The 57,671-nt window shown below is 40.7% G+C and carries 61 protein-coding genes and 3 pseudogenes (2 of these 64 only partly in view); 57 read left to right on the plus strand and 7 right to left on the minus strand.

The features are described 5' to 3' along the window. The 9 genes and pseudogenes from DXA07_RS02505 to DXA07_RS02535 form a co-directional block, all read left to right on the plus strand. A protein-coding gene (locus DXA07_RS02505; protein ID WP_117808210.1) for a TetR/AcrR family transcriptional regulator crosses the window boundary here: on the plus strand, positions 1–63 show its final stretch. The gene continues 543 nt to the left of window position 1, outside the view; only the last 63 of its 606 coding nucleotides appear in the window; its start codon lies off the left edge, out of view; the stop codon is at positions 61–63. 94 nt (positions 64–157) lie between these two features. After that, positions 158–1,948, plus strand: coding sequence for an ABC transporter ATP-binding protein (locus DXA07_RS02510; protein WP_118483257.1), 1,791 nt, complete (start codon positions 158–160; stop codon positions 1,946–1,948). After that, positions 1,945–3,678 (plus strand): ABC transporter ATP-binding protein, encoded by a 1,734-nt coding sequence (locus DXA07_RS02515; protein WP_117822249.1) that lies wholly within the window; start codon positions 1,945–1,947, stop codon positions 3,676–3,678. The genes DXA07_RS02510 and DXA07_RS02515 overlap by 4 nt, the downstream gene beginning before the upstream one ends. A 373-nt stretch (positions 3,679–4,051) precedes the next feature. After that, positions 4,052–5,157, plus strand: a pseudogene (locus DXA07_RS02520) (iron-containing alcohol dehydrogenase family protein). A gap of 37 nt (positions 5,158–5,194) precedes the next feature. After that, positions 5,195–6,538, plus strand: coding sequence for an acetyl-CoA hydrolase/transferase C-terminal domain-containing protein (locus DXA07_RS02525; RefSeq protein WP_117822248.1), 1,344 nt, complete (start codon positions 5,195–5,197; stop codon positions 6,536–6,538). A gap of 148 nt (positions 6,539–6,686) precedes the next feature. Beyond that, on the plus strand, positions 6,687–6,956 hold the full coding sequence (locus tag DXA07_RS13875) for a SulP family inorganic anion transporter (protein WP_348980722.1): 270 nt from the start codon (positions 6,687–6,689) through the stop codon (positions 6,954–6,956). 20 nt (positions 6,957–6,976) lie between these two features. Further along, on the plus strand, positions 6,977–8,566 hold the full coding sequence (locus tag DXA07_RS02530; protein WP_348980723.1) for a SulP family inorganic anion transporter: 1,590 nt from the start codon (positions 6,977–6,979) through the stop codon (positions 8,564–8,566). Next, positions 8,536–8,799 carry a hypothetical protein gene (locus DXA07_RS13880; protein ID WP_348980724.1) on the plus strand — a complete coding sequence of 88 codons (264 nt, stop codon included), beginning with the start codon at positions 8,536–8,538 and terminating at the stop codon, positions 8,797–8,799. The genes DXA07_RS02530 and DXA07_RS13880 overlap by 31 nt, the downstream gene beginning before the upstream one ends. 72 nt (positions 8,800–8,871) lie before the next feature. Further along, positions 8,872–9,723 carry a hypothetical protein gene (locus DXA07_RS02535; RefSeq protein WP_118483259.1) on the plus strand — a complete coding sequence of 284 codons (852 nt, stop codon included), beginning with the start codon at positions 8,872–8,874 and terminating at the stop codon, positions 9,721–9,723. A 223-nt stretch (positions 9,724–9,946) separates the two neighbouring features. On the opposite strand, the gene DXA07_RS02540 is transcribed toward DXA07_RS02535, so the two are convergent. After that, the gene (locus DXA07_RS02540) at positions 9,947–11,422 is read right to left on the minus strand and encodes a hypothetical protein (RefSeq protein ID WP_118483261.1); all 1,476 of its coding nucleotides are present in this window, start codon (positions 11,420–11,422) and stop codon (positions 9,947–9,949) included. A 668-nt stretch (positions 11,423–12,090) separates the two neighbouring features. Here DXA07_RS02540 and DXA07_RS02545 point away from each other — a divergent pair. The 14 genes from DXA07_RS02545 to DXA07_RS02600 all read left to right on the plus strand — a co-directional run bounded on the left by DXA07_RS02545 (position 12,091) and on the right by DXA07_RS02600 (position 23,859). Beyond that, positions 12,091–13,155, plus strand: a complete 1,065-nt coding sequence (locus DXA07_RS02545) for an ATP-binding cassette domain-containing protein (protein WP_118483263.1) — start codon at positions 12,091–12,093, stop codon at positions 13,153–13,155. Further along, the gene (locus DXA07_RS02550) at positions 13,136–13,798 is read left to right on the plus strand and encodes a methionine ABC transporter permease (RefSeq protein ID WP_008402135.1); all 663 of its coding nucleotides are present in this window, start codon (positions 13,136–13,138) and stop codon (positions 13,796–13,798) included. The genes DXA07_RS02545 and DXA07_RS02550 overlap by 20 nt, the downstream gene beginning before the upstream one ends. A 146-nt stretch (positions 13,799–13,944) precedes the next feature. Next, positions 13,945–14,124 (plus strand): hypothetical protein, encoded by a 180-nt coding sequence (locus DXA07_RS13885; RefSeq protein ID WP_348980725.1) that lies wholly within the window; start codon positions 13,945–13,947, stop codon positions 14,122–14,124. Continuing rightward, entirely contained in the window at positions 14,097–14,786 is a 690-nt protein-coding gene (locus DXA07_RS02555; RefSeq protein WP_348980731.1) for a MetQ/NlpA family ABC transporter substrate-binding protein, read from the plus strand. The genes DXA07_RS13885 and DXA07_RS02555 overlap by 28 nt, the downstream gene beginning before the upstream one ends. 893 nt (positions 14,787–15,679) lie before the next feature. Continuing rightward, complete coding sequence (locus DXA07_RS13890) at positions 15,680–16,027, plus strand: response regulator (protein WP_348980726.1); 348 nt, start codon at positions 15,680–15,682, stop codon at positions 16,025–16,027. A 5-nt stretch (positions 16,028–16,032) separates the two neighbouring features. Further along, on the plus strand, positions 16,033–16,341 hold the full coding sequence (locus tag DXA07_RS13895; protein ID WP_348980727.1) for a winged helix-turn-helix domain-containing protein: 309 nt from the start codon (positions 16,033–16,035) through the stop codon (positions 16,339–16,341). After that, complete coding sequence (locus DXA07_RS02565; protein WP_118483265.1) at positions 16,338–17,357, plus strand: sensor histidine kinase; 1,020 nt, start codon at positions 16,338–16,340, stop codon at positions 17,355–17,357. The genes DXA07_RS13895 and DXA07_RS02565 overlap by 4 nt, the downstream gene beginning before the upstream one ends. Positions 17,358–17,755: 398 nt before the next feature. Further along, positions 17,756–18,523 (plus strand): ABC transporter ATP-binding protein, encoded by a 768-nt coding sequence (locus tag DXA07_RS02570; protein WP_021943424.1) that lies wholly within the window; start codon positions 17,756–17,758, stop codon positions 18,521–18,523. Continuing rightward, the gene (locus tag DXA07_RS02575; RefSeq protein WP_118483267.1) at positions 18,510–20,576 is read left to right on the plus strand and encodes an ABC transporter permease; all 2,067 of its coding nucleotides are present in this window, start codon (positions 18,510–18,512) and stop codon (positions 20,574–20,576) included. The genes DXA07_RS02570 and DXA07_RS02575 overlap by 14 nt, the downstream gene beginning before the upstream one ends. 81 nt (positions 20,577–20,657) lie before the next feature. Further along, complete coding sequence (gene trpS, locus DXA07_RS02580) at positions 20,658–21,728, plus strand: tryptophan--tRNA ligase (protein WP_021943426.1); 1,071 nt, start codon at positions 20,658–20,660, stop codon at positions 21,726–21,728. 131 nt (positions 21,729–21,859) lie between these two features. Then, positions 21,860–22,600, plus strand: a complete 741-nt coding sequence (locus DXA07_RS02585; RefSeq protein ID WP_117808257.1) for a hypothetical protein — start codon at positions 21,860–21,862, stop codon at positions 22,598–22,600. 147 nt (positions 22,601–22,747) lie between these two features. Then, a complete protein-coding gene (locus tag DXA07_RS02590; RefSeq protein ID WP_117808258.1) occupies positions 22,748–23,071 on the plus strand; it encodes a cupin domain-containing protein in 324 nt (107 codons plus the stop codon). 29 nt (positions 23,072–23,100) lie between these two features. After that, positions 23,101–23,250, plus strand: a complete 150-nt coding sequence (locus DXA07_RS02595) for a hypothetical protein (protein WP_330584394.1) — start codon at positions 23,101–23,103, stop codon at positions 23,248–23,250. Positions 23,251–23,289: 39 nt separating this feature from the next. Next, on the plus strand, positions 23,290–23,859 hold the full coding sequence (locus tag DXA07_RS02600) for a restriction endonuclease subunit S (protein WP_117808260.1): 570 nt from the start codon (positions 23,290–23,292) through the stop codon (positions 23,857–23,859). 108 nt (positions 23,860–23,967) lie between these two features. Here the strand turns inward: DXA07_RS02600 and DXA07_RS02605 are convergent, their stop codons facing one another. Beyond that, complete coding sequence (locus DXA07_RS02605; RefSeq protein WP_181986536.1) at positions 23,968–24,312, minus strand: cupin domain-containing protein; 345 nt, start codon at positions 24,310–24,312, stop codon at positions 23,968–23,970. Between the two features lie 384 nt (positions 24,313–24,696). Here DXA07_RS02605 and DXA07_RS02610 point away from each other — a divergent pair, with 384 nt between their 5' ends. Continuing rightward, positions 24,697–25,287 (plus strand): zinc dependent phospholipase C family protein, encoded by a 591-nt coding sequence (locus tag DXA07_RS02610; protein WP_117808262.1) that lies wholly within the window; start codon positions 24,697–24,699, stop codon positions 25,285–25,287. Positions 25,288–25,378: 91 nt separating this feature from the next. On the opposite strand, the gene DXA07_RS13260 is transcribed toward DXA07_RS02610, so the two are convergent. The 3 genes from DXA07_RS13260 to DXA07_RS02620 are packed head-to-tail and all read right to left on the minus strand — an operon-like array spanning position 25,379 to position 26,522. Next, a complete protein-coding gene (locus DXA07_RS13260; RefSeq protein WP_243013857.1) occupies positions 25,379–25,579 on the minus strand; it encodes a hypothetical protein in 201 nt (66 codons plus the stop codon). A 20-nt stretch (positions 25,580–25,599) separates the two neighbouring features. Beyond that, a complete protein-coding gene (locus tag DXA07_RS13265; RefSeq protein ID WP_243013858.1) occupies positions 25,600–25,959 on the minus strand; it encodes a chromate transporter in 360 nt (119 codons plus the stop codon). After that, a complete protein-coding gene (locus DXA07_RS02620) occupies positions 25,956–26,522 on the minus strand; it encodes a chromate transporter (protein ID WP_008402150.1) in 567 nt (188 codons plus the stop codon). Before DXA07_RS02620 ends, DXA07_RS13265 begins: the two co-directional genes overlap by 4 nt. A 178-nt stretch (positions 26,523–26,700) precedes the next feature. Here DXA07_RS02620 and trkA point away from each other — a divergent pair, with 178 nt between their 5' ends. Then, positions 26,701–28,110 (plus strand): Trk system potassium transporter TrkA, encoded by a 1,410-nt coding sequence (gene trkA, locus DXA07_RS02625; RefSeq protein WP_117808263.1) that lies wholly within the window; start codon positions 26,701–26,703, stop codon positions 28,108–28,110. Between the two features lie 37 nt (positions 28,111–28,147). Further along, positions 28,148–29,607 (plus strand): annotated as a pseudogene (locus tag DXA07_RS02630) (TrkH family potassium uptake protein). A gap of 59 nt (positions 29,608–29,666) precedes the next feature. On the opposite strand, the gene DXA07_RS02635 reads toward DXA07_RS02630, so the two are convergent. Together DXA07_RS02635 and DXA07_RS02640 are read right to left on the minus strand one after the other, a co-directional pair. Further along, positions 29,667–29,981 carry a helix-turn-helix domain-containing protein gene (locus tag DXA07_RS02635; protein ID WP_118483270.1) on the minus strand — a complete coding sequence of 105 codons (315 nt, stop codon included), beginning with the start codon at positions 29,979–29,981 and terminating at the stop codon, positions 29,667–29,669. Positions 29,982–30,000: 19 nt separating this feature from the next. Further along, the gene (locus DXA07_RS02640) at positions 30,001–30,924 is read right to left on the minus strand and encodes a PucR family transcriptional regulator ligand-binding domain-containing protein (RefSeq protein WP_118483272.1); all 924 of its coding nucleotides are present in this window, start codon (positions 30,922–30,924) and stop codon (positions 30,001–30,003) included. A gap of 418 nt (positions 30,925–31,342) precedes the next feature. Here DXA07_RS02640 and gabT point away from each other — a divergent pair, with 418 nt between their 5' ends. From gabT to DXA07_RS02795, 31 genes and pseudogenes are all read left to right on the plus strand, one after another. Beyond that, positions 31,343–32,701 carry a 4-aminobutyrate--2-oxoglutarate transaminase gene (gabT, locus tag DXA07_RS02645; RefSeq protein ID WP_117808349.1) on the plus strand — a complete coding sequence of 453 codons (1,359 nt, stop codon included), beginning with the start codon at positions 31,343–31,345 and terminating at the stop codon, positions 32,699–32,701. A gap of 301 nt (positions 32,702–33,002) precedes the next feature. Then, a complete protein-coding gene (locus DXA07_RS02650; protein WP_181983874.1) occupies positions 33,003–33,770 on the plus strand; it encodes a YdcF family protein in 768 nt (255 codons plus the stop codon). A 192-nt stretch (positions 33,771–33,962) separates the two neighbouring features. Continuing rightward, positions 33,963–34,718, plus strand: a complete 756-nt coding sequence (locus DXA07_RS02655) for a response regulator transcription factor (protein ID WP_242996095.1) — start codon at positions 33,963–33,965, stop codon at positions 34,716–34,718. Positions 34,719–34,739: 21 nt separating this feature from the next. Further along, entirely contained in the window at positions 34,740–36,323 is a 1,584-nt protein-coding gene (locus tag DXA07_RS02660; protein WP_117808268.1) for a HAMP domain-containing sensor histidine kinase, read from the plus strand. Positions 36,324–36,356: 33 nt separating this feature from the next. After that, positions 36,357–37,916, plus strand: coding sequence for an AMP-binding protein (locus tag DXA07_RS02665; protein ID WP_117822236.1), 1,560 nt, complete (start codon positions 36,357–36,359; stop codon positions 37,914–37,916). 17 nt (positions 37,917–37,933) lie between these two features. After that, positions 37,934–38,161: an acyl carrier protein gene (locus tag DXA07_RS02670; protein ID WP_021943190.1), complete on the plus strand. Its 228-nt coding sequence runs from the start codon at positions 37,934–37,936 to the stop codon at positions 38,159–38,161. A 116-nt stretch (positions 38,162–38,277) separates the two neighbouring features. Next, the gene (locus tag DXA07_RS02675; protein ID WP_118483274.1) at positions 38,278–39,867 is read left to right on the plus strand and encodes an MBOAT family O-acyltransferase; all 1,590 of its coding nucleotides are present in this window, start codon (positions 38,278–38,280) and stop codon (positions 39,865–39,867) included. A 17-nt stretch (positions 39,868–39,884) separates the two neighbouring features. Beyond that, on the plus strand, positions 39,885–41,021 hold the full coding sequence (locus DXA07_RS02680; protein WP_226801105.1) for an SGNH/GDSL hydrolase family protein: 1,137 nt from the start codon (positions 39,885–39,887) through the stop codon (positions 41,019–41,021). Positions 41,022–41,345: 324 nt separating this feature from the next. Next, on the plus strand, positions 41,346–42,332 hold the full coding sequence (locus DXA07_RS02685; RefSeq protein ID WP_118483276.1) for a 2-hydroxyacid dehydrogenase: 987 nt from the start codon (positions 41,346–41,348) through the stop codon (positions 42,330–42,332). Between the two features lie 14 nt (positions 42,333–42,346). Then, a complete protein-coding gene (gene truA / locus DXA07_RS02690) occupies positions 42,347–43,096 on the plus strand; it encodes a tRNA pseudouridine(38-40) synthase TruA (protein ID WP_021943194.1) in 750 nt (249 codons plus the stop codon). Between the two features lie 19 nt (positions 43,097–43,115). Continuing rightward, positions 43,116–43,817: an AzlC family ABC transporter permease gene (locus DXA07_RS02695; RefSeq protein WP_008402167.1), complete on the plus strand. Its 702-nt coding sequence runs from the start codon at positions 43,116–43,118 to the stop codon at positions 43,815–43,817. 2 nt (positions 43,818–43,819) lie between these two features. Continuing rightward, a complete protein-coding gene (locus tag DXA07_RS02700; RefSeq protein WP_118483277.1) occupies positions 43,820–44,128 on the plus strand; it encodes an AzlD domain-containing protein in 309 nt (102 codons plus the stop codon). 156 nt (positions 44,129–44,284) lie between these two features. Then, positions 44,285–44,422 carry a helix-turn-helix transcriptional regulator gene (locus tag DXA07_RS13900; protein WP_243175725.1) on the plus strand — a complete coding sequence of 46 codons (138 nt, stop codon included), beginning with the start codon at positions 44,285–44,287 and terminating at the stop codon, positions 44,420–44,422. Then, the gene (locus tag DXA07_RS02705; protein WP_348980732.1) at positions 44,361–44,741 is read left to right on the plus strand and encodes a hypothetical protein; all 381 of its coding nucleotides are present in this window, start codon (positions 44,361–44,363) and stop codon (positions 44,739–44,741) included. Before DXA07_RS13900 ends, DXA07_RS02705 begins: the two co-directional genes overlap by 62 nt. A gap of 647 nt (positions 44,742–45,388) precedes the next feature. Continuing rightward, positions 45,389–45,694: a DUF6442 family protein gene (locus DXA07_RS02715; RefSeq protein ID WP_147340238.1), complete on the plus strand. Its 306-nt coding sequence runs from the start codon at positions 45,389–45,391 to the stop codon at positions 45,692–45,694. A gap of 2 nt (positions 45,695–45,696) precedes the next feature. Beyond that, entirely contained in the window at positions 45,697–45,903 is a 207-nt protein-coding gene (locus DXA07_RS02720) for a helix-turn-helix transcriptional regulator (protein WP_117808274.1), read from the plus strand. Positions 45,904–45,984: 81 nt separating this feature from the next. Next, positions 45,985–46,389, plus strand: coding sequence for a GNAT family N-acetyltransferase (locus DXA07_RS02725; protein WP_118483279.1), 405 nt, complete (start codon positions 45,985–45,987; stop codon positions 46,387–46,389). Then, positions 46,367–47,055: pseudogene (locus DXA07_RS02730) on the plus strand (response regulator transcription factor). The gene DXA07_RS02725 and the pseudogene DXA07_RS02730 overlap by 23 nt, the downstream one beginning before the upstream one ends. Continuing rightward, positions 47,031–48,296 carry a HAMP domain-containing sensor histidine kinase gene (locus DXA07_RS02735; RefSeq protein WP_118483281.1) on the plus strand — a complete coding sequence of 422 codons (1,266 nt, stop codon included), beginning with the start codon at positions 47,031–47,033 and terminating at the stop codon, positions 48,294–48,296. The pseudogene DXA07_RS02730 and the gene DXA07_RS02735 overlap by 25 nt, the downstream one beginning before the upstream one ends. Before the next feature lie 177 nt (positions 48,297–48,473). Beyond that, entirely contained in the window at positions 48,474–49,148 is a 675-nt protein-coding gene (locus tag DXA07_RS02740; protein WP_118483283.1) for an ABC transporter ATP-binding protein, read from the plus strand. Beyond that, on the plus strand, positions 49,145–51,589 hold the full coding sequence (locus DXA07_RS02745; RefSeq protein WP_118483285.1) for an FtsX-like permease family protein: 2,445 nt from the start codon (positions 49,145–49,147) through the stop codon (positions 51,587–51,589). Before DXA07_RS02740 ends, DXA07_RS02745 begins: the two co-directional genes overlap by 4 nt. Positions 51,590–51,632: 43 nt before the next feature. Further along, on the plus strand, positions 51,633–51,788 hold the full coding sequence (locus DXA07_RS13905) for a DUF296 domain-containing protein (protein ID WP_347475302.1): 156 nt from the start codon (positions 51,633–51,635) through the stop codon (positions 51,786–51,788). Between the two features lie 229 nt (positions 51,789–52,017). Then, on the plus strand, positions 52,018–53,346 hold the full coding sequence (locus DXA07_RS02750; RefSeq protein ID WP_118483287.1) for an AAA family ATPase: 1,329 nt from the start codon (positions 52,018–52,020) through the stop codon (positions 53,344–53,346). A 99-nt stretch (positions 53,347–53,445) separates the two neighbouring features. Next, positions 53,446–53,919, plus strand: coding sequence for a GNAT family N-acetyltransferase (locus tag DXA07_RS02755; protein WP_117785783.1), 474 nt, complete (start codon positions 53,446–53,448; stop codon positions 53,917–53,919). 144 nt (positions 53,920–54,063) lie between these two features. Then, the gene (locus DXA07_RS02765) at positions 54,064–54,657 is read left to right on the plus strand and encodes a DUF3267 domain-containing protein (protein WP_117785784.1); all 594 of its coding nucleotides are present in this window, start codon (positions 54,064–54,066) and stop codon (positions 54,655–54,657) included. Between the two features lie 141 nt (positions 54,658–54,798). Beyond that, complete coding sequence (locus DXA07_RS02770) at positions 54,799–55,224, plus strand: N-acetyltransferase (RefSeq protein ID WP_118483289.1); 426 nt, start codon at positions 54,799–54,801, stop codon at positions 55,222–55,224. Positions 55,225–55,261: 37 nt separating this feature from the next. Further along, a complete protein-coding gene (locus DXA07_RS02775; RefSeq protein ID WP_330584435.1) occupies positions 55,262–55,540 on the plus strand; it encodes a PPC domain-containing DNA-binding protein in 279 nt (92 codons plus the stop codon). Between the two features lie 62 nt (positions 55,541–55,602). Next, positions 55,603–55,983: a VOC family protein gene (locus DXA07_RS02780; RefSeq protein ID WP_118483291.1), complete on the plus strand. Its 381-nt coding sequence runs from the start codon at positions 55,603–55,605 to the stop codon at positions 55,981–55,983. Positions 55,984–56,149: 166 nt separating this feature from the next. Continuing rightward, positions 56,150–56,752 (plus strand): Type 1 glutamine amidotransferase-like domain-containing protein, encoded by a 603-nt coding sequence (locus DXA07_RS02785; RefSeq protein WP_055271744.1) that lies wholly within the window; start codon positions 56,150–56,152, stop codon positions 56,750–56,752. A 60-nt stretch (positions 56,753–56,812) separates the two neighbouring features. Beyond that, a complete protein-coding gene (locus DXA07_RS02790; RefSeq protein ID WP_118483293.1) occupies positions 56,813–57,376 on the plus strand; it encodes a GNAT family N-acetyltransferase in 564 nt (187 codons plus the stop codon). A gap of 130 nt (positions 57,377–57,506) precedes the next feature. Next, on the plus strand, positions 57,507–57,671 hold the 5' end (the start) of the coding sequence (locus tag DXA07_RS02795; RefSeq protein WP_055145659.1) for a hypothetical protein. It continues 771 nt past the right edge of the window; only the first 165 of its 936 coding nucleotides appear in the window; the start codon lies at positions 57,507–57,509; its stop codon lies beyond the right edge, outside the window.

Consider the following 57,671-nt stretch of genomic DNA (forward strand, 5'->3'; position numbering starts at 1 on the left):
ATGGCAAATGTCAGAGCATTTAACTATGCGGGCTGGCAGGCGGTGATCGGAATGAAGTTCTGATAATAGGGACTGCTGCATGAAATACAACATGCACCAGTCCTATAAAAATAAATACAGGTTAGTAAATGCTAACTTTAGTAACAGGAGGTTAACTATGAAAGAAAAGAAACAAAGTGCATTGTCCAGACTCATGGGCATAGCAGGAGGGTATAAGTATTTTACCTATGCGTCCTGTGTTCTTGCGATCCTTTCTGCTTGGATCGCATTGATACCATTTTATGATATCTGGCGTATTATGAAAGAGATCCTTGAGGTTCGGCCGGATTTCGCAGATGCGACACATATCAAAACCTATGGCTGGCAGGCTGTTGGATTTGCCCTGCTTGCAATGGTTATCTATATTGTCGCGCTGATGTGCTCCCATATTACGGCCTTTCGTGTACAGGCAAATATGAGAACCACTATGATGGAGCATATCATGAAGCTGCCGCTTGGCTACGTTGAGAAAGAAGGAACCGGAAAGCTCCGTAAGGTTGTAAATGATTCAAGTGCAGCAACAGAGACTTTCCTCGCACATAACCTTCCGGATAAAGTAGTTTCCGTTGCAACGCCGGTTGGACTGTTAGTGGTGATGTTCGTATTTGACTGGAGACTGGGAATTGCCAGTCTGATTCCTGCGGTTCTGGCATTTATCATGATGGGAACATTGATGATGGGACCAAAGATGGCAGAGGATATGAAGCAGTATCAGAATGCACTTGAGACCATGTCTTCCGAGGCAGTTGAGTATGTAAGAGGTATTCCGGTTGTTAAGACCTTTGGACAGACGGTGTACTCATTCAAGAAGTTCAAAGCGGCAATCGATGATTATGAGAAATGGACGCTTGATTACACCAAGGGGATGATGAAGCCGATGGTGCTGTTTACAATGTCAGCAAATGGAATCTTTGCAGCACTAATCATTGTTGCTTACATTCTGGGTGGTAATCATGTAAGTAATACATTTGTATTAAACCTGATCTTCTATATCCTGATCACTTCGGTTCTTACAACTACACTGATGAAGATTGCCTATGCAGGCGAATCCCAGATGCTGGTGGAGGATGCATTACAGAGAATGGATGATATTCTAAATGCAAAGCCTCTGGTAAATACAGAAAAGCAGGAGATACCAAAGGATGCATCGATCACGATGGAGCATGTTACATTTGCCTATGACGAAGCAAAGAAAAATGCAATTGACGATATATCCATGAAGATTCCGACCGGTGCACATATCGCTTTCGTTGGACCATCCGGTGGTGGTAAGACGACATTGGCATCTCTGGTTGCAAGATTTTGGGATGTAAAGGATGGCAGCATAAAGATCGGTGGTGTGGATGTTAAAAATATTGACACTAAGAAACTGATGGAAGAAGTATCGTATGTATTTCAGGACAGCAAGCTGTTAAAGATCAGCATATTGGAAAATATAAGAATGGGTAGACCGGATGCGACTGACGAAGAAGTTATGCAGGCACTTTCTGCTGCTCAGTGTATGGATATCATAGAGAAGTTCCCGGCGGGGGTACATACGATGATTGGCTCCAAGGGAATCTATGTATCCGGTGGTGAAGCACAGCGGTTATCGATCGCAAGAGCATTTCTTAAAAATGCACCGATCCTGATCCTAGACGAAGCAACAGCATTTGCCGATCCGGATAATGAGCGTCTGGTTCAGAAAGCGTTTGAGAATCTGGCAAAGGACAAGACGGTTATCATGATCGCGCATCGCCTGTCAACCATAACGGATGCGGACTGCATCTATGTGCTGAAGGATGGTAAGATCGCAGAGAACGGAACACATGAGGAACTGTCGGAAAAGAACGGAATCTATACTCATATGTGGAAGGAATATAACAAATCTGTCAACTGGCAGGTAGGAAGGAAAGGTGAAACAGCATGATAGAAAAATTAAAGCACAAATATGCCTTGTCCGAAAAGGGTGCAAATGCTATGGTTCGCGCCTTTGTGGCAGTTACGATCTCCAATCTGGTGCTGATGCTCCCGGTAGGACTGCTGTATCAATTAGCTTCCTACCTGTTGGAGAACCGTGTTCCAAAGGATAAACTGATATTCTTTATTATTGGAATCAGTGTAACTTTATTGTTAATTGTAATATCAACAAGTTTTCAATATAATTCGACTTTCTATTCGACCTACGTAGAGAGTGGAGTCCGTCGCAGAACGCTTGCAGAAAAGCTGAGAAAGCTTCCGCTTTCTTTCTTTGGCAAGAAGGATCTTGCAGATTTGACAAATACAATCATGTCCGACTGTGCATTGATCGAGACAGCAAGCTCACACTGGATTCCTGAGCTTGTAGGCGCATTTATATCTACAACATTGATCGTGATCGGGCTGTTTTTCTTCGACTGGAGAATGGCGCTGGCGGCTGTATGGGTTATGCCGGTAGCATTTGCCATCGTTGGTTATTCAAAGACAGTTATGGGTAAGGTTCATGAGAAGACGATAACCTATAAGCTTGCATGTCTGGACGGGATACAGGAAGGTCTGGAAACGATTCGTGATCTTCGTTCCAATAATATGGCTGATTCTTATATGGAGGGTCTGAATAAAAAGATCAAGGATGTCGAGCATCATGCGATAGTATCCGAATTTGCAAATGCAGCATTTGTCTGCTCCGCACAGATGATCTTAAAGCTTGGTATCGGGACAGTGGCACTTGTTGGAAGTATTCTTCTGGTTGATGGCAAGATCAGTGTACTGACGTTCTTTGCATTTCTGTTGGTTGTAACCAGAATGTATGAGCCGCTTCAGATCTCGCTTCAGAATCTGGCTGCCGTTATCAGTATCAATAAGAACTGTGAGCGTATGGATGAGATCCTGTCTCATGATGAACAGACAGGAAGAGAGAATCCGGATAATAAGGGATATGACATCGTATTTGATCATGTGGCATTCTCCTATAAGGCTGGAGAGCAGGTACTCTCCGATGTCAGCTTTACGGCAAAGCAGGGTGAGGTCACAGCCCTGATCGGACCATCCGGCGGTGGTAAGACAACGGTTTCCAGACTGGCAGCAAGATTCTGGGATAACAATGCCGGTACGATCACAGTCGGCGGCATGAATGTTCTGGAAATTGATCCGGAGCAGTTATTGTCCTTGTATTCGATCGTGTTCCAGGATGTTACATTGTTCAATAATACAATTATGGAGAACATCCGGATCGGTAAAAAGGATGCGACCGATGAAGAAGTTATGGCAGCAGCAAAGCTTGCAAACTGTACAGATTTCATTGAGAAGCTTCCGGATAAATGGGATACCATGATCGGTGAAAACGGTTCCGAGTTGTCCGGTGGCGAACGTCAGAGAATCTCGATCGCAAGAGCGTTCTTAAAGGATGCGCCGATCATTCTGATGGATGAAGCAACCGCATCTCTGGATGTAGATAATGAGTCGGTTATTCAGGAATCTATCTCCAAGCTGATCCGGAATAAGACGGTACTTATCATTGCACATAGAATGCGTACGGTAGATGGTGTTGATAAGATCGTTGTGTTGAAGGATGGCGTAGTTGCGGAGCAGGGGACACCTGCGGACCTGAAAGCCGGGAACGGCATCTACAAGCATATGGTTGACCTCCAGCTGCAGTCTGAGCAGTGGAAATACAATTAAGGCTGTGAAAAATTTGGAGCCGGTGGGATATATATTTATTACGCAGAGCACTTTCGTTCGATTATTACGTAGCGGTACTAAACTCATCACCAGATGGTGATTCGTTAAGGACCGACGTAATAATAGGTCTGCTTCATAAAATATATATCCCTCCGGCTTCAAATTTTTTAGGCGTTAGTTCATCATACCAATCGTTTGTATTTCCACTGCTCTATGTTAGTGTTGGTCTGAATGGAATAAGTTGCAGTTTGGGTTAAAATAGAGTATGTTGAGTATATAATTATGTAGAATATAGAATAGTGTAAAATATAGAGTAGTGCAAAATACAGAGTAGTGCAGAATATAGAGTAATGCAGAAATTTTGAATAAGAGAATGTATAATAAATTACAGGGCTACAGGAGGTTGGCGATTATGGCGAAGATTGATACCAGGGAGATACAGATACCATCGATATTAAAGGTGGAGAAAGATCTGCTCAGACGGATCGGGGGTTATCTTGCAGATGAGGGAATCTACAAGGTTGTGATCCTGTTTGGCAATGGGTTGATCGATATGTTTGGACATACGGTGATGGAGGGTATGTCAGACAGCGGTGTTGAGGTGCTCCAATATATGGAGATGGATACCGTTCGGATCGACGATCTGGTGCAGCTTGCATTTTCATTCCCGAATACTGCACAGGCGGTACTTGGTATCGGAGGCGGTAAGGTGGTTGATGCGGCCAAATATTGTGGCTTCTTAAGAAAACTGCCATTTATCAGCGTGCGACGTCGGCATCCAGTGATGGATTTTCCAGTGCCAGCGCATCTCTGATCATGGAGGGACGACGCAAATCTGTACCGGCAGGGATCGCATATGGAATCTTTGCAGATATCGATGTGATAAAGGGGGCACCGGAGGCATTTCTGTTTTCCGGTATCGGTGATATGGTATCGAAGATCACGGCACTTTATGACTGGAATTTTGAAGAAGCACATGGACATGGTTCAGTAAATGACTTTGCGATGATGATATCGAAGAAGGCGGTTAACAGCTTTGTGCGGACGCCGTTTAAAGACATTCACGATGAACGGTTTATCAAAGAACTATTAGATTCTCTTGCCATGAGCGGTGTGGCAAATGAGATTGCAGGAGACAGTGCGCCGACCAGTGGAAGTGAGCATCTGATATCACATGCATTGGATCAGATGTTGGAACGTCCGCAGCTTCATGGTATTCAGGTCGGAGTTGCAACATACCTGATGAGTGTTGTTCAGGATCACAGATATGAGCGGATCAATACGGTATTTACAGATACCGGATTCTGGGATTATGTGAAGACAGTCGGCATGAAGCGGGAAGATTTCATCCGTGCGATCGAAAAAGCACCGGCTATAAAACCATTCCGGTATACTTATCTTCACGAAGAACAGTACCGAAAGAAAGCGATAGAAGTATTGCAGTCAGACACGAAGCTGTCAGAGGTTTTACAGGCATAATTTGTGTCAGGGACGGATAAGCGAAGGAGGGAACAGTATGACATACGAACATTTTTTAGAGGAATACAGACGAAAACTCCGCACACCGGAGGAAGCGGTTTCCGTTGTAAAAGATGGTGACTGGGTGGATTATACCTGTTCACTTGGAAAGCCGGAGATCCTGGATCGGGCATTGGCGAAACGTAGAGACGAGCTGTTTGATGTTAAGATCCGTGGTAATCTGATCTCAGGGCCGATCGCAGTTGCAGAATGTGATGAGAGTCAGGAGCATTTTACTTATCACAGCTGGCATTGTTCAGCATATGAGCGGTCGTTATGTGATCGTGGACTCTGTTATTATATTCCGATGGTATTTCATAATAATGCAGCATATTATGAGTATTTTCTTAAGGTAAATGTAGTTATGCTCAGTGTGTCACCGATGGATCGGCATGGATATTTTAATTATTCGGTCAATACCGGAGTGGCAGCACCAATCGTGCGTGCGGCAGATATCGTGATCGTAGAGATCAATGAGAATCTTCCGAAGGTTCGCGGCGGTTATGATGAGTGTATCCATATTTCGGATATTGATTATATCGTGGAAGGAGAGCATGAACCGTATCCGGATATGCTGATGCCAGAGCCGACTGCAGTTGATCGTAAGATTGCGGAACTGATCATTCCTTATATTGTGGATGGAGCAACCCTGCAGATCGGTATTGGAAGTATGCCGAATGCACTGGGTGATATCATTGCGGAGTCTGATCTGAAGGATCTTGGTATGCATACGGAGCTTTGCAGCGATGCATATCTGAAAATGTATCTGGCGGGAAAACTCACGAACAAATACAAGCAGATCGATCGCGGAAAAGGAGTATTTGGTTGTGCGGTCGGAAGCAAGAGCCTATATGATTGGATTGACGATAATCCGGGAGTCGCGGCATATCCGTTAGAGTACGTGAATCGTCCCGGAGTGATCGGTGAGATTGATAACATGGTTTCCATCAATAGCTGTGTTGCTGTTGATCTGTATGGTCAGGTGGCAGCGGAGAGTGCAGGTGTCAGACAGATATCCGGAACCGGTGGACAGTTGGATTTCCTCGTTGGTGCATCTGCATCTAAGGGAGGTAAAGCATTTATCTGCATGAGTTCTGTGTACAAGGACAGTAAAGGGGTGGTTCATTCAAGAATTCATCCACAGTTTAATGGAGATATCGTTACTTCTCCAAGAAGTCAGGTTTATTTTCTGGCAACGGAATATGGGGTTGTGAATCTGGAAGGCCGTTCAACATGGGAGCGGGCAGAGGCTCTGGTATCGATCGCACACCCTGATTTCAGAGATGAATTGATCAGGGAAGCAGAAGCGAGAAAGATTTGGCGGAGATCCAATCGGAGATAGACAATGGATGGTGCAATTGATATATGTCATATATCAGATGGTTGATAACAGGGGGCTGAATAGAAGAAAGGCAAAGATAATGGTTGTGCATAGCTCCACTTTTCTTTTATAATTGCAGTATAAGAATATACAGATATAAGAGGCAGAGATGAAGATAACATTAGCGGCTACATTACGTCATTATGATAAGAAAAATTTCATAAAGGATCTTCTTGCAGGTATTATTATCATGGCAGTATCCATTCCGATCTCCATGGGATATGCGCAGATTGCCGGACTTCCTGCGGTCTATGGACTGTATGGTTCGGTATTTCCGATCTTGATATTTGCTCTGGCCTCGACATCGCCTCAGTTTATTTTTGGAGTGGATGCAGCTCCGGCAGCCCTTATTGGGTCGGCATTGTTAAGCTTCATATAGAGAGTGGATCAGAGGAGGCGATGGCGGTTGTTCCGGTACTGACCTTCTTTGTGGCATTGTGGCTTCTGGCGTTTTATATTATGAAAGCAGGAAAACTGGTCAACTATATATCGGCACCGGTTATGGGCGGATTCATTACCGGAATCTGTACGACTATTATACTAATGCAGGTACCGAAGCTGATGGGAGGATCGGCAGGAACCGGAGAGTTTTTTGAGCTGGCAGAACATATTATAAAGACAGCCAAAGATATCAATTGGCAGTCGGTGGTACTGGGACTTGCGGCTCTTGTGCTATTGCTGGTATGTAAGAAGCTGATCCCAAAATTCCCGATGGCGGTTCTTTTGATGATAGCCGGGGCAGGCATGACATATCTGCTTCCTATAGAGGACTGGGGTGTGCAGACACTTGCATCTGTTGATACCGGACTCCCACACTGGGCGGTTCCGGATTTTAGTGTGATATCGATCCGCGAGGCTGTAACGATCAGCCTGTCGGTAGCAGTCGTTATAATGGCAGAGACACTTCTGGCGGAGAATAATTTTGCGCAGAAGAATGGTTACCGGATCAATGATAACCAGGAGATTCTGGCATTTTCAATGGGAAATTTCCTTGCGGCATTTACCGGCTGTTGTCCGATCAATGGCTCGGTATCAAGAACGGCAATGGGAGAACAGTATCAGGCAAAGACACAGCTTACCGGTATCATAGCAGGTCTTTCCATGATCGTTGTTCTGGTCTGTGCGACCGGATTTATCGGTTATCTTCCGGTTCCTGTGCTTACAGCTATTGTGATATCAGCGTTGCTTGGAGCAACGGAATTTGATCTTGCGGCAAGACTCTTTAAAGTCAGCCGTACAGAATGCCTGATCTTTTTCGGGGCATTCTTTGGTGTGCTGTTACTTGGCACGATCAACGGTGTATTGATCGGTATTCTTCTTTCCTTTACAGAGATGATCATACGGACAGCCAAGCCTGCAAGATGTTTCCTTGGAATCCAGCCGGGGCATAAGCATTTCCGGGATCTGAAGGAGAGCAGCCAGATCCATGCAATCTCCGGTGTACTGATCTATCGGTTCAGCAGCAATCTGTTCTTTGCGAATATACAGATCCTCCAGAGAGATATTGAAGATCATATCACGCCTGAGACAAAGGCGGTTATCATAGATGCCAGTGGAATCGGCAGTATCGATATAACAGCGGCTGACAGGATCGCCATGTTATATCAGTCGTTAAAGGATAAGGGAATCCGTTTCTACATGACAGAGCATATCGCAGATGTGAATGAACAGCTGCGTAAGTTGGGACTTGGTTATCTGATTGAGGAAGGCTGTGTCAGACGAACAGTACATATTGCCTTAAAGGATATGGGAATTAAGCGACCATATCCATTAGAGGGGGATGTAGACAATCAGCCGAGAAGTGCGTCCAGAAAGCGTGCAGATAACAGGGTTCAGGAATTTGTCTGGGCGTTTGGAGCGGAGAGTGAAGATGAGATAGAGAAGCAGATCAGACTTCAGATCGAGCATTTGAAACAGACCGGAGATGTTGATGAGCTTTTGCATGGAGCTGGTCACATATGGAAGCTATGGATGAGGATGAGTGGTTAGAGCATCTGGAAGAGCATCTGAAGGAGATCGTTCATATATCAGGTAAGGAAGAGGAAACGATTGCCAGACGCTTCGAGGAGCATCGTAGAGAGATCCATGACCGTATTGCAAAGGAACATCCGGAGCTTGCGGAGAAGTTTAAAGAACGAAGACATTTGCTGGATGAGCATTTGAAAGAAAAACATCCTGAGGTTTATGAGTTGGTCGTAAAACTCCGGGAGAAAGATAATTAATAAAAATAACAAAATAATAATTCTGTCATATATTGTACTATACCTGAATATAAGAAAGGAAGAGAGCAATTTATGGCACAGTTTACCAATCAGGCACAGCTTCGCTATGGTAATTCCATAGCAAATTCCAATATAGCAGTCGGAGAACTGCTGGAGGTACTGTCAGCAAGTAAGACCGCAGTCAGAAAGACATATGGTCAGAATGATACAGTGACATATGTTATCACGATCGTAAATGCAGGAGCCACAGCACTTAGCGGTATCACGATCACAGATAATCTGGGAGCATATACATTCGGGGAGGGAACGCTGGTTCCACTCACATATATTGCAGATACTGTAAAATATTATGTGAATGGTGTTCTTCAGACTGCACCTGTTGTAACAGGAGTACCATCGCTTGTAATCTCGGGGCTTACAGTTCCTGCAAATGGAGATATTACAGTTGTATATGAGGCAGAGGTGAATGCATTGGCACCGATGGATGCAGCAGGAACGATCACAAATACAGCAGTTGTGACAGGTGGTGGCATTACTCCAATCACGGTAACAGAGACAATCGGTACAGAGAGTGAACCTATCCTTACGATCACAAAGTCGGTAAGTCCGGTTCCTGTAACAGAGAACGGAACACTGACCTATACATTCCTGATCCAGAATGCAGGAAGTGCACCGGCAGATATCGGAACCGATGCGGTGATAGTGGATACCTTTAATCCGCTTTTGTCAAACCTTGCAGTATCCTTTAATGGAACGGCATGGGCAGAGACAACAAACTATACCTATGATGAGACAACAGGAGTGTTTACAACGATTGCGGGTCAGATCACAGTCCCGGCTGCAACCTATACACAGAATCCGGTTACCGGTGTATGGACGGCGGATCCCGGTGTCAGCACATTGGTTGTAAAAGGCACGATCTAGGGATTTTCTATATGCAGAATTGTGCAGAGCAGACAGACGAAGTCTGTAGTGACATTATATAATAATCTGGTAAGACTACAAAGGCGGCTGCTTCTTTGACTTGTAAGAAGCAGCCGCCTGTCTATAAATTACCCCTCATATGAATAAAGTGAACATCAAATGATGTAGCTATAAAAACAATTAAATATTATCATGCTGATGTGTAAAAAACCAGAAGTGGCATTTATAAAGTTGAATCTGCCACTCTGCTTTGATTTTCAGAAATCAGCTTTTGTATCTCATTTCTGACAACGGTATTATCTAAAACATAATCTTCAAAATCTACCGAGTGAAAGGTATAGGTTAATGCCTGTATAATATCCGGATCAGACACACAAATGATAAAATCTAGTTCTTTATTTGGAACAAGCAGGGCATACTGATCCGTATATAAAAGAAATGCCCAGTTATCCGATACCGGAATTTTTTCGGTATCAAGGACAAAGAGGTTCCGGTCAAGCCGTGCTTTTAACTGTTCCAGAGCATTGATAATATCCGGCGTATCTGCTTCCACATAGAAACCGGATTCGGAAATCACATGATTCCTTGCAAATTCCCGGATGCCGTCCAATGTGATGCCCTCACTGGCATTCATTTGCTGCATGAAATGAAAATGCTGTTTTAGGGTTTCCGTGAATTCTTCCGGAACATATTTATCAACCAGATCGTCCGTTACCATCAGGCAGGCACCGGGATGCTTCTGGATAAAGATCACTTCTTCTGCAGGAATGGATCTTGCCTGAAACTGTGGAAGCTCCTTCTGGCTGAAGCTGGACAGAAATGGTTCCGCATGGTCAAATACGGAAACGAATTCTTCCCGCATTAATCTGATAAGGCTTGAATCGGTCAACAGGCAACCTTTGTTGGCATCGGCATTTAGCAGGAGACAGGCATCATCCGTTATGATATAGAAAGGAAAAAGTACACCGGAGTTCTTGCTGACTTTTTGTTCATTGGAATAATAGTAAATGTTATAGGTGATGTTGGTTTCTTTTGTAAGAATTGATTCTAACAGAGTAGCAAATCCGTCCAGTTTTTCAGTGATGTCATCCGGTTTCTTTGTTTGAAAATGCAGTATCTGGGAAATTGCTGCATTTTGAAATTTTCCGGAAGCGATAAGTGAGCGAATGCTGGAAAACAGTTTGATCCGTGATGACAGGTCGAACGGAAGTGATACCTGTAAATGATTGTTTCCTTTTTTGCTGGCGTGTATTAAGAATTTAGTCAGACCACAGATGATCTCATCCGTGGAGTGATAAAGTATAGTTCCTGTGGCAGCCTGTGACTGATCTGTATCAATCGGATTGTCAGGTAGTTTATTTTGTAATTCCTGTGAGCGGGAAGGTGTCTGGTTGTTAGATGCATTGGCGTCTATATATGGAGAACCGATCACCCTCAGACATTTCTCTGTGAATTTCAGGTAATGATAATTGGTCTCGCCCAGCCGTTCCAGATAAAAGGCATCATATAAAGCCATCTCATCGGCAGCAGATATATTAAGCTGGCGGATAATACTTGTAATCTGATCTTTTGTGGGAATACGTTTGCCGCTCAAGATCTGATAGAAGCTTGAACGGTCGATCCCGGTTTCATTGATCAGAGAATTTTTCGTTACGGATTGCGAATCGATGATTAAATTTAATAATGAATGAAATGACATGCAGTTATACCGGCAATAACTTTAGATTAGTAAAACATGGAAGTAAATATGTAATGTTAAGCCGATCTTCCTCCTAACAATAGTATTTACATCTGTATAGTTTAACTGAAAACGTAATATGTGTCAACATCATTGCGTGTAACAAGAGAAGACAAGTGTAGTTTTCTACTGATTCAACAAGAACTGGGAGTATAAATCATACTGCATATTTGTTGGCTATAAGAAAAACTTATAACCAGTCAAATATATATCCTATAACTTAAATAGGATATAATGGTTGACAACCGGAAAAACGGACGCTATAATCATGAAACATGGAAGGAACAAAACAGATAAAACATATCAACATAGTATGAAAAAGTTCCTGAGAATAAATCACAGAGAATTTACAAGGAGGATAAGCATATGGGCTCAGAAAGAATCATGACAACTGCAAAGAACAATATGTGTTGCTGCCGGATGATGTGTGATTGTATGGCGTTTATTTCATATGCTTTGAACACCTGATTTGTTAGATATATAGTATTGTTTATCATATAACAAAGGGCAGTTGTCATAAGCATATGATGACTGCCTTTTGTTATGCGGCAGCATGGTATCTATTACATGGATAAAGTAGAAGACTGTCTGATTTATAATAGGAAAAGAACTTGAAAGGGGAGAACAATATGGCAATTATTCAGATTGAGCATGTGTCGAAGACGTTTCAGACCAAAGACGGAACGATTGATGCTTTAAAGGATGTATCACTGAATATTGAAGCCGGCGACATTTATGGAATCATCGGAATGTCCGGTGCAGGAAAAAGTACCCTGGTACGATGTATCAATCATATAGAAGTACCGACATCGGGAACGGTCGTGGTACAGGATAAGGAGCTTGGTGGTCTGTCAGATAAAGAGCTTCGTAAACAGAGAGAACATATCGGTATGATCTTCCAGCATTTTAATCTGCTGATGCAGAAATCGGTTCTTGATAATGTATGTTTTCCACTGTTCATTCAGGGAAAATCAAAGGCAGAGGCGAGAAAAAAGGCATATGAGCTGTTAGAGATCGTTGGTTTGCGGGATCGTGCAAAAGCATATCCTTCACAGTTGTCCGGTGGACAGAAGCAGAGAGTTGCAATCGCAAGAGCACTTGCATCCGATCCACAGATCCTGCTTTGTGATGAGGCAACCAGTGCACTTGATCCACAGACAACATCGTCGATTCTGGAACTGTTAAAGGATATCAACCAGAGATTTGGAATTACGATCGTTGTGATCACTCACCAGATGGCAGTTGTCCGTGAGATCTGTAATCAGGTAGCGATCATGAAGGATGGTCAGGTCGTTGAGTATGGCAGAACGATTGATATCTTTAATCATCCAAAGTCCGAAGTAGCCAGAGAGCTGTTACAGAAGGACGAAGGAAATGCTACAGAGCCGAAGTCATTAAAGACGACTGACCGCATAAAGAATGGAACCAGAATTCGAATCGTATACACGGAGAATTCAGCATTTGAACCGGTAATTGCAAATATGATCCTGACATTTAAGGAGCCGGTCAATATCTTAAAAGCAGCGACAAAGAATGTCGGAGGAGTGGCAAAGGGTGAAATGATACTTGAGCTTCCGAAGGGTTCGACAAATGTTGCAGCGATGGAACAGTACCTGAAAGAACGGGGATTGGAGCTTGAAGAATTAAGTGACAATGTGAATGGAGGTGAGGAACATGTGGACGGAACAAATTAGAGAAATGATCTTAAATGGTATCTTAGAGACACTTTATATGACAGTTGTTTCTACATTGTTTGGATATGTATTCGGACTTCCGATGGGCGTGCTCCTCTGTATCAGCGATAAAGACGGACTGAAACCGCATCCGGTTTTGTATAAGATTCTTGATTTTATCGCAAATATCGTTCGAAGCGTACCATTCCTGATCCTGTTGATCTTATTGATCCCATTTACCAGATTTCTTCTTGGTAAGAGTTACGGATCGACAGCAACGATCGTACCGCTTACGGTAGCAGCTATTCCGTTTATCGCAAGAATGGTAGAGTCATCCTTGAAGGAAGTTGACAACGGAGTTGTTGAGGCTGCCCGCGCGATGGGTGCTGGAACGATGCGGATCATCCTTCGTGTGCTCCTTGTAGAAGCAAGAACATCGCTGATCACCGGAGCAACGATCGCGATCGGAACCATCCTTGGTTATTCTGCGATGGCAGGTGCAGTCGGAGGTGGTGGACTTGGTGATATCGCAGTCCGCTATGGATATTACAGATACCAGACAGATATCATGATCGTGACAGTTATCTTACTGATCGTGATCGTTCAGATCTTCCAGTCAGTCGGAATGCTGATCGCAAACCGATTAGACCGGAGAAAATCATAATCAGATAAACCCTGACCATGACAGCCGGATCAGTACCGGAACGTTATTGGCGGTTTACAAACAGATGTCAGGAAAGTGCACACCGGGCATCCGATATATAAAAATGAAAATAAAAAAGGAAAAATAAAGAAAGAGAGGAATCTTCCATGAAAAAGACATTTAAAAAATTATTAGCACTTACATTAACAGGCGTATTAGTAGCAGGAGCCTTTCAGGCTGCGGCAAGAAAGAAGATAAAGACAGCAAAACAAATTCAAAGACAATTACGATTGCAGCATCTGCAACACCACATGCTGAGATTCTTGAGTATGCAAAGACAGCATTAAAGGAAAAAGGATATGATCTTCAGGTTACAGTATTTGATGATTATGTAAAGCCAAATGAAGTTGTAGAAAGCGGCGAGTTCGATGCAAACTACTTCCAGCATGTTCCATATCTTGAGAGCTTCAATGAAGAAAAAGGTACACATCTTGTAGTTGCAGGCAAAATCCACTATGAGCCATTCGGTATCTATCCGGGTACAAAGAAAAGCTTAGATGAGATCGCTGACGGTGATTCTATCGCAGTCCCGAATGATACAACAAATGAAGCAAGAGCCCTTCTGTTATTACAGGACAACGGAATCATCAAGTTAAAGGATGGCGCAGGTATCAATGCAACTGTTAATGATATCGAAGAAAACCCACACAATGTAGAAATCGTTGAACTTGAGGCAGCACAGGTTGCCAGAGTTGTAAACGAGACAGCGTATGTCGTTTTAAATGGTAACTATGCACTTGCAGCAGGCTTCTCAGTAGGAAAAGATGCTCTTGCATATGAGCAGAATGATTCAGAAGCAGCTAAGACCTATGTAAACGTTATCGCTGTTAAGGAAGGCAACGAAAACAACGAAGCAATCAAGGCACTCGTAGACGTATTAAAGTCTGACGATGTAAAGAACTACATCAAAGAAACTTACGATGGAGCAGTTCTTCCTTACGAAGAGTAAGCCGCTCGCATCCCGTAATAAAATACCCTGAGACAGATATGGTGAAAAACTCATTTCGTATTCTATAAAGTTCGTGCACTGATTTGTCAGCAGTCGCCCTAACTCACCCTGACGGGTTCAGACAAGGGCTTGGTGCTGACAGTTAGCACAAACTTTATCACGAATACTACATGAATGTTTTTCACCATATCTGTTTCAGGGCTTTTTTATTACGGGATGCTAGTTGCATTTCAGCCATGTGAGCTGAATAGAATATGTGATGTTTCCTTCTTAGCTGCCTAATGGCTTTTTTGTATCATAAATTGTTGTGCTACATTTCTACTTCCTGTAAGGAAGAGCTGCAGTTAGTAATAATAGACATAGGCAAAGCTTTACGGTGTTAGTTGGTATATACTTTAGAGCACAGACTTTAAGGAATGTATTTGCGATATTCACTTCAATTTCGTGGTTGTGAGATGCTGGTCCGTTGGTCTTTCTTGCGAGAAACAGAAAACTATAATAACAATACAAACAAGAAAAAGGAATTAGGCAAATAAGAAGAAAAATGTTCATAGTATTTTTGTAATGAAGCTTGCGCTAACTGTCAGCACCAAGCCCTTGTCTGAACCCTTTAGGGTGAGTTAGGGCGACTGCTGACAAATCAGTGCGCAAGCTGAATAAAAAATACATGAATTTTTCTCTTATTGCTCTAATGGCTTTTTATAGTTTGGATTGTTAATAGTAATTATTCCTCGCAAAAAAGACCAACGGGCTAGCATCTTGTAATAAAATACCCTGAAACAAATATGGTGAAAAGTTTTTGGGGTATGCTATAATGATGCCGACAGGTAGCTGGGTAGTGTGACTGCCTGTTGGGTAAATATAGGCGATAAAAGGAGCCGGTAGAGAGCGTTATGAAAAAGATTTTTATTGTGGAAGATGATAAGAGCATATGCATGGAGCTTGTTGAGATTTTGGAGAACGAAGGCTATGCAGCATCCTATCTGACTGATTTTGAACATTCAAAAGAGAAGATTCTGGCAGCGAGGGCAGATCTGATTTTGATGGATATTAATATTCCGGGCATAAATGGCAGAAATCTGTTAAAGGAGATTCGGAAGGAATCGGATATCCCGGTTATCATGGTGACTAGTCGTACATCAGAGATGGACGAGGTTCTGTCGATGAGCTATGGGCAGATGATTTTATCACGAAGCCGTATAATCCGACGATCCTGTTGCTGCGGATCGCAGCAGTGCTGAAACGGATGGAGGGAAGCCAGAATGCAGCATCCTATCGTGGAGCAGAGGTGAATTTCAGCAAAGGGACAATCCGGCTTGGTGAGAAAGAACAGGTTCTGACGAAGAATGAGATGATCATTTTCCAACGGCTGTTAAGCAGTAAGGACAAGATCGTATCCAGAGATGAGATCATGACAGATCTCTGGGATAATGAAGAATATGTAAATGATAATGCACTTACGGTTAATATCAGCAGGCTTCGGACAAAGCTTGCGGAGCTTGGACTGCCGGATGCGATCGAGACAAGAAAGAAACAGGGGTATCGTCTGATATGAGAATTTGGGAATATATAAAAGATAAAGCGGGTATTCTGATCGGTTATCTGTTATTTATAGCGATCATGTTAATTGCTTTTCGTGCGATGCGGACACCAGGGGAGCTGACGGTGATCTTTCTTGTGCTGACAGTTTTGCTTCTGGTAACTGTCATATTAACAGACTATATAAAACGCAGACATTTCTATAATTCCCTTTATGCACATATGGAGCAGTTGGATCAGAAATATCTGGTCATGGATACGTTAGAGGAGCCGGGTTTCTATGAGGGAAAGCTGGTCTATGAAGCGTTATATGAGATCAATAAATCCATGACAGAGCATGTGAGGGAGTACCGGCAGAGTGTGGATGATTTCAAGGATTTTATCGAGATATGGGTGCATGAGATCAAACTACCGATCGCAAGTCTGGTACTGATGTGCCACAATAATCAGGATAGGATACCGAAGAAATACGAAGATCAGGTGAACCGTCTGGATGCATATGCCGATCAGGTGCTGTATTATGTCCGGGCAGAGCATGCGAGCAAAGATTATCGGTTTGATTCAGTACGAATCAAGTCGGTTGTGAATAAAGTGGCGTTGAAGAATAAAGATATGTTGCTGGAGAGTGACATTTGCCTGGATGTGCATGACGTTGATGTCAGCGTTACGACAGATGCCAAATGGCTGGAATTCATGATAAACCAGATCATGAGCAACAGCATCAAATATATGAAGCCGGATGAGGATCGGCAGATTCAGATCTGGACGACAAAAGCAGGTGACGATATCACACTCCATATCAGAGATAATGGAATCGGAATTTCCGAAGCAGACCTTCCTCGCATTTGCGAAAAATCGTTCACCGGTGAGAACGGACGTCGTTTTGCCAAGTCAACAGGTATGGGCTTATATATCGTAAAAGGTCTGTGCGACCAGCTAGGACATCATCTTACGATCACTTCCAAAGAAAATATCGGAACAGACGTCGCTGTAACCTTTGGCGGAAACGACTATTATCTGGTGGATGAATAAAACTATACTTTACCATGTGCCCCTTATCTGACAGACAGATAAAGAATGCCCAATGTCTTAACCTTACAAAACTGTAACCTTCTGTAACATAAGAAAAACGACATTCCTCCTTGAAAACGATATACTCACACTTGTAAACAGGAGATGAGGTGTTGACAGGATCAACAACTCTTAACTCAGTTATTAATAGAAAATGGTGTGTGGGTAAATCGTTTTAGTATTTCGTGGATGTTTTTATGGGGCTGTTGTTCTGACAGTGAGCAATACCTAAAATACATAGAGCAGCCGACTGAGTGTTCTGCTATCCTGTGCCATGTCGTCGGAGCAATGGTCACAAAAAACATGTAAGTGTTACCTGAACGATTTAGTCACACACCGGATAGCAAGGAGAGATAAAAGTGGAAACAATTTTAAAGATTGAGAATATCGAAAAGTATTACGGCAACAAATCCAACATTACAAAAGCCATTGATAACATTTCATTTAGTGTAGAAAAAGGTGAGTACGTTGCGATCATGGGAGCATCCGGAAGTGGAAAGACGACACTGCTTAACTGCATTTCCACCATAGACCGTGTCAGCAGCGGTCATATCTATGTAGGAAGAGATGATATCACAAAGCTTCGCGGCAACCAGTTGAACCGCTTCCGCCGGGAAGAACTGGGATTTATCTTTCAGGATTTCAACCTGTTAGATACACTGACAGCATATGAGAACATTGCACTGGCGTTATCGATACAGAACACGCCTGCGAAGAAGATTGACGAAAAGATAAAGAAGATCGCAAAGGAGCTTGCAATCGAAGAAGTTCTGAATAAATATCCATATCAGATGTCCGGGGGACAGAAACAGAGAGTGGCATCTGCGAGAGCGATCATTACGAACCCGAAGCTGATCCTTGCCGATGAACCGACCGGAGCACTGGATTCCAAATCCGCAAAGCTGTTGCTTGAAAGTCTGAAACATCTGAATGAAGAACTGTCAGCTACGATCCTGATGGTAACACATGATTCCTTTACCGCAAGTTATGCCGGTCGCATCCTGTTCATCAAGGACGGTAAAATATTCCATGAGCTTCGCCGTGGAGCAGACAGCCGAAAAGAATTCTTCAACAAGATCATAGATGTCGTAACTTTGCTTGGAGGTGACTTAAATGACGCTCTTTAAGTTATCCCTTAGTAATATGAAGAAAAGCCTGAAGGACTATGCAATCTATTTCTTTACATTGGTTCTTGGCGTAGCGATCTTCTATATTTTTAATGCGATCGAGACACAGACGGCGATGATGAGGATCTCCAAAGATACCAGAGAAATTGTAGAGCTGATGGCAAATATCATTTCCGGTGTCAGCGTATTCATTGCATTTGTGCTTGGTTTCCTGATCATATATGCCAGCCGCTTCCTGATGAAACGGCGTAACAAAGAATTTGGATTGTATCTGCTGCTTGGAATGGGCAAATGGAAGGTGTCAAAGATGCTGTTTATTGAGACACTGATCATCGGTCTGGTTTCACTTGGCGTTGGACTTCTTTCCGGTATCGGGATTTCCCAGCTTACCAGTCTGTTAGTTGCAAATATGTTCGAAGCAGATATGTCATCATATAATTTTGTATTTTCAAGTCCCGCATTTGTAAAAACCTGTTTCTATTTTGCCATCATCTATGTGGTTGTGATTCTGTTTAATACGATTGCAATCGGACGATGCAAATTGATCGATCTGTTTCAGATGGGAAGAAAATCAGAGACTGTTAAGATGAAAAATCCGTGGATATCGGTATTTGTATTTCTTCTTTCCGTAGCAGGACTTGGATATGCATATTACTATATTAATTCAAATACAACAGATCTCTATATGAAAGATATCTATTTCTGTATCGGACTTGGATGTGTCTGCACATTTTTGTTTTTCTGGTCGATTTCCGGTATGTTGTTCCGGTTAGTTTCTTCCGTGAAGCGTGTTTATTATAAAGGACTGAATTCATTTGTCATCCGTCAGATGAGCAGTCGTGTAAATACAAATGTACTGTCAATCTCGATCATTTGTATTATGTTATTTGTTACGATCTGCGTGCTGACTTCGGCGCTTACGATCCGAAATGGTTTGAATGAGGGGTTAAGAAGGTATGCTACCGTTGATGTAAATATTACCAGACAGGTAAGAAGTTCTGATTATGATGTTGCAGCCGGTAAGGGTGCGGATGAGGATGCTTACTATGATCCGACATGGGATAAACGCGATATTTGCGATATATATAAGGAACATGGAATTGATTTGCCGTCTATGTTTTCAGCCTATGAAGATGTGTATATATATTCACTGCCGGATTGCACATACGGGGATACATTCAGTGAACAGGCAAAGGATGCGTTCCTTGGTGACCAGCCGATGTATGGCATGATGGATATCATGGAAAATGTCATGACAGTGTCCGATTATAATCGTGTGGCAAAGCTGTGTGGTTTTGAAACTGTGTCGATCAAAGATGATGAATATGGAATCGTGGCGAATTATAAGCAGATGGTGACATACAGAGATATGTCATTGCAGGCCGGTATGCTGATTCAGGTAAATGGTTATGAACTGAAGCCGGGAATGAGCAAATGTCAAGCCGGTGATATTCAGATTTCTACACAGGCCATTAATATCGGTATCATTATTGTGCCGGATGGGGTGCTTGCCGGAGTAACTCCGATCTCTGAAAGCTTGCTTGCAATCTATAATACGACCGATACGGATAAGATCATGGCGAGAAATGAACATATCAATCTGGATGATGACCCGGATGTCAGGCTGAGTCTGAATACAAAAGAAAAGGTAAAAGCTGCCAGTATTGGACTGGGTGCGATCGCATCCTTTATCGGCTTATATATTGGAATGATCTTCCTGATCTCCGGCGCAGCTATCCTCGCATTAAAGGAATTGTCAGAAAGCACCGATAATGTGGAACGATATAAGATGCTTCGAAAACTAGGGGTGGATCAGAAGATGATCAATCATGCGTTATTTGCACAGATGGGTCTGTTCTTCCTGTTCCCGCTTGCACTTGCAGTCATTCATTCGATATTTGGATTGAAATTCAGCAGACAGATTCTTTCACTGATGGGAACCGATGACATGGGAGCAGCCATGCTTATGACCGTTGTTGTTCTGGTTGTGATCTATGGCGGATATTTCCTGATCACCTATTTCAGTGGCAGAAAGATCATCAGTGAGCAGTAGGGTTTCCTTGACGGTAACAGTATCTCGCGGTATAATTGGGGGCAGGATTATCGAACGAAGAAATGAAGGAGACTTTTTAAGATGAGTAGAATTATTTTAACCGGTGACCGCCCTACAGGACGACTTCACGTTGGACATTATGTTGGTTCCCTTTCTGAGCGTGTAAAGCTTCAGAATTCAGGAAACTATGACGAGATATATATAATGATCGCAGATGCACAGGCACTTACAGATAATGCCGAGCATCCGGAGAAGGTGAGACAGAACATTATCCAGGTTGCACTTGATTATCTGGCATGTGGGATCGATCCTGAGAAATCAACGATCTTCATTCAGTCCATGGTTCCGGAACTGACAGAATTATCTTTCTATTATATGAATCTCGTTACAGTATCTCGTGTACAGAGAAATCCTACTGTAAAATCCGAGATCAAGATGCGTAATTTTGAAGCAAGTATTCCGGTTGGATTCTTCTGCTATCCGATCAGTCAGGCAGCAGATATCACGGCTTTCCGTGCAACAGAAGTGCCGGTTGGTGAAGATCAGCTTCCTATGCTGGAACAGTGCAAGGAGATCGTTCACAAATTCAATTCCGTATATGGCGAAACCCTGACAGATCCTGAGATTGTATTACCGTCTAACAAAGCATGTCTCAGACTTCCGGGTATCGATGGAAAAGCAAAGATGAGCAAATCTCTTGGCAACTGCATCTATCTTTCCGATGAAGCAGATGAAGTAAAGAAGAAGGTTATGTCCATGTATACAGATCCAAATCATATCCGTGTGGAGGATCCGGGACAGATCGAGGGAAATTCCGTATTTACATATCTGGATGCGTTCTGTCGTCCGGAGCATTTTGAACAGTTCCTGCCGGATTATAAGAATCTGGATGAACTGAAGGAGCATTATAGCCGTGGTGGTCTTGGTGATGTTAAGGTGAAAAAGTTCCTGAACAATGTATTACAGTCAGAGCTTACACCGATCCGTGAACGTCGTAAGATGTGGGAGAGCCGTATTCCGGATGTCCTTGACATCTTAAAGGCAGGAAGCGAGGCTGCACAGAAGAAAGCAGCAGCAACTCTTCATGATGTACGTTCTGCTATGAAGATCAATTACTTTGATGCAGACGGGCTGGAGAATGATTATAAATAAAATTGACAGACATAAGAGGACGGTCGTGAAAACGGCCGTCCTTTTGTTGTACAGCAAAAAGTTGGAAAAGTTGCAAAAAACATGTACAATAAGGATGGAAAAGTTACAGAATATATGGGGAGACACCGGATATGAAAAAGACGATTTTATTATTAGGGGCAGTTGGAGTGCTTATGATGACAGGGTGTGCCGATGAAGGTATCACGACAGATTATGGAGAATGGGTAGCTACATCCGAATACAGTATGGATGGAACAACTGAGAATTACCGGACAATAGAAGTAGATGCGACAGCGGAGAAGACAGAAGCGGCATCAGAAAAAGAAATGGAGGGAAGTTCAGATCATATGAATACACAGAAAAAAGACAGCACAACAGAAAAGACAGATGGGACAGAGGAAGCGAGATATTCGTGCGAGAATTATACATTTTATAGAGTAAATGATGATGTGGACCTGGCAGGCAGTTATTTGTTGTTAAATGTATATGAGGACGAAGCACTTGCAGAATATCATGGTCTGTTTATTGGTCAGATCGTTACATTATTTGGCGATAAGGAGACAACCGAGAATAATGAGGAGTTACTGGACTATACGATCGCGGCAGAAGATAAGGATGGTAAGGTGATCTATCTGACTTTATATTATGGGGCGTCAGGACCGGCAATCGGTGGCTTTGATGGTGACGAATATATGGCGGCTGCAGAAGAGCTGGAGAAGCTTGTCAGAACGACAGAACCGATTGACTATGAGTGCACCAGTGTCTATGAGGATCTCGGCATGACAATTCGAATGGGCACCAGAAATGGACGGGGCTTTTATGAAACCGAGATGCCGGAAGGTATGGAAGACTTTTATAATGATATGTATTAATGAAAGACAATCGGATAAAAAGAAAACTGTATGAAACACATACAATAAGGTATAATGAATACAGACAGATTAATGCATATATAAGACAGTGGATTGATAATGGAAAAGAAATAAAAAATAATTTTGAAAGCGAAAGGACAAAGAAATATGTACAAGAATATTGAAAAAAAGACAAAATTATTATTAAAGGATCAGGTAGAATATCAGGAGGGACAGGTAGTTAGCAAGACACTCGTTCAGAATGACTATGTAAGCGTGACTGTTTTCTCATTTGACAAAGGCGAGGAAATCTCTACACATGCATCCGGCGGAGATGCAATGGTAACTGTCCTTGATGGTACAGGACGTTTTACCGTAGGCGGTGAGATATTCATCTTAACAGAGGGTGAGACACTCATTATGCCAAAGGATGTTCCACATGCTGTATATGGCGAAGAACAGTTCAAGATGTTATTGACTGTATCTTTCTAAGCCTGAATTATTTGGGAGATTTTGTTGTTATGGATATTGAAATCTACAATCGTTGGGAAAAGATGTTGAAATTAAGAGAGGAACTGCTTGCTGTTGATGAAGACAGAATGGCTGGAAGAAAAGGCTATATGCTTGATGAACTGGATGTATACCTTGATAATGTGATTGGAGAAGTATAGTATATGTGGACTATATGACTAAACTATAAATTTGTCGAAATGTTCGGGGATGAGAAAAGATATCCTTCAAAATCTATAGCTGAGGTAGCTAATATTTGTAGAGGGGCTTCTCCAAGACCAATATCAGATTATTTGACTGAAGATGTAAATGGAGTAAATTGGATAAAAATTGGTGATATATCAATTGATGATATATATGTCACACATACGGCTGAAAAAATCACTAAGGAAGGAGCCAAAAAATCAAGGTATGTTACACCAGGGGATTTTATTCTTTCAAATTCCATGTCATTTGGTAGACCATATATTCTAGGTATTGAAGGATGCGTTCATGATGGTTGGTTGATAATATCTGATTATCAAGAATCATTAAACACATTATTCTTTTATTATGAGTTGAGAGCAAATCAAGTGCAGTCTCAGTTTAATGCTTTAGCAAATGGTACAACTGTGGAAAATCTTAATACAGATCTTGTTAAGGGTGTTAATATAATTGTTCCATCTATTGAATTACAAAATGAGTTTGCTGATTATGCTCAGTTTTGCGACAAATTGAAATTTGAAGTACAAAAATTAGTAAAAAATCACTTGAAATATATATATATATAAAATTTCCACTAGAGTAAATCGATACTCTAGTGGAACCATTATACTTTTGAGTTTTGCTTGAAGACATTCAAAAGCGGGTTTTCTTATAATCTCTAAGTGAAGGCTTCCTTAAGCATCCTCTTTTGTGTATTCCACAGTTCCAAACGGATGATGTGGTGGGGCGTAAATGGTAGACAGCCTGAACGGACATTTGCCTGTGTTCTTGATGTTGTGCCATGTTCTGGCAGGAACGAATACGGCATCACCTTTACACATACGCTGCTCACAGTTCAGATTGTGTGGGCAGTTTCCTGTCATGACCATAGCATTTCCTTTTTCAACACGGATGAGCTGATCCATGTCCGGATGAAGTTTTGCACCGATATCGCGGCAAGGCGGAATGCTCATTAAGGTCATTTGCAAATGACAGCCGGTCCAGAGTGCCGTACGATAGCACTTATTCTGCTCTGCCATTTCCTGAATATTTGTTACCTGTCTCCCCTGCTGCCTCCCACGCCCCCCTGCTGTAAGTACATTGCGAGTATTTCGTCGTGAGCTGCACATTGCCAGTAAATACGGGTGCGTGTCTGAGCCGAAGGCGAGTTCGCACAGGAGTATTTACGAATAAGGCATGTGAAGCGAACAGAAAACGCAGCAAGTACTTACAGCAGGGGGGCGTGGGAGGCGGCAGGGGAGACAGGCAGGAGGGCAGAATTGCCCCGTGTAAAAATTGTTAGAAAATTTTTCTAATTTCAAGAAAATTCTGTGAAATGGCTTGTATTTCATACTTCCTGCGGTAAAATATAGATAGGAACAACGGAAAAGTTGTGCCGAGTTAAAAGTGGGAAGGAGACTGATATGAAAAAAAGAAGTCATTTATTTGTAACCAGAGAAATCATAGAACAGGTTCCACAGAACAAAAGGAAGTGGTTATTGTTAGGCAGTATTCTGCCGGATATATTGGTTCATACCTATATTAAGAAGCATACCTGGAAAAGTTCATTTGATAATACAGTCAACCGGATACAGAAGCTGGAAGAAAAGGGGAAGAACAGCAGATATTCTTTCCTGAAACTCGGATATGTACTTCATTATGTGGAGGATTTCTTCACATATGCGCACAACTCCATTTTTGAAGGCGGTTTTTCTGAACATGTTGCATATGAAAGTGGATTTCAGAAGTTTTTATTTGGACATGGACATGTAGAACAGGAAGAAACGAGTCGGATCGGTGAAATGGTTCATTCTGTGGAGGAAGCGGTCGAGTATCTGAAGAAAAACCATGCACTGTATATGACGGAGGCCGGAGATAATGAAACGGATGCACGCTATATTCGGAATGCATCAAAAACCATCGGTACGTTTCTGGTACGGGCATTTGCCATGAACAGTGTGGCAGCAGAGGAGTATGTTCCGGCATACGCACTTGCTCCATCCTATCGAAAATAAAAGGCAGAGCAATCTGATATAAAAGGATAATTATGACTGCCAATGAAAAATATGAAGTCACCTGATACTTTGCATTGTATCAGGTGACTTTTTATCTGATGTGTTCGGCAATCACGGATACCACGATCCCCAGAACCGCGGAAAGCAGGATCAGGGAGATCGCTGACAGCTTTTGCTTCCATTTGCGCCGGATGAAGAAATAGATTCCTGCAAGCAGGCACAGAATAATGATAGCAGGGATATTCACATCATATTCGGATAAGCTGACATATCCGGTAGACTTTAACAGCATGTTGATTCCGGTTGCAAGGATCAGGCCAGGATAACCGGTTTGATGCCATACAGGAAGCCCTGCACGTAGGTATTTTTCGTCAGATTTTTTAAAACTGCGGCAATTAATAATATAATGAAAAAGGACGGCGTGATGACACCGAGAGTAGCGACGATACCGCCCGGAAGTCCTGCCTGCGTCGATCCGACATAGGTCGCCATGTTGACTGCAATCGGACCCGGTGTAGATTCGCAGACACCGATGAAATTGTAAAAGGCATCTTCACTCATCCAGTTATGGCGGATGACAGCATCCTGGATCAGCGGTATCATGCCGAAGCCGCCTCCGAAGCTGAACAGTCCTACTTTAAAGAATTCAATAAACAATGTCAGATATATCATTTGTCTGCATCCTCCTTTCGGATTCTTTTAAAAGAGGTACAGAAAATTCCGATGATGCCGCCTGCGAGGATCAGAAGAATTGCATTAACGGATTTGGAAAGCAGTTCTCCGATCACCATGATTATAAAAGTAACTACAAATACAAGAACCGGTATTTTTTTTCGGTCGAGTGTTTTCATCATGCTGATTCCGGTTGTAAGGATCAGAAAAGCAACAGCACATTTAATGCCAACGAAGGCATACGCTACATATTTATTTGCAATGAAAGCATCAAAAAACAGAGAAATGACAAATATAATAATAACGGATGGGATACAGACACCGAGGGTGGCTGCCAGACTTCCGCGGAAGCCTCTTTGTTTATAACCGACAAAAGTAGCGAGGTTGATCGCCAGTGGCCCGGGCGTTGATTCAGCGATCGCAATCACTTCGATCAGTTCGTCTTCCGTGAGCCAGTTCCGTTTTGCAACCACTTCTTCCCGGATCTGTGCGATCATCGCATAACCGCCGCCAAATGTAAATAATCCGATTTTGAAAAAATTAATAAATAAAGAAAATAACATATCAAATCCTCCAGACAGGAGTATAGCACAGAATCAAACTAAACTTTAGATAAAATTTTCAAATATCACTGTACATATAGAAAAAAGATGTTACAATCAAGATTGACGCTATAATAAAGTGAGTATTTTATGCACAAAAGTATGTATAATATATAGCCGAAGTCGGTGGAGGTAAGTGATGTTTAAGCAACGAGGCGCGAAGAAAACGGGTCTTAATATATTGATTATAGGATGCGGTAAGGTCGGAACGGCACTGACCAGACAGTTGTGCAAGGAAGGGCATGATATAACAGTCATTGATAAAAATGCGGATAAGGTTGAGATGAACGTCAATCAGTATGACGTTATGGGAATCTGCGGAAATGGTGCAAGCTACAGTGTGCTGATGGAAGCCGGTGTGGAGAATGCCGATCTTGTGATCGCAGTAACAAATTCTGACGAGCTGAATCTGCTTTGTTGTACGATCGCAAAACAGGGACGTGACTGCGCAACGGTAGCGCGTGTCAGAAATCCGGACTACAGCAAGGAGATAAAATATCTGAAAAAGAGTCTGGGACTTACCATGGTCATCAATCCGGAGCTTGAAACAGCAACGGAGGTTGCGCGTGTACTTTATATGCCGACGGCTTTGGAGATCAATTCCTTTGCACATGGTCAGGCAGAGATGACGAAGATCAAGATTCCGGAGCATAATATGTTAGACGGACTGTCTGTGGCACATCTTGGTCAGCAGCTTATGGATCGAGCGAAGAATATCAATATTCTGATTTGTGCGGTTGAAAGAGATGGAGAAGTCTATATTCCATCCGGTCATTTTAAACTGCATGCAGGAGATGTTCTTTCGTTTGTAGGATCCCGTCCGATGAGCCGTGCATTTCTTGATTTTATCGGATTCAAGACAAATCGTGTCAGTGATGCGATGATCGTCGGCGGTGGTGACGTTGCATATTATCTTGCAAGTCAGTTGATCAATATGGGAATCAATGTAAAGATCATTGAGAAAGAGAAGGATCGTTGTGAGCGACTCAGTATTCTGCTTCCGAAAGCAGTTATTATCAATGCAGACGGAACCGATCAGGACGTATTAAAGGAAGAAGGCTTAAGCAATGCAGAATCCTTTGTTGCTTTAACCGGGATTGACGAGGAAAATATCCTCCTGACACTGCACGCCAGACATGTTTCAGATGCAAAGACCATCACGAAGATCAACCGTAGTAATTTCAAGGAAATAATTAATAATTTGAACCTTGGAAGTGTATTTTATCCGAGTTTTATTACAGCGGAGACTATTACTGCTTATGTTCGTGCGAAATCAAATACACGTTCCATGAACAGCAGTGTGCAGACGTTATATCATATGTTTGATTTCCGGGTAGAGGCGATCGAGTTCCGTGTGGATGAAGCATCCGAGGTAACGGGTAAGCCACTGATGGATCTGAAGTTAAAGAAGGATGTGCTGATCGCATTTATCAATCGAAACGGTACGATCATTACACCATCCGGTCATGATACGATCGAAGTCGGGGATACCGCCATGGTAGTAACGACTCATACAGGATTTAATGATATCAGGGATATTCTGGTATAAGTAATGAGTATTTTTGTAAAAGGGAAAATAGGAAGCTATGAATCGGTCAATGATTTTATACGTAGTCGGACATGTGGTCATGCTGGAGGGGGTTATGCTTCTTCTGCCATGTCTGGTTTCGTTGATTTATCAGGAAAGTGAAGGAATTGATTATCTGGTGATGGCAGTTATCTGTATGCTGCTTGGAGCCATCATTGTAAAACATAAACCTAAAGTAAATGTATTCTATCTGAAAGAGGGCTGTATCGCTACAGCATTGAGTTGGATAGCACTGAGTATATTTGGTGCACTTCCAATGTGCATATCAGGGATATCCCATCTTTCACAGATGCGTTATTTGAGACGATCTCCGGTTTTACAACCACAGGAGCCAGTATCTTAAACGATGTGGAAGCATTATCCCGGACGACGTTGTTCTGGCGAAGCTTTACACACTGGATCGGTGGCATGGGTGTGCTGGTGTTTCTGCTTGCGGTATTGCCGCTTAGTGGCGGATCAAATATCAATCTGATGAAAGCAGAGAGCCCAGGACCTTCTGTTGGTAAGCTTGTACCGAAGATCAAGTATACGGCGCGAATATTATATGTTATTTACATTGTATTAACGGCTATAGAGATCATCTTGTTAATAGCCGGGAAAATGCCGGTATTCCATGCATTCTGTACCGGATTCGGAACAGCGGGTACAGGTGGATTCGGAACAAAGAATGATAGCTTTGCCAGCTTTTCGCCATATCTGCAGTGGGTGGTAACGATCTTTATGATCTTATTCGGTGTGAATTTTAATGCATACTATCTGATTTTATTTGGCAATATCAAAAAGGCATTGAAGATGGATGAGGTGCGAACCTATTTCCTCATTATTGTGGCAGCGATCGCAGTTCTTGTATTGAATCTGATTCATACAATGGATGGATTCTGGACAGTACTCCGTCATGCATCGTTCCAGGTCGCTTCGATCATAACAACAACCGGATTCTCCAGTGTGGATTTTGACCTGTGGAACCAGACATGTAGGACGATACTGGTTATTCTGATGTTCATTGGTGCATGTGCAGGCAGTACCGGTGGTGGTATCAAGGTATCCCGATTTATCATCGTGGTAAAAAGTGTGATAAAAGAGTTGAATTCCTATCTGCATCCAAAAAGTATCAAGAAGATCAAAATGGACGGCAAGCCGGTAGAGCATGAAGTGGTACGTGCGGTAAATGTATATTTTATAACATTTATCATCCTGTTTACAACATCCGTACTGCTGATCTCCTTTGAGGGAAAAGATATGACATCAAACTTTACTGCGGTTGCGGCAACGATCAATAACATCGGACCGGGACTGGAGCTGGTAGGACCAACGAAGAATTTTAATGTATATGGTACATTTTCCAAATATGTGTTGATGTTCGATATGCTTGCCGGAAGACTGGAGCTGTTCCCATTGCTCTTGTTGTTCTATCCGCCGGCATGGAAAGAATTACTGGCGGTCAGACGCAGAAAATAACAGGCCAATTAATGACCGGATATATGATGTACATGATATTAAAATGTGTTGCAGCAGATTCAGGAAAACAAATCCAGATAACTATGAACTTGAAATGCGGTCATCAGTTCAAAACGAGTGGACGGATCATCTAAAGCAAGATGTAAGTCCTCCCTTAATATACGGACACGATAATTGACGGTGTTCCTGTGACAGAACAGGGCACCGGCAATTTTTTGTATACTGCCATCACAGAGCAGATACTGATAGAGTGTTTCCAGATAATTCGTATGGTGCTGCTCATCGTATGTAATGATGGATCCCAGGGTATCGTTTACATATTCTCTAAGAACATCCATATCACTTACAGATAAAAGAAGCTTATAGAATCCCATATCATCGAAGAAGAACAGGCTACTGTTCTTTTTTTTGTGCCATCAGGGCGGCGCACTGTCCCTGTAAAAATGCCTGACTTAATCCGGTCAGGTCTTTGGTTGGCGCACTGATTCCGATATACATGGAAGTTGTTCCGGCAGATTCTCCCATATGATACAGAAGCCGTGTAAGCTCCTGTTCAAGCCGTTCATTTGACCGTGCGGGTCTGATCAGCAGAGTATAGTCGGTGCCGTTGACAAATGTATATGGCAGATTATAGATTCTGACCAGACGTGTCAACAGATTCTGAAGAAAACTTCCGGCGGTATTTGCATAACCGGATGAGATGGTGGAATGCTCAGACTGCTGGATAGAGGTATTTGTCTGTGCAGCGGTTGGTTTCATGGATGCTGTATCACGCAGATCTGATATATATACGAGATGGTATTGGGCATCCGCTTGAAAACCATGTTCATATAAGACAGGCAGGCTGATTTCCATCAGAGCTTTGTCATTTGGGTGAAGGATCACGCGCGAAAGGGCTGTTGAGATTGCCTGACTGGTCTGGGTATCATCAAATATCCGATTGTAATAATCGTGTGTGATATCGAAGATCCGCGTTTCCCATGGCATAAGAAAGAGCGGGTAATGCTTCCGATCGCACAGCATACGGATACGGTCGGAGATATCGGAACGGTTCAGATGTCCGCCGATATTGATAATAAGGCCGCAGGTTTTATGCTCGATCAGCCCTTTGATGAAGTTATATAACCAGTATTCATTTCCGCATAGAACGCCGGTCGTAATGATTAGTTCACCGCCATGCAGGAATTCTAATGTATCGGGATCTTCTGATATATAGACCCAGTTCATCAGATGATCCAGTCCTTCTTCCCCTGCGATCAGATCCAGACCATAGGTGCTTTTTGTTTCTTTATATAAATCTCTTAATAATATTGCCATATATAAGATCCTTTCTTAGCAGAATTTGATAATTGTTACTTGTCTATGTATAAGAAGTCCGTTCAATCAAAATATGATCTGCGCGTATCGGCTTGGCGGTGGCTTATTGATTTGAAGCAGTTTGAACATGATTGCCTAATATTTGCTTAATTATATAAGGTTTATATTAGCTGCTGCTTAATATATTAAACCACTGATTTGTGCTATGAATTACAATAACCCAACAATATCATAGAAAATATGTGTCTGTCAAACATATACTTGTGCTATCAGCACAAAACAGGGCGGAAGTTTTTGTGCTGATGGGATATGGTGATCGGCTTTTATGAATGGCATACTGTAGAAAATTTACAAGAGCAAATAAATGAGCGGCACAGATATAAAGGCCGTCCGTATAAGAAGATGGAGGATGATACATATGTTAAGAACAGATTTACCGGAAATAATAACAGAGACTTTACCCGGTCCTAAGGCACAGGCAATTATAGACAGAAGAGCACAGGCAGTTCCAAATGCGATCCGTTGCGGATATCCGGTCGTTATAGAACGTGGTGAAGGCGCCATGATCGAGGATGTTGATGGCAACAAGTTCTTGGACTGGATCGGTGGTGTCGGTGTATTGAATATCGGATTTTCCCAGCCGGAGGTTGTTGAAGCAGTAAAAGCACAGGCAGATAAATATTTCCACGGCATGTTCAATGTCGTAACACATGAAGGCTATGTAGCACTCGCAGAGAAGTTATCCGGTATTGCACCTGTAAAGGGCGACAGCAAGAAAGCATTCTTTGCAAATAGTGGTGCAGAAGCAGATGAGAATGCAGTTAAGGTAGCAAAGGCATATACAAAGCGTCCAAATATCATCGTATTCTCCGGTGCATTCCATGGTAGAACACATTTTACAATGGCGATGACATCCAAGAAAGCATATGCAAAAGATATGGGACCGTTAGCAGCCGGTGTGTTCCGTGCACAGTTCCCATATTATTATAGAAATCCGGAAGGAATGCCTGAGAATAAGGCAGTTGATTACTATATCAAATCTATCTACGATGTATTTGAACAGTGTGCGGCAGCGGACACGATCGCAGCGATCGTTGTTGAGCCGCTTCAGGGCGAAGGTGGTTTCATCCCTGCACCGATCGAATGGGTAAAAGCAGTCCGTAAGATCTGTGATGAAAATGGTATCCTGTTGATCGCAGATGAGGTACAGAGCGGTTTCTGCAGAACCGGTCGTATGTTTGCTTCTGTTTACTGGCAGGAGGCCGGTGTAGAGCCAGATATCATCGCAACAGCAAAATCCATCGCAGCCGGCGTGCCATTATCAGCCATTATTGCAAGAACTGAGGTTATGGATGCAGTTCCGGCAGGAACGATCGGTGGAACCTATTGTGGAAATCCACTGGCATGTGCCGCATCCTTAAAGACGATCGAGATTATGGAGAGAGATCATCTGGCAGAGCGTTCCTGTGAGATCGGTAAGAAAGTAACAGAGCGTTATCTGGAAATGCAGAAGAAATATCCGGTTATCGGTGATGTCAGAGGACTTGGCGGTATGATCGGTATCGAATTCGTAAAAGATCAGGAAACAAAAGAACCGGATGCAGCATTTACATCTGACCTGATCCAGACTTGTGCGAAGAAAGGTCTGTTAGTAGAAGGTGCAGGAACCTACAACAATGTAATCCGTTTCCTTGCACCACTTGTAATGACAGATGAGCAGCTTGCAGCCGGTCTTGATATTTTTGAAGCATCTATTAAGGAATGCCTGAAACATTAATAATCATTAGAAATTATAAGAAATAATATTTAATGGTTTAAAATCATTTTAAATTAGCGTAAATACAGTCATTTTGGATAATGAATTGTTCCAAATGGAGCAATCCGTTGCCTGAAATGGCTGTTTTTTGTTAAAAACAGTATATAATTATGTTTAAATATAATGTAACCGGATCATTTATAAATCTTAACCGCTCCGCAATAGAGATGATGGCATTTTGATGCATTTGGATGCTATAAACATGGAGTGAACTCCAGAAAAGGGAGAATTATATAAAAAGACGGGAGGTATGCAGGGAAAATTGAAGAAATTATGGCTTAGAATAGTATTATTCATAGCAGGATTTGCAGGAGTATTCATATTTCTGTATCCATTTGTTACGAAGGGGATTAAAAACATAGGAAATCTTACGGGAGTTGTTCTTGGCATCTGCCTGATCTTATATGCGGCATGGTTCCACAGAGTGAATCGCTGGGTGAAAAAATGGATGACCCGGACTGCCGGAAAAGTAATATGCGGGATCGTTTTGCTGATTGTATTAGTTGCAGTTGGATTTGCGGCAGCAGGTACGATATGCATGATACGGGCATCGAAGAGCACTCCGAAGGATGAAACGGTTATGATCGTGCTTGGCTGTGGTGTAAATGGCGACCGCCCAAGCCTAATGCTGACGGAACGCTTAGATGCGGCATATGATTATCTGAACACACATGAAGAGGTTGTGTGTATTCTGTCCGGTGGACAGGGAAAAGGTGAGAATATCAGCGAAGCGGAATGCATGTACCGGTATCTGACAGAAAAAGGCATTGCGCAGGACCGTTTATATAAGGAAGACCGGTCAACCTCGACCAGAGAGAATCTTCTATATTCAAAGAAGATCATAGAGGAGAAGAATCTGGATCCGCAGGTTATTATCGTAACAAATGAATTTCATGAATACCGTGCATCTGTTATTGCAGAACATACAGGTATAAAACCATCGGCGGTGTGCGGGAAAACAGCGTGGTGGTTATTGCCAACTTATTATCTGAGGGAACTTTACGGAATCGTCTTTGAATGGATTTTTTAGATAGCTTAAACAAAAAACTTAAGAATCTTAAAAATTTAGATACAAAAAGGATGTAATTTTCTGGTATAACCTGACTTAACAAATCTTAACAACACCTGACGCATACTTGAATTATAGATGCAAATGCTATAATGTTGGGGTGGTTATTGAAAGTTAAAATCAAGGCATATTAGAAAAAGAGAGGATATGGTTATGATTTTAGAAAATAACAAAACAATAGATGGAGAGAAGCAAAAGGGATTGCTGTCCGAACAGGAAGCGAAAATTCTGATCGTAGATGATGAAAAGGATATTCGGAAGCTTGTAGGTATTTACCTGAAAAAGCAGGGATATAAAACACTGGAAGCAGAGAATGGACAGATGGCGATCAATGTTATGAAAGAACATTCGGATATTGATCTGGTTATTATGGATATTATGATGCCTGGAATGTCGGGAACCGAAAGCTGTGCGGCTATCCGGGAATTCTCATCGGTTCCGGTGCTGTTCTTAACAGCCAAGACACAGGAGCCGGACAAAAATGAGGCATATGATATTGGTGGAGATGATTTCTTAAGCAAGCCTTTTGAACAGGGTGAGCTGATCCGGAAGGTGAAAGCACTGATCCGACGTTATAATGTTTATAAAGGAAGAGAAGATAATGCGGATGGAATACTTCGTGTCGGAACAATATCAATCGATCCGTATAAGCGTGTGGTAACGAAAGAAGATGAAGTCATCCATCTGACGGATAAAGAATTTGCACTGCTGTTTTTCCTTGTGAAGAATCGTGGTAGATCCTGGAATCTGGATGAACTATATGAGAATATCTGGCAGGAAAAATATCTTCCTTCATCGTCAAATACGGTCATGGTGCATGTGCTCAGGCTTCGACAGAAGATCGAGGAGAATCCGGCACAGCCTGAGATTATAAGAACGATTTATGGAAAAGGATATCAGGTGGATTAAAGCCTGAAAAGGTCAGACAGAATGAAAGACAGAGAAACGAGACAAAAGAATAGACGGGAAAAAAGAACAGACGAGAAGCTTACCTTAAATACGAAGCTGATTCTGGTTATTGCAGGAAGTCTGTTACTTGCAGTCGGTTTGTTCTTCGTCTGGCTGAAAACTACAGTATATATAATTGACAAAAACTATCTGAATGAGACAGCCACAGCCCGGCGGACAGAAGAGAAGATCGACCGCTTTTCCGATTATGTCAGGGATAATAAGGTGAAATCAACAGATATGAATGCTATTCTCAGATGGCAGCAGGAAGAGGGAAGTGTATATCTTCTTGTATATCAGAATGAGAATGTAATATATGATTCAACAAAACAGAAAAGACGTACCGCGATGGAGCGTTTTTTTAATAAGATAACAAATGGAAACAAGAAGGGCAGAAAGCTTGCAGAGTCTGAAGAAGACAAGAAGCAGATGCTGAATAATATTAAAAACAAACGGCTGGTTGAGATTTACAGGAAGAAAAAAGAATATAAGAGACAGACAGAAAAGACAAATGAAAATGTTGGCAATGATATAGCATCTTCTGAGTCAGAATATAAAGAAACAAATCCGGTCGATACTTCAGATGTAGAAGAATTAGCATCTCAGTATGGAAATTATGCATTTTATTCTGTGCGGTTCGAGGATGGTCTGTATGATGTCTGTATCGTGGATTACTCAGAGAAAAGAGTTTACTATTTCTGGATGACAATTGGTTTTCTGGTGTGCTCGTTTATCTTTATGATGTTTGTTATGATCTATAACGGTCGTGTGGTAAAGCGCGTAAGACGTCTGACACGGGAGGTATCCTGTATTAAAAAGAAAGATATCAATGCTGCTATCACGAAGTCCGGGCATGATGAGATCTATGTGCTGGCGGATAATATTGACAGTATGAGAAATTCAATCATTCAGCAGATGAGCAAAGAAAAAGAAGCCTGGCAGGCGAACCGGGATCTGGTCACAGCAATGGCACATGATATCCGGACACCGCTTACGGTATTGAATGGGTATCTGGATCTTCTGGAAACAAGTGAATTTGATTCGGAAGAAGAGTATAAGCAGTACGTTGATATCTGCGTGGATAAGGCAGGGCAGTTAAAAGATCTGTCAGACAAGCTGTTCCGTTACTTCTTCGTATATTCCGGACATACGGATGAACTGAAGATGGAAAAGTTTCCCGCAAAAGAATTTTTCCAGCAGATGATCGGTGAATATATGTGTCTGTTAGAAGAAAAAGGAATCACATTCCAGGTCAAGACGGAGAATAATTCACCGAAGATACAGATTGATGCACCGCATCTGAAACGGTTGTTTGATAATATATTTACGAATATAAGAAAATATTCGGATTACAGCAAACCGGTAGAGATTCAGTATAGTACCTCTGATACGAAGGTAACATTGGTGATCAGTAATCATATAAGCAAAAACAGAAATGAAGCAGAAAGCACAAGGATAGGAATTAAGACCTGTGAGAAAATTGCACAGGAAATGAACATAGACTTTTCAGTAAAAGAGAAGAAAGGGCAATATACAGTAACACTTGTATTTGCAATCGTGGAATAAAGGAGGTCCGGACAGGTTCCGGTAAAGAAAGATATGAAGAATGTACTTGAATTTATTGAAGGCTCAGTAGCTAAATATCCAGACAAATTAGCAGTTGCCGATGTTAACGGAGGACTCACTTATAAAGAACTGGAGAAAGCTGCAAAACAGGTTGGAGCATGGTTATATCAGGGACTTGGCGGATGCAAGAATCGTCCGGTTGTTGTACTTCTTGATAAGGAGCCGAAGAGTGTGGCAGCATTCATGGGTGCTGTATATAGCGGAAACTTTTATGTGGTCATAGATGCGGAGATGCCGGTTGACAGAGTGAATAAGATCTTAAAGGCATTGAAACCGGAGGCTGCCATAACCGATAATAAGCATCTCGATAAAGCAAAAGAACTGCATGTTGAAACAGAGGACGGCAAGGGCTATGCACCAAAGATTTTCAATCTGGATGAGATGGATCAGGAAGCAGACCAGAGTTGTCTGTCAAAGGTAAGAGCCAATATGATCGATACGGATCCGGTGTATGCATTATTTACTTCCGGTTCGACAGGTGTTCCAAAGGGTGCGGTTATATCACATGCAAATATTCTTTCTTATATTACATGGTATACAGAAGCCTTTGATATCAACGAGACAACAATATTTGGAAATCAGACCCCATTTTATTTTAGTATGTCTGTTTCAGATTTATATAGCACATTGAAAAATGGCGCAACATTGTATATAATACCAAAAGCATATTTTTCATTCCCAATCAAGCTCATGGAATTCCTGAATGAGAAAAAGGTTAATACGATCTACTGGGTTCCATCGGCGCTTTCGATCATTGCAAATTATAAGATGTTCCAGTATGCTAAGCTTCCGGATCTGAAAAAAGTGTTATTTGCAGGCGAGGTTATGCCGACAAGACCATTGAATTACTGGATCGAGAATCTGCCGGATGCCATGTATGCAAACCTGTTTGGCCCGACAGAGACAACCGATATTTGTACCTACTATGTGGTAAACAGAAAGTTTCGTGACGATGAGCCCCTTCCAATGGGAAATGCATGTAACAACTGTGATGTATTTGTACTTGGAGAAGATGGCAAGGTGGTTTCGCCGGAGATCAATCCGGAGACAGGCTTCAGTGCAGAAGGTGAATTATATGCCAGAGGTTCCTTTGTCGCTCTTGGATATTATGGAAATGAAGAAAAGACAAAAGAAGCCTTTGTCCAGAATCCGTTAAACCCGAATTATCCGGAACTGATCTACAAGACAGGTGATCTTGTAAAATATAATAAATATGGCGAACTGGTCTATATATCAAGAAAAGATTATCAGATCAAACATATGGGTTATCGTATCGAGCTCGGCGAGATCGAAGCGGCTGCCGGTGCGATCGAAGGTATCCGAAGCTATGCATGTATCTACGATGATGCAGAGGATAAGATCGTATTTATATATGAAGGTAAGAAACTGGATGATGCATTCCTGCTTGGGGAATTCAAGAAAAAAGTTCCACATTATATGGAACCGAACCAGTTTGTAAGAGTGAAGAGTATGCCACACAATCAAAATGGAAAAATTGATCGTAAGTGGTTGAAAAATAACTATAAATTATAAGAAATGAGGAAAAAGAAATGGATGAATTATTAGAGATTTTAAACGAAGTAAAACCAGGTGTTGATTTTGAAAATGATACAGACCTGATCGGTCATGGCGTCTTAGATTCCATCACAATGGTAACACTTGTTATGGAATTAAATGATGCATTTGATATCGAGATCACACCTGTAGATATCGTTCCAGAGAACTTCAAAACAGTTCAGACGATCTATGATATGATCCAGAGACTCAGTGATGATTAATTAGTTTACAGACTGAGGAAAAAAGAAATACTGGGAATAAACCGGACGGCCTTTTGTAATACGTACAGAAAATGACTGCCCGGTAGATTTTCGGTATCAGTGATAGGGAGAAAAAAATGTCTTATACATCTATAGCTTATTTGGGATTTATATTGATGGGATCCTTCTTTTTCTACTCGATCGTGCCATTAAAGCACAAATGGAAGGTTCTGCTGATATTCAGTTATCTGTTCTATTTTATTAATTCCGGAAAATATATTGTATTTATATTGTTTAGTACCTTGTCGATCTATTTTGGCGGTCTGCTGCTGAATAAGATTGATGATGGCTTCAGTATGGCAAAGAAAGCCTTGCCAAAGGAAAATAAAAAGGAATTCAAGTCGATCATCGGATGGCAGAAAAAATGTGTCTGTGTATCTATTGTATTATTAAATCTTGGTATTCTTGTATATCTGAAATATTCCGTATTCTTCGGACAGGTGTTCTGTGATATATTAAGTATTTTCCATATTAAGATATCCAATCCAATGCAGAATATGATGCTGCCGCTTGGTATCTCGTTCTACACCTTATCGGCGATCAGCTACATTGTAGATGTATACCGTGGTAAATACAAAGCCTCCGATAATCTTGGAAAGGTTGCTTTGTTCCTGGTATTCTTCCCACATATCGTGGAAGGCCCGATCGGACGTTTTGATCTGCTGGGAGATCAGGTATATGAAGGACATCCGTTTGATTATAAAAATGCAACGATGGGACTTCAGCTTGTGTTCTGGGGCCTGTTTAAGAAGATTGTAATTGCTGACCGTGCAAATATGTATGTAAATCAGATTTTTAATTTCCACGATCAGTATGATGGACTGTATGTCATCATAGGAATGCTGTTGTACACCTTACAGTTGTATGCAGAGTTCTCCGGTTGTATGGATATCGTCCGCGGTAGTGCGCAGATGTTTGGCATTGAGATGTCAGAAAACTTTGCAAGACCGTTTATGTCAAAGACAGTCAGCGAGTTCTGGAGAAGATGGCACATGACACTTGGTGCATGGTTTAAGGATTATGTATTCTATACCATCTCTCTATCCAAGGCATTTATGAAGCTGAGCAAGAAGACAAGAGAGAAGTTCAATGCGTTCTTTGCAACCCTGATCCCGACCTCTATTGCCATGCTTGCAGTATGGTTTGGAACCGGTATCTGGCATGGAGCAAGCTGGAAGTATGTCATGTACGGTATTTATTACTGTCTGATCATGATCCTCGGACTTTTGACAGAACCATTATTCAGAAAATTATTTGAAAAAATGCATGTGAACCGCGAAGGTAAGATCTATAAGGCTCTTCAGGTTGTGAGAACCTTTATCTTTGTTAATATCGGTATGCTGATGTTCCGTGCAGATGATCTGAAGATCTTCGGACAGATGTTTATATCGATGTTCCGGAATCTGTCATGGGATCCGATCCGTTATGGTGAATTGTTTGATGTCCGGATTGGTATGAGTGATTTCCTGTTACTGCTTTTTGGAGCAATTGTGTTGCTGTTGGTTGGCTTGTATCAGGAACAGGGACGTCATATCAGAGAAGATATTGCAACAAAGAATATTGTATTCCGTTGGGTATTATATTATGGACTGATCTTTTCCGTGATCATCCTTGGAGCATATGGAAGCGGATATGAAGTCGCAGGCTTTATATACGCACAATTTTAGGATAGATGGTGAACGATATGAAAAAAGACAAAACAAAAAATATAATAAAATGTATCCTGTTTTTCATCATTTTCTGTGTACTGATGGGAGTTCTGTCGGTTGTGTTCTATCCGAAGACCAGTGACCCGGAAGGTGGTTTGTCAAATCCGAATGCCAGAGGCTTCTATGGAGAACCGAGAAATTCGCTGGATGTTGTTGTCATGGGAAACAGTAACGCATACAGTGCCTACTCTCCAATGATGATGTGGAAGAACTATGGAATTCCAACCTATGTTGCGGCGGAGGGAGCGCAGAATATTGCAGAGACAGTCAATGTCCTTCAGGAAGTACTGACCTGCCAGAAACCGAAGCTGGTTGTTTTGGATGTGGATCTGTTGTGGCAAGGTAAGACACAGGTATCCAGAGTAGAGGGAAATGTCAAATCCCTGATCTATAAATATATTCCGATCATGAAGTATCATGACAGGTGGAAAACACTGGCACTTAAGGACAGCTTTAAGAAAAAATCATATACTTATCGTTCCAGTACAAGAGGTCAGTATCTGAGCAGAACGGTTGTGGCTTATACAGGTGAAGATAAGATGGTAGAGACAAAGGATATTGAACCGGTACCGAAGTCTTCTAGAATTTTTCTTAAGATGTTCCTGGATATCTGCAAAGAAAACAATGTTGAAGTTATGTTTGTTGAGATGCCGACAGCAAGCTCATGGAATTATAAAAAACATAATGGTATGACACAGTATGCGAAGAAATTAGGAATCCCATTCCTTGATCTGAATACGGTAAAGGGCAAAAATAAGATCAACTGGGGAACAGATACCAGAGATGGCGGAAAACATCTGAACTGTTACGGTGCAAGAAAAGTAACAAGAGAGATAGGAAAATATATTTCAAAACATTATTCATTTGAAAATAAGAAAAAAGATTCCCGGTATACTGACTGGAATAAACAGTATAAGGTATACAAAAAGTATATGAAGAATCCTGCAACTGTTATTACGGTAGATGAGAATGGTGAACAGACTCAGACAACCGTTGAGGCCGAAAAAATAAATAAACAATCGGCCGGGAAAAAGGATAAAAAGAAGGACAAAAAGAAAACGAAAAAAAGCAGTGACAAGAAAATTACGACAACTACAAAAAACAATAAGTAATAAATAATATGAACAGGAATGATCAGAAGGATTGAAAGAATCAGAAGACAATTCCTGTGAGAAAAGAGATTGTTTTGTATCGGTAAAAGATACAGGATGATCTCTTTTTATCTGTAAAGAGTGTTGGGTGATGAGAAACGATTTGTAATAGATAATTTTATTTGTGTAAATACATGGATGTTGTGATAAAATGGCAATGAAATGTAAATAATAGTTGCAGAAATATAGAATTATACAGGCATACCGAAAAATAAGCGAAAATATGGCAGTATACGATGCTTTTACAGATGCCTGGCAGCAGGATATGATAGGAGGATATGGAATATGAAGATTTTATTTTATGATACGAAGAAATATGACAGAGATTCATTTGAAAAGATATTACCGGAATATTCAGATTTGGAGGTAGAGTTTTTAGAAGCAGACCTTTCGCCGAGAACAGCAGCTCTTGCAAAAGGATATGATGCGATCTGTGCATTTGTAAGTTCCGATGTCAGTGAAAAAGTAGTTGAGTGTCTGGCTGCAAATGGTGTAAAATTAGTGTTAATGCGCTGTGCCGGATTCAATAATGTAGATCTGGATGCAGCAAACCGTTGTGGTATCACGGTGCTCCGTGTTCCGGGTTACTCACCGGAGGCGGTTGCAGAGCATGCGATGGCACTGGCACTTGCGGTTACCAGAAGAATCCATAAGAGTTATATCAAGGTTCGTGAGAATAATTTCAGTCTGGTAGGTCTTACAGGTATGAACTTCTATGGCAAGACCGCGGGTATCATCGGAACCGGTAAGATCGGAGCGGCTATGTGCCGGATCTGTCATGGATTTGGCATGAAGGTTCTGGCATATGATATGTATCGGAATCCATCCCTGGATTTTGTAGAGTATGTGGATCTGGATACGCTGTTATCGACCAGTGATCTGATCTCTCTTCACTGTCCGCTGACAGATGATTCGTACCATATGATCTGCACAGAGACGATCAATAAGATGAAGGATAATGTGATCCTTGTAAATACATCGAGAGGCGCCCTGATCAAGACGGAGGATCTGATCACGGGAAATCGAAATAAGAAATTCTTCGGTATCGGTCTGGATGTGTATGAGGAAGAAACAAATAATGTATTTGAGAATCGTGAGGATGATATTCTGGAATCCTCGATCACGGCAAGACTGCTGTCATTCCCGAATGTCATCGTAACCTCCCATCAGGGCTTCCTGACGGAAGAAGCACTGGAAGCAATCAGCCGTACCACACTGGACAATGCGAGAGATTATGAGAATGGCACGATCAAGGATATAAACGCCGTGTAGAAAAGGAAACGATTATGCAGAATTACAGATTTCTGATCGCCTATGATGGAACGAGATATCATGGGTGGGAACATAAAAAAGACGTTGTGACCATACAGGGAAAGATCGAATCAGTGCTTTCCCTGATGGCAGGCGAAGAAGTACGGATCAACGGAGCGGGAAGAACCGATGCAGGTGTGCATGCAAGGGCAATGGTTGCAAGCGGTCCGGTTCCGACAGATAAGACACCGGAGGAGATCCGGGATTATATGAATCATTATCTGCCGGATGATATCTGCATTTTGGAGGTTACTCCGGCAGCAGAACGCTTTCATGCAAGATTTAATGCAAAGGGCAAGCATTACCGTTACACGATCTATCGTGGCAGGCTGAAGCCGGTATTTGACCGGAAATACGTCTGGACTCTGGATGAGGGTGAGACGATCGACTGTGAACGGATGCGAAAGGCAGCAGCTTATCTGGTCGGTGAACATGATTTCAAGAGCTTCTGTGGCAATAAGCAGATGAAGAAATCGACGGTTCGGAAGTTATTTGCGATCGATATTAAGGAAGATGGCGATTATGTGATTCTTGATTTCCACGGAGCCGGATTCTTACAGAATATGGTTCGTATCCTGACCGGTACTCTGGTAGAGGTCGGGGCAGGCAGAATGGAACCGGCATACATGGAAGAGGTGCTTACAGGCCGGTGCAGACAGCTCGCAGGGCCGACCGCACCACCACAGGGCTTGTGCCTGATGCAGGTTGATTATGAAAAAAAGTAATATGGAGTAAGTAGTACAAATGAATGAATTTAAAAATGGGCTGAAGGATGGAATCCCGATCGCCCTAGGGTATTTTGCAGTTAGTTTTAGTTTTGGTATTCTTGCGATCAAAGGCGGACTCAGTGTCTTTCAGGCAGTTCTTACCAGCGTTACAAATGTTACAAGTGCCGGTCAGTTTGCCGGACTTCAGATCATCATTGCCGGGGGAACGATCCTTGAGGTGATCCTCACTCAGCTTATCATCAATCTGAGATATGGTCTGATGAGTCTTTCACTTACGCAGAAGTTAGCTGACGATGTAGGCATCTGGAAGCGTCTGATCATCGCATTTGCAAATACAGATGAGATCTTTGCAGTTGCAATGGGATATTTCAAAGAGGTGACCTTTCCGTATATGTTAGGACTTCAGATCCTTCCGATCCTTGGCTGGGGCGGTGGTACATTTGCCGGAGCAGTAGCCAGCGGGCTGCTTCCAAAGTCTGTGTGCAGCGCACTCAGTCTTGCACTTTATGGCATGTTCGTGGCAATCGTTGTTCCGGTTGCCAAGAAGTCAAAATCTGTGTTATTTGTGGTATGCGTGGCAGCTTTGTTCAGTATTCTTTTATATTATGTTCCGATATTCCACTTTATCTCGACCGGAATATCGATCGTTATATGTACAGTAGCGGCAGCAGCAATCGGTGCGATCGTTGCGCCGGTTAAGAAAAAAGGAGAAGAATAGAGATGAGTGTATATACATATATTATCGCAATGGCGGTTGTCACGTATCTGATCCGTGCAGTGCCATTGGTGTTATTCAGAAAAAAGATAGAGAATCGGTTTTTAAGTTCGTTTTTATACTATGTGCCATATGCCTGCCTGACGGCACTTACCCTTCCGGCGATTTTCTACAGTACGGAAAGTGTTATCAGTGCGATCGCAGGATTTGTCGTAGCGGTTATCCTTGGTATTCGTGAAAAAGGGCTGGTAGTTGTAGCAGCAGCCGCCTGTGTGACGGTGTTTGTAGTGGAGAGAATATTGGCGTTTTTATAGAGGGTTGTGAATCCGAAAAGTGAGGACAAAGAACTTGCTATATCGCCGACCTGGAATGTAAAAGACTTTTGACACGCTAAAAACCTTGATGTCAATGTCCTTTGATAGCGAAAATATGACTTTTTGATTAGTATGAGTATACCAGAAGGTGAAGAGATGGAACTCGGAAAACAAATAAAAAAACATCGTCAGGAAGTACAATTATCCCAAGAGAAGTTAGCCGATCGAGTTTATGTTTCAAGACAAACAATCTCAAATTGGGAAAATGAACCGCTATGGAAAAATCTACACTAAAATGCTGATTGTCACTGCAGTTTCGGCAGTTCTGCTATTTATGTGGTTTGGCGTTTGGGCATTCATCCCTTGGGGAATCATTTGGGCACTCTCTATGTACTTTGCCTTTCAGGTTGAAAAGGTAAAAAAAGATAATGATGTTCAAACCTATAAAGAAATTGTTGCATTTTCTGAGGGGAAACTATTGGATGATATACAAAAGCAGAGAGAAATAGGTAAACGCCCATATCAGAAGATTTTTTTAGTTATAGGTAGTGCACTGATAACATTTGTTGTTTGCGTATTAATCGGATTTCTGATGCATATTTTTATGAACTAATAGTGGTAGACCGTAAACTTCCGGTTTAGAGAGAACGTAGAAATGATTCGATTTTGTCCAAAGGATGAGATACAAAATACAATATACGAATAAATAAAGATGATTGGTTTTATGATAAGACTGGTCGTCTTTATTTTTTCGGAGTTTGATATGCAACTATAAGGAATTAAAACTTAGTGAAAAAGTGCAGTAAGTTTTAAGTTGTAGGAGTATGCTCCATGTATGACTGTTGAAGATGCGATTAATTATTTGATGTTAAGCGTGCTACAGTGAGTGAGCATATTTCCAATATTCTTTCTTCAGGAGAATTAGATGAGACTTCTGTCGGTTTTTCCAATAAAAGTTCTGGAGGAAGAAAACCCAAGATATATAATCTTAACATGATACTTTCAGTAGGATATCGTGTTAATTCAAATTTTTAGCTGGAAATAATGCACTTTATAAAAAGGGACAGAAAAGGATAAGTGATGGTGCATTGGTAGCGATAACATTGATGATTGCTGAGTCTAATCCAGAGGAAAAAATATCATGGTAGACTTGATAAAGTCTACCTTTTATTGCAAATAAAACTTGACAAAAACTTGACAAGTGTACTTGGCAATGTTATGCTTTTGTTGCAAATAAAACTTGGCAAAGGAGATTGGATTATGGAAAGAAAAGAAATTTTAAAAAGAGCACAGGATGAAAAATTGGATGAAAGAGAACTTCAAGTAAAAGATAAGTCTATGATGTGGTCATATATTGTTATGGTGATTATGGCATCTGTATTTTCCTTTATTCGATCAGAACAAGGTTTACCTATGATGGACTTATGTGCAACTGTTAGTGGTTCGGTGTGTGCAGCAATGACATATCGATTTATTAAAACACGGAATAAAGAACATTTGGTTATATCAGTTATTATGTTTGCAACAGCGATTATGGCAATTGTTAGATTTTGCATGGGGCATTAATTATGAATGATTCACTTGAATTGAAAAATAATATTAAAGAAGCTCGAACTGAAAAAAAATTATCACAGGCTGCATTGGCTGATTTGGTAGGTGTATCTCGTAATACAATTAGTTCGATTGAGACGGGACAATTTAACCCTACTGCAAAGCTAGCATTATTATTGTGTTTTGCTTTGGAAAAGAAATTTGAAGATTTGTTTTATTTTTAGAAAAATTTTGTCAGATTATGAAATGGTTGTTTTTTTACAATAAAGAGAGCAACAACTTCAAGTTTATGGAGAGTCACTGTTATGATTAGAGAATTTCAAAGGGATGATATAAATAAAGTTGCAGATATATGGTTGGATACAAATATAAAGGCACATAATTTTATCTCCGCCGAATACTGGAAAAGCAATTTCAAATCAGTAAAAGAAGCACTGTCACAAGCAGAGGTTTATGTGTATGAGTATGATACAGAAATACAGGGTTTTATAGGGTTAAATGATGAATATGTTGAGGGCATTTTTGTTTCTGGTGAAATGCAATCGCAAGGCATAGGTAAAATTCTGCTGAATTATGCAAAAGATAAAAGGAATAAGTTGTTCTTGAACGTATACCAAAAGAACGCACGGGCAATATCCTTTTATAAGAGAGAAGGAAATATAGTTAATAAAGAGAGGTGCATATGCTATGCCAGGTATACTCGTAGTTGAAGATGATGAAAATTTAAATCGTGGAATTGCATTCTCATTGAAAAAATCCGGATATGAGGTTTTTTCAGCAGAATCAGTGAAAAAAGCGAAAAGAATTGCAAGTGATAATAATGTGGATGTTACCATTTGTGATGTGAATCTTCCGGATGGGAATGGACTGGAATTTGTAAGGTGGATGAGGTGCAATTATAATACATACATTATTTGCCTTACAGCACTAGATCAGGAGATGGATCAGGTTATGGGATATGAAGCAGGGCAGATGATTATATTACAAAGCCGTTTAGTCTTTCGGTACTTCTTTTGAAAATAGAAGCACATTTCCGCCGCAGACAGGAGAAAACGGAAGCCGGAAAGATGATTTCGGGAGATATCGTATTTATCGCAGGAGAAATGAAAGTCCTGATAAAGAGTCGTGAAATCAGTCTGACAAAAACGGAGTTGAAAATGCTGACTTTTTTTCTTCAGAATCCGAAACAGATTCTTTCAAAAACACAAATATTGGAAAATGTGTTTGATCTGGAAGGGGATTTTGTGGATGAAAATACAATCGCTGTCAATATCAGAAGACTCCGTGAGAAAATCGAAGACAATCCGGCTGCACCGGTCTATATAAAGAATATCAGAGGTCTTGGGTATATATGGAATCAGGAGGTAAGGCAGTGACAAAGAGATATCGCAAGAAGATCACAGTAGTGCTTTCCTTGGTATTGCCTGTCATAATATTGTTTGCAATATTAAATTGTTTTACCACGTATGTGTTTTATGAAGATTATAAATATAAAATGAATCTTATGACAGAGATTGCTGCAAAGGAAGAATTTTCCGGGCTGGATGCTGTTTCGGAATTGCTTAAAGATAAGGATATTGAAACTAACGAACAGGGAAGGCGATTATTGGAGCAATATGGATACTGGGGGAATAAAGGGAATGCATTTTATTCGCAATTCCGGCATCAGGTTATGGTGACCGGTGCTGTAAGCACTGTGATATGCGTGCTTCTTTTGACTTTTTTACTTTATTGGAAGAAAAAAGAAGATGCGTGTCATCAGAAAATTTTAGACCAGTTGGAAGAAATTCTGATCAGATTCCGTGAAAATAAATTTGATGATTTACTGAAAACGGAAAATCATGCAGAACTGGAAAAATTGAATGACCAGCTTGAAGCAATCGGACATCATATTCAGTTGATAAAGGAAGAAGCAAGGGCAGAAAAGGAGAACACGAAAGAAATGGTTTCTGATATTTCTCACCAGTTAAAGACACCGGTTGCAGCGTTGGATACATGTTTTAGTGTGCTGATGCAGAATGACTTAAGTGCCACAGAACAGGAGGAGTTTCGTATCCGTTGTCGGAGTGCTCTGGATGGACTGGAGACATTATTGCAGTCGCTTCTTGAAATATCCAAGATGGAAACTGGACTGATTCAGATTAATAAGAAAAAACTTCCGCTTATGGATACTGTCATATCTGCTGTGAACCGCACTTATCCTAAAGCGGATGAGAAAGAAATTGAATTCGTTTTTGACTATGAAAAAGAGCTGGAAACATGCACGATTATGCAGGATAAAAGGTGGCTTGGTGAAGCTGTGATCAACGTTCTGGATAATGCGGTCAAGTACAGTCCGTGTGGTTCAAAAATATTTATCCGGTTACAAAAAAGAAACTATCTTGTAAGAATGGAAATTGAGGATCAGGGAATTGGTATTCCGCAGAATGAGTATCACAAAATTTTTCAACGATTTTACAGAGGAAGTTCCAAGGAGGTCATGGAAAAGAGTGGTACAGGAATCGGACTTTTTCTATCGAGAGAAATTATCGAAAAACACGCAGGTACGATTACGGTAACCTCCGGCAAAAAGAAAAAAGGAAGCACGTTTGTGATTCAATTACCATATATTGGTTAAATTTTAAGTGAGCAGAACCCTTACAATTCTGTAAGAGTTCTGCTCGTTTTTTGAAAGTGAAATGAAAGATTGTCCTGATACAATTTGGATGTAGGTTGAAAAATGACCAAATATATAAACAGGCAAAGAAAGCGTGCTGAAAAGGTACGCTTTACAGAATTGAAAAGGAGGCAACACATGAGTGTGATATTAGAAACCAAGCAGCTTTATAAATTTTATGGCGCGGGTGAGAATCAGGTCAAAGCGGTCAATCAGGTGGACATTCAGATTGAGCAGGGAGAATTTGTCGCAATTGTCGGAAAGTCAGGTTCCGGTAAAAGTACATTACTTCATATGCTTGGAGGGCTTGATACCCCGACAAAAGGCAGTGTTACTTTAGCAGGGAAAGATTTATACAGGATGAAGGAAGATGCCCTTGCTGTTTTCCGCAGAAGAAAAATCGGATTTGTTTTTCAGGCATTTAATCTGGTTTCATCTATTAATGTCTGGGAAAATATTGTACTGCCACTGGGGCTGGATGGAAGAAAAGTGGATGAAGCGTATGTAAATGATATTATTGCAACTCTGGGAATTGAAAAGAGGATTTACAATCTGCCAAATCAGTTATCCGGAGGACAGCAGCAGAGAGTAGCGATTGCAAGAGCACTGGTGAATCGTCCGGAAATTATATTTGCGGATGAGCCGACAGGCAATCTTGATTCTAAGACCAGTGATGAGGTGATTGCCCTGCTTAAGATGACAGCAAAAAAATATGGACAGACAATTGTAATGATTACCCATGATGACGAAATTGCACAGGTCGCTGACCGTATTCTGGTGATTGAGGACGGACAGGTGGTGGATTTCAGATGAAGACAATAAGCAGGATTGCATATAGCAATGACAAAAAGAACAAGACAAGAAGTATACTGATTATGATGTCCATATGTCTGACTACGATGCTGCTTGTGATTATCAGTACTGTGGGAAATGGAATGATCCGTTTACAGAAAAGTCAGGCGGCAGGCTCATATGGAAGCAATTATGGTTTGTTTGTCGCAGCAGATGCCTCGCAGTTAAAGGACGTACGCCGCCGTGCAGAAATAGATGCAATAGGAATTATGTGTACAGAAGGCATAATTAAAGGCAACGAAAACGGTGGTTTTGTCTGCATGGATGAGACTGCAAGAAAAATGCTTCCCTATAATAAGGAATATGAGTTAAAGGAAGGAAAGTATCCGGGGGGAACGCAGGAAATTGCCGCAGGAAGAGCATTTTTTAGTGAAATGGGATATGATGATGTAAAGGTCGGAGATACGGTTACATTGGATTACCGTGCAGGGATGCGGTCAGAATATAAGCCGGAAGAATTTGTTGTCAGCGGAATCCTATATGACCGGGATGAGTATACCATCGAGGCATCTTATGTTGCTTTCGGGTCACAGGAGTTTTACGATGAGCATGTCGCAGAGACTGACAGACAGTATAATATTTATTTTTCTTTAAATGATTCTGCAAATGTATCTATGAATAATATTGAACCGGTTATAAAACAGATTGCAGCATCTTGTGGGATCGAAGAAAAAAACGTTATAATCAATGATCTCTATCTGCAATGGGTCTTGCAGCCGAGTTATGAAACGATTGCGGTATGTGGAATGCTGATTCTTGCAATTGTACTTTTCTCTGTTGTGGTCATTTATAATATTTTTCAGGTCGGTATTGCCAACAAGATACAGGAGTATGGAAAAATCAAGGCTCTGGGAGCGACAAAAAAGCAGATGAAACAACTGATCTTCAGAGAGGGTATTTTTTTGACAATTTTTTCAATACCGGTTGGATTTCTTTTTGGATTTCTGATTGCAAAATACGGTTTTAACTGGCTGGTAGAACAGGGAAACCTTGTATCAACCGGAACTGGTTCTATGGGTGTTCAAAACCAGCAGGTGCCACTGTTTTCCCTGCCTGTTATGCTTCTATGTATTTTCGTATCATTTCTTACCGTTGCTTTGGCACTGCGTAAACCAATGAAAATTGTTTCACGGATGTCACCTATCGAAGCAACACGGTATTTAGAAAATGCAGAAACACACAAAAAAGGAAAACGAAATGGCAGAAAAAATGTTACCGTGTTTTCTATGGCAATGGCAAATGTAACGGGTAATCCCAAAAGAACTATTGGTACTATCCTCACAATGGGTTTTTCTTGCGTATTGTTTGTGATTATCTCTAATTATGTGGGAAATATTGACACGGAGCATGAAGCACGTCTTTCCGTTAATCATGGACAATTTGAACTGCAGCTTGACTATTCTGCTGAGTATGATGAAAGATATCCGGAGAATAATCTGGATACGATTCTGACGGATGATCCATTGAATGATTCGCTGATTGAAGAAATCAAAAGCATTCCGGGAGTAACAGATGTCATGACGAGAGAGATTGTCTCTGTAAATCTGAACGGAACAAGATTTCCGGCTACTATTGTGAGTAAAAAGGATTTTGATTTTATGCGCCAAGAAGGGGATATTGGCTCTATGGACTATGATCAGGCGGTAAAGAATGGTGATATTTTCTTTGGTTGGTTGGCGTGGATGGAACAAGATGGATATGCTCCGGGTGAATCCATTGCATTTGACTTTGAGAATGGAAGTGGAACCTATACCTATCAGGGAAAGATTGCAGGATCTTTTGTAAGTGCGGACACTTATCTTGTCATTCCGGAAGGTGTATATCGTTCCATGAATCCGAGAGGAACAGCCTATGGCTATCTGTGGGTGGACTGTGATAAAAAAGATGTGGCATCTGTAGAACAAAGTCTGAATACTTTGATTTCTAATACTTCGCATATAAAAATGGATACTTATCATGCGCAGTTACAATCTGCCGAATTTGCAAGCAGCATGATGAAGCTTGGCTGTTATCTGTTTATGGCTATTGTAGGACTCATCGGGTTTATGAATATGGCGAATACCATGATCATGAATATTACGACAAAAAAGCAGGAATATGGTATATTACAGGCTGTGGGCATGACAAATAAACAATTAAATTTATGCCTGCAGTTACAGGGACTGATTTTTACAGTTGGCACTATATGCGTAGCTTTGATCATTGGTCTGCCGCTCGGCTATGCACTTTTTTCCTATGCAAAACATATGGGAATATTTGGAATAAATATCTATCATGTTCCAATCGTACCAATTTTTATTATGATTTTTTTGGTCGGTCTGTTGCAGCTTGTACTTTCCTGCGTTTTAAGCAGTAATCTGAAAAAGGAAACGCTGGTAGAAAGAATAAGGTATCAGGGATAGCAAGTAACCAAGCTGTCACTCGGGCAATGAGTGACAGCTTGGCTTGCGAGTATACGTCAAAAGATTCTATGGAGAATATTCTGCACATTTTCATATGAGTGTCGGAAATGAGAAAGGTGAAGTGTTTGGAGAGCATCTGAACAGAGCTGTCGTGAGCGCAACCTGTGGGATGGTAGTTCTGAAAAAAGCGATTCAATAATGTTCTACAAGAACGATATGTATAAGATTTCTTAAATTTTTGGTTGATTGTACAGTTGATCAGATAGGAAAATATAAATCTACAACTCAAAATGTTTTGAAGAAAAGCACATGATTTTGAGTATAAATTTTGAAGAAAAACACATAATACTGGATGCAAATATTGAAGAAAAGTACATTTGTGATATAATGGGTGGAAGAGATTCAGTGGAGCATATTTGGAGGTAGATATGTATTTTAAAAGAAAAGCATATGACAAACTATTAGAATGGAAAAATTTATATTCAGATAAATACGCTGTGCTGTTAGAGGGGGCTAGACGAGTTGGAAAATCAACGATAGCGGAGAATTTTGCAAAGAATGAGTATAAATCTTATATATTGATTGATTTTTCAAAAACAACAGGTAATATATTGGAATGTTTTGATGATATAGGAAATTTAAATATCTTTTTTCTTAGGTTACAGGCAGAAACAGGAATAACATTATATGAGCATGAGTCTCTTATTATTTTTGATGAAGTTCAACTATTTCCTAAAGCAAGACAGGCAATCAAGCATCTTGTGTTTGATGGCAGATACAGTTATTTGGAAACAGGATCTTTGGTCTCGATAAAGAAAAATGTAAAGGACATCCTGATTCCTTCCGAGGAAATGAAGCTGGAAGTATATCCCATGGATTACGAAGAATTCTGTGATGCCACGGGCAATAATTATGGGTTATTGCAGCAGATTTATGATAGCGGGACAGCTATCGGACAGGCAACCAATCGTAAATTAATGCGGGATCTGAGAATATATATGGCAGTGGGAGGGATGCCACAGGCAGTAGAAGCCTATGTTAATGGAAAAAACTTTTCAGAAATAGATATGGTAAAAAGGCAGATCATATCTTTGTATGAGGAAGATTTTAAGAAAATCGATGCCTCCGGAAGAATATCGGCATTATATCATGCGATTCCGGCACAGTTGTCAAAGGATGTAAGAAAATATCGTATTACTACAGCAATCGGAAAAAGAAATAATACCAAGGCGGAAGAATTATTATATGATTTGATAGATTCGAAAACGGTTCTGCCATGCTATAATTCTACCAATCCAAGGGTCAGCCTGACGGACACGAAAGATTTTGACAGTTACAAGTTATATCTTTCAGATACGGGGTTATTTGTTACGTTGTTGTTTATTGACCGTCCGGTAACGGAAAATGATGTATACGCCAAGCTGCTTTCTGATAAATTACCTGCCAATCTGGGTTATTTATATGAGAATCTTGTAGCACAGATGATTGCTGCATCTGGAAGAGAATTGTTTTATCATACATGGGAAAAGAATGGAAGTACGCATTATTATGAAGTGGATTTTTTAATTTCAGAAGGAAGCAAGGTAAATGCATTTGAGATTAAGTCTTCCGGAACAGGAAAACACGAATCAATAAAGGAATTTTCTAAAAAATATTCCCAAAATGTGAATAAGATATATTTAATATCACAAAAAGATGTAGGAAGAGAAGAAAATTTATTGTTGAAGCCATTTTATTTTATCCCGTTTCTAATATGATTTAATCATGTTAAACGTTGATAAATCAGGATTTGACGGAGGTATCATTATGTGTGGAATGACAACTGATTTATAAGGAAAAATAAATCGGAGGTTTATATGAATTATTTGATAAGAGAATTAAAACAAGATGAAAATAAGGTATTAGATACTTTTTTGTATGAGGCGATTTTTATTCCCGAAGGAGTTTCTGCACCGCTCCAAGATATTATTAACCAACCAGATTTGCAGGTATATGTAAAAGACTTTGGTAAGAATAAGGGAGACTTATGTTTGGTTGCTCAAGTTAGGGATAAAATTGTTGGCGCCGTGTGGGTTCGGATTATGAATGATTATGGTCATATAGATAATGAAACACCGTCTTTTGCAATTTCACTTCTTAAAGAGTATAGAAACTATGGTATCGGAACAGAATTAATGAAACAGATGCTAACAAAACTAAAACTAGAAGGATATAAACAAGCATCATTATCAGTTCAAAAGATGAATTATGCTGTCCGTATGTATAGGAAGATAGGATTTGAAATTGTTGATGAAAATGATGAAGAATATATTATGATTTGTAAATTATAGACACTTGCTAGTTCAAGTTTATGAGGATAAAACATGAAACTTATAGAATACAAAACGACTGACTGTGAGTAGTTGGCGCAATTGTTTTATAATACGGCACATAGTGTAAATGCAAAGGATTATACAGAAGAATAGGAAGTTGATATGATAAAAATTGTGTGGTCAATAAATGATATAAATAAATATCAAACAGGAAGCTTGCCGGAAGGCGCAGTAAAGATAGAAACACCGCAGAGTGTTGGTGAACTGATGAAAAAAGCGGTGCCGATTTCTGCAATTCTATGTGTTTTCCTTTTTATTGCTATGCTTGGTAAAACGATAATATGTAAGACCGTTGTAATCTCACCAATATTTATTCCGGTTGGATTTGCTTTCGGTTTTTTATTGTTAATAATGCATGAGTGGTTACATGGAATTGTTTATCCTAAGGAAGCAGATGTAACAATAGGAAGAATAAAGGGGAAGACAACATTTGTCGCATTAGCATCATATCCATTGAAGCGAAATCGGTTTATATTGATGTGCCTGTTGCCATTTGTTCTTGGATTAGTTCCATTTATATTATTTGTAATTAGTCCTGCTGAATTTAGAGTATTTAATGGATTGAATTTCGGCATGGCGTGTATGGGTATGGTTTCGCCGTTTCCGGATGTGTTTAATGTTCTTACCGTTCTAAGAAATTCTGAAAAAGGCGATTCAATAATGTTCTACAAGAACGATATGTATAAGATTTCTTAAATTTTTGGTTGGTTGTACAGTTGATTAAATAGGAAAATATAAATCTGCAACTCAAAATGTTTTGGGAAAATAGCATGGAAAAATATTTATTAGGATGATGAAGATTAATTAGCAATTTCAAGTTTATGGAGAGTCACTGTTATGATTAGAGAATTTCAAAGGGATGATATAAATAAAGTTGCGGATATATGGTTGGATACAAATATAAAGGCACATAATTTTATCCCCGCCGAATACTGGAAAGGCAATTTCAAATCAGTAAAAGAAGCACTGTCACAAGCAGAGATTTATGTGTATGAGTATGATACAGAAATACAGGGCTTTATAGGGTTAAATGATGAATATGTTGAGGGCATTTTTGTTTCTGGTGAAATGCAATCGCAGGGTATAGGTAAAATTCTGCTGAATTATGCAAAGGATAAAAGGACTAAGTTGTTCTTGAACGTATACCAAAAGAACGCACGGGCAATATCCTTTTATAAGAGAGAAGGATTTGAGATTCAGCATAGTGGCTTAGATGAGGCTACTGGAGAAAAAGATTATGTAATGACATGGCAACACAAATAGAAATTCCAGAAGGGAGAAACAAAACAATGATTTTACAATCGGAGTATATAAGACAGATGAGAAGAAATATTACTCAAACAGTTTTAAAGGGTATTATGAAATTACATCACTGACAGGTACGATCAATACAATGGATGGAGAATATTATGCGCATCTTCATATGAGTGTCGGAAATGAGAAAGGTGAAGTGTTTGGAGGGCATCTGAACAGAGCTGTCGTGAGTGCAACTTGTGAGATGGTAATTACGGTCATTGATGGAAAAGTTGACAGAGTTTATGATGAAGAAACAGGGCTTAATGTATTTAAGTTTGATTAGATGCGTTCTTATGATATTATATTTCATGTATTCAAACAAAGTAGGAAAGAGGTAAATACACCATGAATTTGAAAAAAGTTCATCATATTGCCATTATTGGGAGCAACTATGAGCAATCAAAGCACTTTTATGTGGATCTATTAGGTTTTTCTATTGTTCGAGAAAATTACAGACCAGAACGTGATGATTACAAAATTGATCTTCAACTCGATGAGATGGAATTAGAACTTTTTATCATTAAAAATTGTCCAAAGCGCCCCAGTTATCCAGAGGCTTACGGTCTCCGGCATCTTGCCTTTGCTGTAGACTCGGTCGATAATACCGTAAGAGAATTGAATAAAAGGGGCATCATAACTGAGCCGATTAGACTCGATATTTACACAGGTAAAAGAATGACATTCTTTTATGACCCTGACAATCTACCATTGGAAATTCACGAATAAAGTATTGCAGTTAAAAGATGTGCCCTGTTTTGGACTGTGATTTTATAACTTCAAGTTTGCAGAACTGACCCAAAAGAGCTCGAAGGAGCTCTTTTTGCTTTTTTATAATAGTATCATTATGGTATAATAGAGACATTAAAATCGGGATTTATAAAGGAGAATATTGATGAAACTATTTTTATGTTCGCACTTTTCAAGTGTGGGAAGTCTGATAAAGGAAGAAATTGAAAATAAGAAAGTCGCATTTATTCCAACAGCTTCACTGCGTGAAGGCTACACCGGTTATGTCGGCTCGGCTCGAAAATTATTCAAAAAGTTGGGAGCAATCGTAACTGAAATTGATATTTCAACGGAGGCTTATTCAACGATACAGTCTGTTTTTGAAGAAGCAGATGTGATATATTTTACCGGCGGAAATTCTTTCTTTCTTATGGACCAGCTCCGTAAAACGGGAACTGATGGGCTACTGAAAAAGGAATTGGCAAATGGAAAATTGATGATCGGCGAGTCGGCAGGCGCAATTATATGCGCTCCAAGCATCCAATATATCGAGCAAATGGATGAAAAGCCAGAGGACTACTCACAAGAAGATGATGCAGGGCTTGATTTGATTGATTTCTATGTTCTTCCGCATTATCTTACAGCACCATTTAAGAAAGTTACCGAGAAAATAATGACTGAGTTTTCGGATTTGAATCTATGCCCAATTAACAACCGTCAGGGAATTGTAATTGATGGTGAAGGTTCAAAGGTTATTTGCAAAGACTAATTTGAAAAATCCTTTTTGGAAACTGGAAAATCGGAATTTTCTTGATGGTGGAGGATGCGTATGGAACATAAGGGCACAATTAGAATAGAAACAGATAGATTAGTTCTTAAACGACATGTATTAGATGATGCAGAAATCATGTTTAAAAACTGGGTAACAGAAAAAGATGTAACAAAGTTTTTAAGTTGGCAACCGCATAAAAATATCGACGAGACAAAGCAATTACTAATTGATTGGATAGAATCGTATGATAAGCAGGATTTCTATTTTTGGACAATTGAGTTAAAAGATTCGCATGAACTGGTTGGAGATATATCAGTAGTAAGTCTCGATGAGGCAACAGAAAGTGTGGAGCTCGGGTATGGTATTGGAAGCAGATGGTGGGGAAAAGGTATAACTGCAGAAGCAGGAAGGGCATTGGTAAAATTCTTTTTTGAAGAAGTAAAAGTCAAACGTGTATATGCAAAGCATGCTGCAGGTAATCCAAACTCAGGAAGTGTAATGCAGAAAATGGGAATGAAAAAAGAAGGAATAATTAGGCAGTCGGGAACCTGTAATCAAGGTATTGTGGATGAAGTTTATTATTCCATACTTAGAAATGAGTATTTTAGTAATGATAATTGATGAAAAAATCTAATTTAGCGACACACTCGAAAATTTCAGTTTGTAGGGAACAAATCAGACAATTTTATAATAAAACAGCGTTAGAGCATTTATGTGTGAGAGAAAAATCAAGTGTAGGAGAATACATGACATGAAATATACGAATAAGCATATAAAAGAAGAATACAAATTCAATCAAATGTGGCGGACGATCGGAATGATTCTCTTATTGATAGGAATATTTTTGGTGGCATTTGGATTGATTCAGACAAAGAGAAAGATGGATTGTGTTCGACCATTTGAACAGGTATTACAG

It is taken from the genome of Clostridium sp. AM54-37XD (genome assembly GCF_003478225.1).
GTDB classification, from domain to species: Bacteria; Bacillota; Clostridia; order Lachnospirales; family Lachnospiraceae; genus Coprococcus; species Coprococcus ammoniilyticus.

Excerpts from the sequence above, each read along its gene's own strand:
- DXA07_RS02510 (WP_118483257.1), top strand. The coding sequence starts at position 158 with ATGAAAGAAAAGAAACAAAGTGCATTGTCCAGACTCATGGGCATAGCA.
- DXA07_RS02515 (WP_117822249.1), top strand. The coding sequence starts at position 1,945 with ATGATAGAAAAATTAAAGCACAAATATGCCTTGTCCGAAAAGGGTGCA.
- DXA07_RS02525 (WP_117822248.1), top strand. The coding sequence starts at position 5,195 with ATGACATACGAACATTTTTTAGAGGAATACAGACGAAAACTCCGCACA.
- DXA07_RS13875 (WP_348980722.1), top strand. The coding sequence starts at position 6,687 with ATGAAGATAACATTAGCGGCTACATTACGTCATTATGATAAGAAAAAT.
- DXA07_RS02530 (WP_348980723.1), top strand. The coding sequence starts at position 6,977 with ATGGCGGTTGTTCCGGTACTGACCTTCTTTGTGGCATTGTGGCTTCTG.
- DXA07_RS13880 (WP_348980724.1), top strand. The coding sequence starts at position 8,536 with ATGGAAGCTATGGATGAGGATGAGTGGTTAGAGCATCTGGAAGAGCAT.
- DXA07_RS02535 (WP_118483259.1), top strand. The coding sequence starts at position 8,872 with ATGGCACAGTTTACCAATCAGGCACAGCTTCGCTATGGTAATTCCATA.
- DXA07_RS02540 (WP_118483261.1), bottom strand. The coding sequence starts at position 11,422 with ATGTCATTTCATTCATTATTAAATTTAATCATCGATTCGCAATCCGTA.
- DXA07_RS02545 (WP_118483263.1), top strand. The coding sequence starts at position 12,091 with ATGGCAATTATTCAGATTGAGCATGTGTCGAAGACGTTTCAGACCAAA.
- DXA07_RS02550 (WP_008402135.1), top strand. The coding sequence starts at position 13,136 with ATGTGGACGGAACAAATTAGAGAAATGATCTTAAATGGTATCTTAGAG.
- DXA07_RS13885 (WP_348980725.1), top strand. The coding sequence starts at position 13,945 with ATGAAAAAGACATTTAAAAAATTATTAGCACTTACATTAACAGGCGTA.
- DXA07_RS13890 (WP_348980726.1), top strand. The coding sequence starts at position 15,680 with ATGAAAAAGATTTTTATTGTGGAAGATGATAAGAGCATATGCATGGAG.
- DXA07_RS13895 (WP_348980727.1), top strand. The coding sequence starts at position 16,033 with ATGGAGGGAAGCCAGAATGCAGCATCCTATCGTGGAGCAGAGGTGAAT.
- DXA07_RS02565 (WP_118483265.1), top strand. The coding sequence starts at position 16,338 with ATGAGAATTTGGGAATATATAAAAGATAAAGCGGGTATTCTGATCGGT.
- DXA07_RS02575 (WP_118483267.1), top strand. The coding sequence starts at position 18,510 with ATGACGCTCTTTAAGTTATCCCTTAGTAATATGAAGAAAAGCCTGAAG.
- trpS (WP_021943426.1), top strand. The coding sequence starts at position 20,658 with ATGAGTAGAATTATTTTAACCGGTGACCGCCCTACAGGACGACTTCAC.
- DXA07_RS02585 (WP_117808257.1), top strand. The coding sequence starts at position 21,860 with ATGAAAAAGACGATTTTATTATTAGGGGCAGTTGGAGTGCTTATGATG.
- DXA07_RS02590 (WP_117808258.1), top strand. The coding sequence starts at position 22,748 with ATGTACAAGAATATTGAAAAAAAGACAAAATTATTATTAAAGGATCAG.
- DXA07_RS02595 (WP_330584394.1), top strand. The coding sequence starts at position 23,101 with ATGGATATTGAAATCTACAATCGTTGGGAAAAGATGTTGAAATTAAGA.
- DXA07_RS02600 (WP_117808260.1), top strand. The coding sequence starts at position 23,290 with ATGTTCGGGGATGAGAAAAGATATCCTTCAAAATCTATAGCTGAGGTA.
- DXA07_RS02605 (WP_181986536.1), bottom strand. The coding sequence starts at position 24,312 with ATGGCAGAGCAGAATAAGTGCTATCGTACGGCACTCTGGACCGGCTGT.
- DXA07_RS02610 (WP_117808262.1), top strand. The coding sequence starts at position 24,697 with ATGAAAAAAAGAAGTCATTTATTTGTAACCAGAGAAATCATAGAACAG.
- DXA07_RS13260 (WP_243013857.1), bottom strand. The coding sequence starts at position 25,579 with ATGCTGTTAAAGTCTACCGGATATGTCAGCTTATCCGAATATGATGTG.
- DXA07_RS13265 (WP_243013858.1), bottom strand. The coding sequence starts at position 25,959 with ATGATATATCTGACATTGTTTATTGAATTCTTTAAAGTAGGACTGTTC.
- DXA07_RS02620 (WP_008402150.1), bottom strand. The coding sequence starts at position 26,522 with ATGTTATTTTCTTTATTTATTAATTTTTTCAAAATCGGATTATTTACA.
- trkA (WP_117808263.1), top strand. The coding sequence starts at position 26,701 with ATGTTTAAGCAACGAGGCGCGAAGAAAACGGGTCTTAATATATTGATT.
- DXA07_RS02635 (WP_118483270.1), bottom strand. The coding sequence starts at position 29,981 with ATGGGATTCTATAAGCTTCTTTTATCTGTAAGTGATATGGATGTTCTT.
- DXA07_RS02640 (WP_118483272.1), bottom strand. The coding sequence starts at position 30,924 with ATGGCAATATTATTAAGAGATTTATATAAAGAAACAAAAAGCACCTAT.
- gabT (WP_117808349.1), top strand. The coding sequence starts at position 31,343 with ATGTTAAGAACAGATTTACCGGAAATAATAACAGAGACTTTACCCGGT.
- DXA07_RS02655 (WP_242996095.1), top strand. The coding sequence starts at position 33,963 with ATGATTTTAGAAAATAACAAAACAATAGATGGAGAGAAGCAAAAGGGA.
- DXA07_RS02660 (WP_117808268.1), top strand. The coding sequence starts at position 34,740 with ATGAAAGACAGAGAAACGAGACAAAAGAATAGACGGGAAAAAAGAACA.
- DXA07_RS02665 (WP_117822236.1), top strand. The coding sequence starts at position 36,357 with ATGAAGAATGTACTTGAATTTATTGAAGGCTCAGTAGCTAAATATCCA.
- DXA07_RS02670 (WP_021943190.1), top strand. The coding sequence starts at position 37,934 with ATGGATGAATTATTAGAGATTTTAAACGAAGTAAAACCAGGTGTTGAT.
- DXA07_RS02675 (WP_118483274.1), top strand. The coding sequence starts at position 38,278 with ATGTCTTATACATCTATAGCTTATTTGGGATTTATATTGATGGGATCC.
- DXA07_RS02680 (WP_226801105.1), top strand. The coding sequence starts at position 39,885 with ATGAAAAAAGACAAAACAAAAAATATAATAAAATGTATCCTGTTTTTC.
- DXA07_RS02685 (WP_118483276.1), top strand. The coding sequence starts at position 41,346 with ATGAAGATTTTATTTTATGATACGAAGAAATATGACAGAGATTCATTT.
- truA (WP_021943194.1), top strand. The coding sequence starts at position 42,347 with ATGCAGAATTACAGATTTCTGATCGCCTATGATGGAACGAGATATCAT.
- DXA07_RS02695 (WP_008402167.1), top strand. The coding sequence starts at position 43,116 with ATGAATGAATTTAAAAATGGGCTGAAGGATGGAATCCCGATCGCCCTA.
- DXA07_RS02700 (WP_118483277.1), top strand. The coding sequence starts at position 43,820 with ATGAGTGTATATACATATATTATCGCAATGGCGGTTGTCACGTATCTG.
- DXA07_RS13900 (WP_243175725.1), top strand. The coding sequence starts at position 44,285 with ATGGAACTCGGAAAACAAATAAAAAAACATCGTCAGGAAGTACAATTA.
- DXA07_RS02705 (WP_348980732.1), top strand. The coding sequence starts at position 44,361 with ATGTTTCAAGACAAACAATCTCAAATTGGGAAAATGAACCGCTATGGA.
- DXA07_RS02715 (WP_147340238.1), top strand. The coding sequence starts at position 45,389 with ATGGAAAGAAAAGAAATTTTAAAAAGAGCACAGGATGAAAAATTGGAT.
- DXA07_RS02720 (WP_117808274.1), top strand. The coding sequence starts at position 45,697 with ATGAATGATTCACTTGAATTGAAAAATAATATTAAAGAAGCTCGAACT.
- DXA07_RS02725 (WP_118483279.1), top strand. The coding sequence starts at position 45,985 with ATGATTAGAGAATTTCAAAGGGATGATATAAATAAAGTTGCAGATATA.
- DXA07_RS02735 (WP_118483281.1), top strand. The coding sequence starts at position 47,031 with ATGGAATCAGGAGGTAAGGCAGTGACAAAGAGATATCGCAAGAAGATC.
- DXA07_RS02740 (WP_118483283.1), top strand. The coding sequence starts at position 48,474 with ATGAGTGTGATATTAGAAACCAAGCAGCTTTATAAATTTTATGGCGCG.
- DXA07_RS02745 (WP_118483285.1), top strand. The coding sequence starts at position 49,145 with ATGAAGACAATAAGCAGGATTGCATATAGCAATGACAAAAAGAACAAG.
- DXA07_RS02750 (WP_118483287.1), top strand. The coding sequence starts at position 52,018 with ATGTATTTTAAAAGAAAAGCATATGACAAACTATTAGAATGGAAAAAT.
- DXA07_RS02755 (WP_117785783.1), top strand. The coding sequence starts at position 53,446 with ATGAATTATTTGATAAGAGAATTAAAACAAGATGAAAATAAGGTATTA.
- DXA07_RS02765 (WP_117785784.1), top strand. The coding sequence starts at position 54,064 with ATGATAAAAATTGTGTGGTCAATAAATGATATAAATAAATATCAAACA.
- DXA07_RS02770 (WP_118483289.1), top strand. The coding sequence starts at position 54,799 with ATGATTAGAGAATTTCAAAGGGATGATATAAATAAAGTTGCGGATATA.
- DXA07_RS02780 (WP_118483291.1), top strand. The coding sequence starts at position 55,603 with ATGAATTTGAAAAAAGTTCATCATATTGCCATTATTGGGAGCAACTAT.
- DXA07_RS02785 (WP_055271744.1), top strand. The coding sequence starts at position 56,150 with ATGAAACTATTTTTATGTTCGCACTTTTCAAGTGTGGGAAGTCTGATA.
- DXA07_RS02790 (WP_118483293.1), top strand. The coding sequence starts at position 56,813 with ATGGAACATAAGGGCACAATTAGAATAGAAACAGATAGATTAGTTCTT.